Here is a 57208-nt window from a genome sequence, read left to right as displayed (position 1 = left end):
GTGGGTCGACGTGGGCGTGGCCGTCTACGACTACGCGCTGGGCAGTGTGCAGGCCTTCGCGGGCATGTTCGGTTTCTACCACGACGAACGCGGCTGGGGCGCGGAATCCTGGGGCGAATGGGTGGACAACGCCACCGACTACTGGAGTGAAACCCTGGCCACTCCCGCCTATCTGCTGGGCCTGTACGACGGTGAGAACATCGTGGGCTCCTGGAGTTGAATGGGCCGACAACATGGCCACTGTCGGGGGCGAGGTCATCCATTCGGTTTTCCCCTGGACCGAATGGCACAACTGCCCCGGCTATGTGATCACCACCGCCCTCAACCTGGGCAGCATCGCGCTGGACGTGGCCGCGGTCGTCGGCGGCGCGGCGCTGAGCGCCACCGGCTACGGCGCGGTACTGGGCGTGCCCCTAGCGGCCTGGCACGGCGCCAGCCTGCTCAACCGGCTCGGCAAGTTCGGCAGCCTACTCCCCGACGCCCCCTCCTCCAGGACAGACGTGAACCCGTCCCTCGGTGAGGGACTTGACCTGCCCAACGGCCGTTTCAACCTGCCCGACGGCCGCAGCCCCGCCGACATCACCACCGACCGGGGCGAGGCCGTGCACTACCGGGAGCACGTCCTGGACCTGGGTGTGTCCGACGAGGCCGTCCTGGTGGAGCCTCGGGCGGCCAACACCGGGCAGAACATCACTTTCTCCCGGCAGGTACTGGCCGAGGCGGGCCTGGCCCCGGCCACGGTGATGCTGGTGACCATGCCCTACATGCAGCGACGCGCCTACGCCACCACCCGCAGGCTCTGGCCCGAGGTGGAGGCGGTGTGCGCCTCCGAACCGGTGGGCTTCCGCGACTACCTCGCGGGCATCGGCGACGACCGGCTCGTCATCGACACCATGGTCGGCGACCTGCAACGGGTCATCGAGTACCCCGACCGCGGCTTCGCCGTCGAACAGCACGTGCCCGACGACGTCCACGCCGCCTACCAGGCACTCGTCGACGCCGGATTCACCAGCCGCCTCATCGGAGCCTGACCCGGCGCAAAGACCAGGAAGCCCCAGAGCCCGCGCCCGCCCCCCCCAAAGCGGGGGAGAACGGTGTCCACAACTTTCGGGCATGACTGATCAGCGTGCCTGATCCCTCGTTGTTTCTGGTCCTCCCGTGCCGCAGGGCGCCCAGACCTGGTGAACTCTTATCTTCCAACGGAATCTGCACGCCCGAGGCTTCTTGATGACGGACCGCATCCGTTAGGGCGATCGGTCACGACTGTGTCACCCGCGGGGCCTTGGGCGTTAGAGCGTCTGTGGCTCCTCACCGCTGCGGTAGCGGCATGACGAGAACACGGACCGGCCACTGCCGGGCTCTGTTGACGACGGTGGGTTGCAGGCGGATCCCGTCAGGCTCGGATACGCACGTCCGCGAGCTGCTCACCCCACTGCCGGCTCGTCCTCGAACGGGATCCACGCCCCAACCCCGGATCTTTTCCGCCCCCGGGCCAGTCACCCTCCACCCGGGTGGCTACCTCACAGTCGCGTTCAGTCGCGCACCACATCAGGTGTTTGTAGGAGGAAGCCCGAGGAGCGCAGTAGTCACCACACCGTGGGATTTTCTTTCACTTCCTCCTCTGTGGTCTCATCTGGCCTTTCTGTTGAGGAAGATGGTAGGGGGCCGGAGTGCTCCTCATCCGCTGGACCCAATCACTGGTGCGGGTCACGATGTCGTCATCGGTGACGGCAACACTCCGTATGTTGCCTCCGTTGGTTCTGCGAAGCTGCACCTCGGTCGTCTCCGGTAGGAAAGCACTGTGGAAAGCGAAGGAGAACAGCTTCCACTCTCCGTCCTCACCAACAGGACGCAGCCACAGCGGTGAGGCTCGACGTTCGCCTACGGTTACTCTGTCCTTGGAGTAGACCACGGGAAGGCCGAGTGCCCCCAGGGGGAAGTGGTCGGAATTCCCTCGGATAACGGCTTCTCGTTCGGGCGTTTTGATCTTGGGCCAGTAGTTGGTGCTGGACGCACTGTTGTCGCTCGTCGCACGTGACAGCCGGTACTGCCATCCAACATGGGCCAGCAGTTGCTCCCAGGAGGGAGCGGAGTAGGCGCTGAGTCCTGCACAGGTACGAGTTCCACTGAACACTGGATAGGTGGGCGTCTCGTCAACCTGCCAGGGGCGTGCTGTACCGGTGTCGTCCAACCGGGTGAGCAAGGTGTCGATGTGGCGCAGGCAGTCAGCCAAGGGACCGATGGGTTGTAGCCGCTGGAGCTGGTCGAGTTCCCGGTAGTGGTCGAGGCCGGGGGTGGCGAGCCGGCCCGGATCTTCCCAGGGCGCAGGAAGGTCGTGACCGTTGGGGGAGACGCCGATGATACGCAGTCCGCCGAAGCCGCGCCGAGTGCGCGCGCCCACTCCACCGTAAGCACAGACCATCCACAGGGAGGCCAGAGTCAGGGCGTCAACAGGTTCGTCCTTCGACAGCGCGATCTTGAGTTTGAAGTATCGGTTGTGGTTGTCAGGGCGTACATAGGGCCGGAGGATGTAGTAGTCACCTCCGGTGATAGTTCCGAGGCCCTGGCCCAGCAGATAGCCGATCGCGGACTCCGCGTCCGGAATGTCGGGAACAGGCTGAGCTTTAAGAATGTTGGGAACGGACTGGACCCGGGGCAGCCCGGCTAGCCGTAGCCGCACCGGACAGGGTTTTTCGGTGCTGCCGAAAACCATGTCTTCGAGGCGGCGCAGAGTCCGAACGTCAGGGCCGACTTTACTCCCAGCCAATGCACGAAACCAGTAGCGCATGACCCCGCGCAGGGAACTGACACGTAGAGGTTCGTGATCATTCCCGTTGAACAGCGGGGTGGTGACACGCAGACGCAGGGTGATCCAGGACATGAGTGCTCCTTACTGCTTGTCGCGCCAGTGCGTGTGCGCCAGGGGCGCGGTGATGGGGCGCTCGTCCCACAGGATCTGAGAGAAAACACCGATGGCCAGACACCATGCGGCGGCCGTGACCAGAACCACGACGGGAGCGCTGCCAGACGTGGTCCACAGGCTGGCGATGTTGGTGTCGGAGGTCTGCTCACCGAAAACTGGCGCGATGATCGTCAGACCGAGAAGACTGACCAGGAATGCGTGCAGTGCACCGACGGCAGCCACCGTGGCCGCGCGACTGAGCGCCTGTGCGGGGCCGACTCCGTGGTTGCGCGCCTCGATGACCAGATAGCCGTAGGACACTCCGAGTAGCAGGAGCGGCGCCAGCGAAGTGACGTCGGTGATCGACCAGTTGAACTGGATGCGCTGCCACCAGTCGGGAAAGGCAACCAGGGGAACGAGCCCAAGCGTAGCGGCGGCCGGCAGCCTCAGCAGCCACAGAGCTGTCCACACCCGTCCAAAACGCACGGCTCCCAAGCCGATGAGGGCGTAGCAGGCCGCAGCCAGTACTGCCGCAGTCGTATACGAGTGGCAGAACAGAGCCATGCCCGCAGCGGCGAGCCCGAAACCACAGACCAGGGCGGATACGAGGAGAGGAAAAGCGAACACGACCTTGGTGGGATCGATGAGGGAAATGGTCTCCAAGAACCTGAACCGGGGAAGCAGGTGGTTGTGGAGGACTTCCCAGACCATGTCCTCGTCCTCACCATCGGGTGGAGCGATCTTGTCCAGGGAGTAGGAGGACAAGATGAGTGGACCGGTGGAGTAACCGCGGGCAGTACAGATTTCCCGGAGTTCGCCTTCGAGCTGGTGTAACTCGGCTTGGGCCAACAGCGGGTGGGACTGGTAGGTGTTGAGATAGGCATACCAGTCGCGGCGGGCGGTACGGACCCTGTCCACCAGCAACAAGTAGGTGTCTGCTCCGAAGACATGTTGCGTGGGACTGTCAGTGGCCCCGAAGACACTGCTGCGGCTGGGAATCCACGGGCTGTCAAGGACTGCGCGGTAGCGCATCGGCTCGGCGAGGGCGAGAAAGCGGTTGCGTGCGGCAAGAGGACGCAGCCGAGCCAGTTCGCCATAGCGGTCAGCACCCGAGTCGACATGGCGCCACACCGCTTCGACCGTTACACAGGTACGCATCCAGTGGACACGGACCTCTTCGCTGTCTGCGGCCCGGGAGGTGTGACCAGTACCGGTGTCGAGGGATTGGTCCAGGAGTTCGTGGGGGTACAGAAGAAGGGTGCGGAGTTGGCGTCGCACTCTCTCACCGGGGGTGGCGAAATAGGCGCTGAAATGGTTGATCGCCTCTTCGAGCAGGTCGTTCCCGGGCAGAGGGACCGATCGGGGACCGGAACCGGCAGGAACCAACGCCCACAGACGCTCCAGGTGAGGGCGGAGGTCTTTCCAGATCGGACCAGTGCCTTGCAGGGCGAGCGTGCTCAACTGTTGTGCGCTGGGAAGCACACCGCCGCGTAGCCGCGCGTAGAGGGGACGGAGCGCGGCCGGAAGTGATGTCGACCGCTCGGTGTCGTCGGTCACGACCAGTCTCCTTGGTCAGGGAATGAGGTGGATGAGTCCTTCACCGAACGGGGTCAGACGCCATTCCTCACGGTGGCGTTCGTAGGCGTACCCTTCCAGCAACCGGTGGGGGGACATGGGGAGCAGGCGGCGCCCCATGCCGTTCGAGGGCTGGTCGTTCTTGTCCACGCCCTCAAATTCCTTCTCCAGCACCTCGTAAGGCAGGACGCGTAGCGGCAGGCGGATCAGGCTGTTCAGGTCGTCCTCATGGAGGACATAGGCGGATACCGAGGCGACCTCGCCGTTATGGACGAGGCCACGCATGCCTTCGGCCAGTCCGATGAGGTAGGGGATGGTGGCCTTGTAGCCGCCGGACAGGTGGAAAACGTAGTCCGCTCCCGGGCCCACGATGTGTCTGATGAGAGTATGGCCGAGTCGGCCCAGGCTTCCCATGGCCTGGAACATGGCAGTGTCGCCGCCGACGGCGAGACCGGGAATCGGTGCGATGATGACACGGCCCGCAGCGTGTCCGACGGTGTCCTGCGGGTTGGCGAACCAGACGATGCGGGTGGGATCGCCCGAGGTCAGCGCCAAGGCGTTCCACAGCGCCGAGCGCAGTCCCGGCACGGTGTCGGTGGCCAGGAGGACGACGGTGTCTTTGCTTCGAGAACCCAGTCGCGCCTTGCGTGGCAGAGGCTTGGATCGAGAGTCGCTGTAGCGGGCCAGGGAGGCGAGTTCAGCGCTGACCCGACTCAGCCACAGGTCAGGGCGGACTTCACCGATCTCCGCGGCGAGGTCGGCGGCGAGGGGGGTACCCGGGACGAGCTGCTCGGAGAGGTGCCGTCGATGACGGATGAGGTCACCGCTGGCGGGAATCATCTCCGAGGCCCGGTCGATGAGGGCGTGGAGCACGTCTTCGTGGTCGCCGTCCAGACATTGGTCCGGCTTGTTGACAAGGCTGTTGCGTAGGGACAGGCCCACGGAGACCAGATGGACGGTCACGGTTCCTCCCAGTTGTCGGTGGATGTGGCGGTGAGGTAGCCATAGCCTGCGGTGGTGCGCGCGCCGATCCCGTTCTCGCTACAGGCACGGGCGAGCCATTCCGCGGCTTGCTCAGTGGACTCAGAACTGTCACCGACGAGGTCGGCGACGAAGGTACCGCTCAGCGACAGGAACGGCAGCGGGATCGGCTGGTGATGCTCACCGGGTGTACACGGTTCTGTGCCGCTGTCGGTGTGGTAGGTGTGCTGGTGCGGGGTGATCACGTCACTGTGCACGCGCAGACAGTGACGGGGTTCGCGGCTGGCTTTGGGAAGGGCATCCAGAAAGCGCACGCCGCATCGGCTGCCGTGGAGGTCTTCCTCATCCTCTGAGGTGGTCGGGGTGCCGAAGACCGCCGTGTAGCGCTCAGCGGACACTTTCTGGTGGCGTGCCCAGGCAGCGGCTGCTCCTTTGAGGGTGGAACCCGGTATGAGCGGCCAGCCGTAGGTGCCGTGCAGGCTGAGACCGAACTCGTGAGCGCCGGTCTGCTCTCCCAAACCGGTGACCAGTCGCCACTCAGCGGTCAGTTCCACACGGCGTATGTACCGGTGCCCACGCTGACGAGTGTTGAGGGCGCGCAGGGCGTGACGACGGCGCTGGTCGACCACGGCTGCCCAGTCGTCCTGGTACCCGAGACGGTGTTTGCTGGCCCAGTCGAGTACGGGTTCTTCGGGGCGTGCCTTGGAGTTGCTGGGGGAAGAGTCGAGCACGGTCAAACGGCGTAGGACGACCAGGGCGTTGGCGGAGTCGTTCAGCTTGGGGTCGGGGCGTCCGGTGTAGTGGATCGTGCTGGACCGGTGGGGCAGGCGACTCTTGTCCAGCAGGTTCGGTTCCTGCTTCACACTGGCGCTTAGAACCTTGCCCAGTGCTCCGGCATAGGAGACGGACAGAATCTCCTCCGGAGGGAGGTTGTCCCGATTACGGCGGCTGGGACGGGTTTCGCGACGGCCACGGGGAGGGGTCATGCCTGTTCCTCGACTTCTTCGCCGACGGTGCGTTCGGTTGTCTCTTCCAGCTCGGCGCGGGCAGCGGCCGCCAGCTTTCCGTAATAGGCGTCAGCGATCCGGCTCAGCCATCCGGCAAGCAAGTCGATTTCGGCACTGACCCGGCTGTAGGTGGTGAGGCCGGCGTTGGTGAGCATGGTCAGGAATTCGCGAGGGGTGGACTGGGCGGTCAGCCCGGGCAGCAGGTCGCGTTGACTGACGTGCTGGATGATCACCTCGCACAGTCGGGTGTAGGCCTGTTCGAGAGGGTCACCGTTGCCGCTCCTGCTCTCCGCGAATGCGAACGCGGCGACCAGTCCTGAAGAACGCAGTCGCATGGGGAACTGGCGCATCCGGGTACGGAGGCGTTTGGCGAGTTGGGGGTTGGTCACCACGGGACCGATGACCCTCTCGGCCTGGGCCGCCATCTGCTGATCCACTCGTTCAACCATTGCGGTTTCCTTCAACGATTCGGGTCCACACCAGGCCTTTTCCGAGGGTCTCGTCACCGCCGACCTGGAGCAGTGAGCCGTGCAGCAGCCCCCGAAGCCGCTGGACGGTTTCGGGGCTGGGGGTTCCCCGCAGGGTCAGCACTGCGGCAAGGATTGTTTCAGCGGGCAGGTATTCGCTGGTGAAAGGGCCTTCGACGACTTGTTTTCGTTCGGGGTGGAGCTGCACGCGTACCGAAAACTCGGTGCACTCGCGCAGTAGCACGGACATCGGTTCGGAACCGACCACCAGAAGGTCCTTGGCGAGTTTGGAGGCGAATGCGCTCAGGTGGTCGGCGTCGCCGACGGCGTCACTGGCCAACAATTTCGCCCAATCAGTGACCGGATCGGGAGTGTTGTCGCCACCACCGGGGCGTTGGAGCTTAACCAGGCAGGGGCCGAGTACTTCTGGAGACGCCCCGCCCCATTCGCCTCGACCGCAGGCCCCCTCTTTGCCGTCTGTGTTGGGAATTGTGGGTACGGTGTCGCCGCGTCCGATGATGGTGTACTTGCGGGCCAGGCGGCTCAGCGCGAGCTGGGAGGTGGCCCAGGCGAAGGAACGGCGTAGGGTGGGGACCGGAAGTGCCACGAGTTGGGCGTCGCCCACCGCGAGCTTCCCCGGGGTGCTCTCCTCTTCGTCGCTCACCTCAGAGCCGAACACTTCTTTCTGTTGGCTTGTGCTCCAACCGGCGTCGCGGGCGGCCTGCCGCAGCGCGCCTTTGAGGCTCTGACCCCAGATAAGCGGATAGTTGGTGCTTTTCTCCCGTTGAATGGGCAGGTCGAGCGCGCCGTCGCTGGCCGCGGCTCCGGGATGCAGAGGAGACTCGGCGTACAGGTACAGCAGAAAAGCGGTCATGTCCAGACTCCTGTCAGTACGATGCCGAATCCGGCGGTGTCCAGCCGGGGAGCGTCAGTGGGGGGATGTGGCTCGCCGTCAGACGGGATGGTCCAGTCAGCGGAGGGGGCCAGTGCCCGGCCGTGCCAGGAAGCCGCGGTAGCGGCGGCGGTGTCTTCGGGAAGGCGGATCAGGTACACCGATCCAGGGGGGACCGCCCAACGCAGTGTGCGGGTACGGTTGAAACCCCGTTTGGGTGAGGCGGTGGCCACCGGGATCGGATCGCCCAGGGCCGCTGCGACCAGAGTCGCCTCCGGCGGCAGTGGCGGGCGCCAGCCGTCGGGCCACAACGCGGGTGTGGCCACGTACAGCAGCACTCGGCCACCGGGAAAGTCCTCGGGTCCCTGAGGCCATGCCACGGAGCCCGTAGGGAGAGCGGTGACCTCGGCAAGCCGGGAGATCCCGCCCAGCGCCACTGTGCTACGCGCCAGCCCTGTCCGCTCGGGGGGCGGGACGACCTCGGCGAGAAAGGCCCACCCATCACGGGGGCGCAGGTGCGTGGCCTGGTAGAGGTACCCCGGACGCACACGCCGGTCCTGGAGAGCGATCCCGATCCGGTGTTCGGGCACCAGGGGTTCCTCGTCGTCCGGCATTCCCAGGCGAGAGCGTTTCAAGGCATGGTTCTGAAACAGCGTGCCGCGCAGGTAGGACGACAGGCTCCTTCCGGACATCCACCCTTGCACCGGCTCCATCTTGGTCAACACCTGCGGCGGCAATTCCAACAGGGATTCAGGAGCACCCTTGAGATCAGCCAGGTCGGTGTCGTGCACGGCGGATCCCACGGTGAGCCGATACACCGATTCCCGGTTTTTGGCAGCCACCACGTCGGAGGGGACGGAGAAGTAGGGGCGCCATACCCCGCTGGTGTCCTTCTTGCCCAGCACCGGACCGCGTACCGCCGCTAGGTCGCCCCCGTAGGCACTGGCCAGTGCCCCAGCTATGGTGCTGGGCCGGGGAGTGACCGTCTCTGCCAGGGCCGTGTTGCTGTCCCGGGAACTGAATTGCCGGCCGTCGCGTACATGGACAGTGTCGTGGGGTTCAAGCACCACCCACGTGGTGTCTCTGCTGCCGGTACGGTCAGTTTTCATCGGCACTCCTGACGCAGGAACACCCCGACCCGGGCCGCCGCAATCAGGGTCTGCTCGGACTTCGTGGGCGAAGCACCGTCGGACAACCCCAGGATCCGGAGTCGGTCCGCGGCCCGTAGAGCGAACTCCTTCCGCTGGTGATCGGTAGGGGCGGAAGTGTGCCGGTAGATGAGACGCTGCAGTTCGGCAGCGAAGGTGTCCGGGCTGAGGCCGAACAGGGCAGGAGCGTCGCGTTCCAGATCCCGCAGCAATCCCGGGGACAGCCGCGCCGTCTGCATCCCTGACCGGGTGAAGTCCGACAGGTAGTCGCACACCAACATCTCGGGGTTAGACGGGTCGGGAACCCATTTCCGCACATATGTCTCCTGGGTGCCGGAGCGCCGCAGGTATCCCACAGCCAGGGCGTGCTTACCAGGCACACTCTTGGCGGCGGCTAGGGCCGCGCGGCTTGCGGCCAAGGCCAGCCGCAGCGGGTACCTGCGATGGAAGAACAGCAGTGCGCTACTGGCGTCAGGCAGGTCCGCGGACACCTCGGTGACCGCCTTCTTGCAGGCACGGGCTCCCGCCAGAGCCGTGGCTGCGGGTAGGAAGGCCAGCAGATCGTCGCCCCCCGCGTAGACCTCGACGCCCAGTTGCGCCGGATCACGCAGAAGAGAGGTCTGTTTCTCAGCGACCCGCCTGAGCTGGTCGGAGATCTCGGCGTGCCGCTTTCGGGACAGGTTCTCCTTTTTTGTCTTTCTGGAGAGATGAGAGCCCATGTCGTCCAAGTCCTGGGCGAGAACCGCCAGGTAGGAGGCGGGAGGCGCCACCTGGAACTTCTCCTCCATGACTTTCTGGAGGTTGGCAGCCGCCATGCGGCCCAGGGCCACCACGTCACGAAAATCCGTGAACTCCGCTCCGGAAGTGGGCTTTCCGAGTTGACGGGCCAGTGACTCCGCCGACCACGAGTCGGGGTAGACCCACTGGCCACCATCTCGCCACAGCCACTGGGCAGCTTCACCCCGGGGTTTAGCCATACCAGGCAGTGGCCGTCCAGGGATTCCTACTCCCGCTTCCTTCACCGCCTCACGCAAGTCGTCCACCACGGTGGACACACGCGGGCATCCCATCTGCTCGAGCACGGCAGCCCGAAACGGGGCCGAGGCGATCCCGTAGGTCGAGGCGATCCCGCTGTGGTGGCGACCACGCTCGCGTTTCACCCAGTTGGCAGCGCTCAGCGTGTCACGTTCGAAGGGGCGTAGGTTCTGACGCGGCGGCCTGGTGGCCGGCCAGCGGGGACTCAGCTGGCAAAGACCGGCCGACCGCACCTCCAACGCTGCGAAATCCCGGACCTGTTTGCGAGCCACCAGCCGGCGTTGGGCTTCCCTCCACTGCTCCGGATAACCGCCTTCCCGGGGTGGGACCACTACCCACGTCACGGCGGGCATACCAGGTGTGTCCTCATCACGCCCAAGGAACCGTCGCAGCCAGTCCTGCCAACACTCACGCACCCGTTCGGATGCTTTCCGTGCCAGCGCGGTCCCCTGCCCCGCGGGGGCCAGCGCCACCACCCGGTTGGGCATCCCCACTTCTTCCCGGGCTGAGGTCGGGAAGACCAGTTCGGCTTTGGAAGCCTCGCACACTGACACGGCCTGCGCGGTCAGTTCGGCGATGATTCGACTGCCCGCACGTAGGTCCGAGGTTGTTCGGGACTCCTCAATGAACCGCTGTACTCCTGACAGCGCGACCATCACTAGGTCCTGACCACCCACATGACCTCCATCTGACGTTTCACCTCCGTGAGGAACAGGCTGTCTCCTCCATCTCCAGCCCAGTTGTCCTTTCCTGGGGAAACCCCGCGCCGGGAGTAGCCCATGGTGTGGTCTCTCCGCCAGGTCGCACTACCGAAGCAGCGCAACGGCTTGGCAGTCGCGTCTGCCGCTTCAAGCGCAGGTCACGCTGGACACCTAAGGCAGGAATCACTGACATTAGCGACAAGCGCTGACTTTTGTTGGGAGAACGCTGTCAATTAGTTCAAATTGTGGATCGTCTCTCTCAGGTTGTAGGCAACCAAAACTATGCTTGACGCGCCGCCGAAACTGGGTAAACAGAGTGGTGTACCCATTGGACCAGGAAAAACGCTCGAGCATTCACATCCCGAACACCCCTGGTGCAGGACCGAAAACTCACGATTGCCTCTCGAACGGCTCCGCCGGGAAGTCCTCCGAAAGGCTGTCTCCTGTGGGTGACAGGAATGCTTCGGCTGTGCGAGGACGATGGTGAAGAGTCCGGCCCCCTGACAAGCTGCGGAAACGGTCCCAGCGGGTGGTGTCCAAACCGCCTACCCGGCACCAGTGCCGAAGCGGTGGACGACGGTGTGGGCGACGCCGACGACACCCGCAAAGGCACGGCACAGGTCTGCGACAGCCACGAAAATCTGGAAGCCCTGGTCGTACAGCGACGCGCCGACGGTGTACTGGCAGCCCTCCCGGGACTGAGTGAGAACCGTGGCGGATTGGAACGGCCCACCGGCGCAGCACCCCGCTCGCGCATCGTCGCCGCATCAGCCCTGTGCCTGCCCTACCTCCTGGACCGGTCGTCGCACTTCTCTGGTTGGGCATGCCGCCTCCTCCTCGCCGAGAAGGCAAGAGTGCGGCGAACCAGCCCTGTGACCGGCAGGCGAGGCCGGCGAGCTGGTCGGGTCCGCGCCGCCGACAACCTGCGGAGTCTGGGCAGCCTGGTGGGGCTCCGCCGCGATCGCCGTGTGGGAAGGGGAGGGTGAGCTGGCGCCATCGGCCCCAGGATGTCCCCCGTGGTCCGGACGGCCAGGGCGCTGTCGCCGCGACGATCCGGGCGTGCCAGGAAGTGGTTGTGTTTGCCTGACTGCTCACCCGGCAGAGGGCGTAGCGATCCCCGCACTGAGTCGCCGCGACCGGAGGGGGCGAACACCGGTGCAACCCAGGCGGTGTGCCTGGCCGAAGAGGTCACCGGCCCGACATGATCACCGCCCGGTTGGGGGACCGGGGCAACGCCGCTGGGACGGCTGCGATCCATGATGAAGGGGCAGGGGAGTTGGACTCCGCGTGTGGTTCTGCGCGCGCCGTGGGCTCACACGTCGTGGGGACGGCCCTGGGCCGGGAATGCGGTGCTTGTTGCGCTTACGCAGAGAACGGGCGACAGACGTCCGCAATAACGGAGGACTTGATGGGCTGCCCTGGCGGTGCTGGAGTCGGTCGGCCCTATCCCGAAGCCGCTGTGCGGGTCGACGGCTGCTTAGTAGGCTGACCACCATGGCTGATCGGACATCTCAAGAGATATCGGCCGAGTTCGCGGCGATCATGCTTGGCGGCCGGGTGAGCGACAAGCCCCCGCCTCCTGACTCCACGCTCGGGCGGCTGCGCGCCTATGCCGCGGAACACGGGGAGGAGACACTGACCCCGGAGCTTGTACGCAAGGCACGTGAGGGGGAGCTTTAGGCGAGGAACTCCAAGGGCGTCAAGGAGGGTACCCCGAGGTCTTGGGATTCACGGTTCGGTGGGGTTCAGCGGCTCCTGAGGAGCCCTTGGACTTGTCTCCTCTTTGCCGCCCTGCCGCAACCGTTGCGGAAGGCGCTCAGGGACGCCCTGAGTACGAGAGAGAAAGCCGTGCTCTTCCTCGGGGGCGAAGGACCCCTTGTTCTCAACGATAAGGAAATGTTTCCGCGAGAGCGGGGGAGTGGCAGGGGAATGCGGCCCCTGCCGCCCAGCGGCCGAGGACAAGGGAAACACCTCTGGTTCCGAGAAGGCGTACCGCCGGACCAAGGGCACTCCGATTCGGGACAGCTCCTGTCCGGTTTCCGTGCGCATACCAATTCGATGCTCTCGGCACCGCGGTTCCCACGGGGCAACCCTCTGTTCCGCGAGGTTCCCTGCCGTTCACCGTGGGAAAGGGTCTGCTGGACGAGTTCCCTGGTCTTCGGGCCTGGTGCTCGTCGGCGGTGTACGTCCGGTACCTGCGGTGTTCCGGGAGAGACACGGTGGTGCTTCAACGGGCAACCGTTAACCTGGCGGAAGCGTTTCTGTACGGAGTGCCGGGCCGTTGGCCAAGCAGATACGGGAGAGCGTGCCGTAACGGTCGCAACGGCGGCTGCGCGTAGGGGGTCGACGGCCCACACCCGCTGCCGGCAGGGCAGGACAGTCCACCCGACGCCAGGGCGAAGGACAAGGAGCGTTACTCCCGTGAACGCACGGGCGACAATGAGAAGTGCCGGAGCGGTGCGAACCGTCGCCCCGACAACCCACGGCACCCGCCCCCGGACCACGCCCCGTTTCCGGCGACCCTCCGCACGCCCCCGACCGACCGGACGCCGACACCGCGACCCGAGACCGGGACGCACCCGCACCCCTGAAAGGCACCGAATGAAGCGGCAGCTCTTCACCCCCGAACACGACGTGTTCCGCGAAACCGTGCGCTCCTTCCTGGCCCGAGAGGTACTGCCGCACTACGAGCAGTGGGAGAAGGACGGCATCGTCTCCCGCGACGCCTGGCGCGCGGCCGGCGAACAGGGCCTCCTCGGACTCGACGTGCCCGAGGAGTACGGGGGCGGCGGCACCGACGACTTCCGCTACAACGTCGTCCTCAACGAGGAGTTCGCCCGCGCCGCAGCCCCGGGGCTCGCCCTGAGCCTGCACAACGACATCATCGGCCCCTACCTGACCGGCCTGGCCACCGAGGAGCAGAAACGCCGCTGGCTGCCCGGCTTCTGCGACGGCACCCTCATCACGGCCATCGCCATGACCGAACCCCAGGCGGGCTCGGACCTGCAGGGCATCCGCACCCACGCCGAGGACGCGGGCGACCACTGGGTCCTCAACGGGTCCAAGACGTTCATCTCCAACGGCATCCTCGCCGACCTGGTCGTCGTCGTGGCGAGGACCACCCCGCAGGGCGGCGCCCACGGCCTGTCCCTCCTCGTCGTCGAGCGCGGCATGGAAGGCTTCGAACGCGGCCGCAATCTCGACAAGATCGGCCAGAAAGCACAGGACACCGCCGAACTGTTCTTCCACGACGTACGCGTGCCCAAGGGCAACCTGCTCGGCGAGCTCAACAAAGGCTTCGTCCACCTGATGACGAACCTCACGCAGGAGCGGCTGAGCATCGCCGTCGCCGCGATCGCTGCCGCCGAGCACGTCCTGGAGATCACCACCACCTACGTCAAAGAGCGCCAGGCCTTCGGCCGCCCCCTGGCTGCCAAGCAGCACATCCGCTTCGAGATCGCGGAGATGGCCACCGAGTGCGCCGTCACCCGCGCCTTCCTCGACCGCTGCATCGAGGAGCACGTCCGCGGCACACTCAGCGCTGTGGACGCCTCCATGGCCAAGTGGTGGGCGACCGAACTGCACAAGCGGGTCGTCGACCGCTGCCTCCAACTCCACGGCGGCTACGGCTACATGACCGAATACCCCGTCGCCCGCGCCTTCACCGACAGCCGCATCCAGACCATCTACGGCGGAACCACCGAGATCATGAAGGAGATCATCGGCCGCTCCCTGCTCGACTGAACCCCGCACCGGCTGCTTCGGTGGGCGCTGGGACGCCCGTGGACGACGCGCCCCACCCGCGCGGACACGGCCCGGTCCATGCCCCCGCGGCACGATGCCCGTCCGGGGAGCGGTTCCCCGTCCAGGCCATCGACATCCCCGAAACGGGCCACGCACCCCGGGGCCTCCACGGCCGAGGCCCCTCTCAGGCCTTCCAGGCGGCGCCGGTCAACACCGTCCCTAGGGAGAAAGAGGCTTCCCGCCACCGTCCACGGCACCGCAGAGCACGCGAAGACCTTCGAGAGCCGCCAAAAACTTCCCCGCGGGGATGTAGAGAACCCGCATACGGCTCCGTCTCCGAAGTGAGCACGACCACAATGGGTCGTACCGCACCAAGGAGAACACGATGGCCAAGTACCTGCTGCTCAAGCACTACCGAGGCGCGCCGGCACCGGTCAACGACGTGTCGATGGACCAGTGGACACCGGCCGAGGTCGAGGCCCACGTGCGCTACATGGAGGATTTCGCCGCCCGACTGGAGGAGACCGGCGAGTACGTCGACAGCCAGGCGCTCTCCCCGCAGGGCACGTTCGTCCGCTACGACGGCCAGGGGCGGCCGCCGGTCACCGACGGGCCCTTCGCCGAGACCAAGGACCTGATCGCCGGCTGGATGGTGATCGACGTCGACACCTACGACCGGGCACTGGAACTGGCCGGTGAACTGTCCGCGGCCCCCGGCGCGGGCGGCAGGCCCATCCACGAGTGGCTGGAGGTGCGCCCGTTCCTGGACCCGCACCCGACCACCACGGAGTGAGCGACGGTGGACGAAGCCCTGCTACGGGCTCTCATCCCCACCGTGATCGGCGTCCTCGTCCGCCGCGGAGCCGACTTCGCGACAGCCGAGGACGCCGTACAGGACGCCCTGGTCGAGGCCGTACGCCGGTGGCCGGACAGCCCGCCACGCGATCCCCGGGGCTGGCTGACCACCGTGGCCTGGCGCAAGTTCCTCGACACCGTCCGTGCCGACACCGCCCGGCGGCAACGCGAGGAACGCGCCGACAACGAACCCGCCCCCGGCCCGGGCCGGGCGGCGGACGACACGCTGTGGCTGTACTTCCTGTGCGCGCACCCCTCACTGACACCGGCCTCAGCCGTCGCCCTCACACTGCGCGCGGTCGGCGGCCTGACCACACGTCAGATCGCCCGCGCCTACCTCGTGCCGGAAGCGACCATGGCCCAGCGCATCAGCCGGGCCAAGCACACCGTCTCAGGGGTCCGCCTCGACCAGCCCGGTGACGTCGCCACCGTGCTGCGCGTGCTCTACCTCGTCTTCAACGAGGGCTACTCCGGCGACGTCGACCTCGCCGGAGAGGCGATCCGGCTCACCCGCCAACTGGCGGCCGCCACCGACCACGAAGAGGTCGCGGGCCTGCTCGCGCTCATGCTGCTCCACCACGCACGCCGCCCCGCGCGCACCGGCCCCGACGGCGGACTGGTGCCCCTGGCCGAACAGGACCGCACCCTGTGGGACACCCGCCTGATCGCCGAGGGCGTCGACATCCTGCAAACGGCCCTGGCCCGCGACCGCCTGGGCGAGTACCAGGCCCAGGCCGCCATCGCCGCGCTCCACGCCGACGCCCGGACCGTCGAGGAGGCCGACTGGGTGCAGATCGTGGAGTGGTACGACGAACTGGTACACCTGACTGACAGCCCGGTGGCCCGCCTCAACCGGGCCGTCGCGGTGGGCCAGGCCGACGGTCCACGGGCCGGCCTGGCCGCCCTGGCGGACCTGGACCCCTCCCTGCCCCGGTATACCGCCGCGGCGGCCTACCTGCACGAACGTGACGGTGACCTGCCTACTGCGGCGCGGCTGTACACAGAGGCCGCCCGGTCGGCCTCCACCCTCCCCGAACGCGACCACCTCACGCGGCAGGCCGCACGCCTCAACACGCGGTTGCGCGGGTGAGGCGAGCAGGCCGCCGGAGACGGACCGCGCCCGCCCGGCGGCTGGACGGACAGCACCGCAGGGCTGTTGCGGCTTCGAGCAGTCCGGGCTCTGCGACGGGCACCGCAGGCGGTCGTGCTGCCGGGCAGGACCGGCAGCAGCGGGGGAGGGGCGGACACCGGTGCGCCCCGATCGCGTCATCCGGGAAAAGGGGTGTGGACGAAGCGGCCCCACGCGACGAACGCGGCGAGCAGAAGGTAGGCCAGGTTCAACGCCATCAGCGCGAACTCGCCGCGGCGGCCGTGGGTGATCATCGCCCCGACCATCAGCGCGACCCAGCACAGGGCGGTCACCGGCACCAGAACCGGTGCGATGCCGAGCACGGCGGGCAGGACCAGGCCCACCGCGGCCAGGAGTTCGAGGACGCCGAGGGTCTTGACGAAGGCGGCACTGGCGTCGGCGGTCCATCCCCCGCCCTGGACGGCGGCCAGTCGGTCCTTGGGCACGAAGGTCTTGCTGATACCGCCGACCAGGGCCACTGCGGCCAGCAGCCCGGCGGCGATCCACAACACGAGGTCCATCACCTGCTCCTCACGGAAACGGTCTGCACCTCCCGTGACGAGACAGCGGCTCCGCCTGTGACACCTCCGCACCCGAGACCCGTGCAACGAACACGCCACCGACTGACTTCCGGTACGGCGAGCACGCGATCGACGCCGGGACGGTCCGGTCCCGGCGCCGCCCGCGCGGACAGGCCGTGACCGCAGTTTGAAGGTTTTTCTCCGTTGTCCAGCAGGAACGCCGCCGAAGTCCACACCGGAGGTTCACCGATACGGTCGAAGTGACTCCGGCTGCCGGGGGAGAGGAAGGGTATGGCGGACGGTTCCACGGCCATCGAACTCAGCCTGTCCGAACTGCGTGAAGTCACCGGTTACGCGGTGGCGTGCGCGCGGCCCGCGTTGGCGGTCTTCGAACGTGAACGCCCCGACGACCGGCGCCCGCGATCCGCGCTCGACGTCGCGCAGGCGTTCGCGGACGGAGCCAGGCGGACCAAGGCACTGCGGGACCACGCATGGGCGGCACACCGGGCGGCCCAGGAGACCCGCGACGCGGGACAGGCCGCGGCCAGCGACGCCGCGCGCGCTGCCGCCCACGCGTGCGGTGCGGCGTTCCTCCATCCCCTGGCCAAAGCCACCCAGGTCAAGCACATCCTCGCCTCAGCGGCCCACGCCGCACGCGCGCTCGAACTGGCCGCCGGAGACGATCCCACCGTCGGAGCCGACCACCTCGCACAGTCGCTGCTCCTCGCGAGCCCGGTCGTGGCGGACGTCCTGAGGCGCTACCCGGCCGCCCCGCCCGGCGGAGGACGGGTCGGAGCACTGATCCGCCAGTTGGACACGTCGCTCCGGTCCACTCCGACGCGCTGATCTGATCTACGTCGTAAAGAGGGTGGTTCTTGTACTACGAAAGACCACATGAGTTCATACACCTCCCCGGAAAAGTGAGGTGCTCCCCGCGCATGCGGGGAGCACGGCCGCACCAACGCCGAAGACTCGTCGATCACGGGACCATCCCCGCGTGCGCGGGGAGCATCGCCACCACAACGGCACCAGCGTGTCGACGATCGGACCATCCCCGCGTGCGCGGGGAGCATGGGGAGAGAATTTTCCCGCCCGGATCAGCAGAAGGACCATCCCCGCGTGCGCGGGGAGCATACTGAACGACCTGCGACTTTACCACCGCTCGGTGGTGTTTTCATTCACTCTTGAAAATCCGGCAAATCGTCCAAAGGGCCCAGTGGTGCATCTAAAGGAGTTAGGGCGGCTTGTAGCGGAGGCCCGCAAAGTCCTGGACGGAACGGTGCTCCTGCCCTGACCCGCCCCAACCACCCTGAGACCAGGGGGCCAGCCCGGCAGTGGTTGACCGTCGGCGACGGCACGGTCCCGGCATGCTTCTCCGAGAGAAGAGACCCCTGGCCGCTTTCCTCTGCTCAACGGCCGACTAGTAGTCGGTGTGGGCTCACCCCGGCCAGGCCGCGGCAGGTCGGATCCGCCCGAACATCGGGCAGACCTTTCCGTTGGAGCAGGCAGCCGACGCCCACACCGCCCTGGAGGCCCGCCGAACCCTGGGCAAGACCGTGCTGCTGGTCTGACCGGCGCGGGACGGGGCGCACCGGCAGGAACCGACAGCGGGTGACCATCGCGGCAGTCGCGCGGGAGGGCCTCACCGGGGTGTTCGGGGAGACGGCGTCCAGCGGCAGGATTGCAGCTCCAGCGGTGGGCTGGTCCCGCCCCTATCAGGACGTGGCAGGGGCGGGGCCGGCTAGGGCTGCCACGCCAGGTCCGGCCGGAGCAGGGGAGGGGCACGGGGGCGGACGCCGTCTCGGGGACGTGGGCGGGCTCTGCCGTACGGACCGGGTCATCCCGTCTTCGAAGTGCGGGAATTCGAGCTGCGCCGTGGGGCGGGCGTGCTCGGCTCGGGCAGGTCGAGGTGCCTGCGCAGGGCGGCGGTGATGTCGTCCACGGCGGCGAGTTGGTCGGGGGTGAGGGCGTCGACGAACAGTTCGCGGATGGTGCGCAGGTGCGGAACGGTGGCCGAGTGGAACGCCTTCGAGCCGTCGGGGGCCATCACGATGTGCGCGCCGCGGCTGTCGGTGGCGCACTCCTCGCGTCGGATGAGTCCGCGGCGCTCCATGCGGCCGAGGTGGTGGGACAGGCGGCTGCGTTCCCAGCCGACGACCGCGGCCAGTTCTGAGGAGCGGAGCCGGTTGTCCTCGGCCTCGCTCAGCGCGAGGAGGACGGCGTAGTCGCCGGGGGAGAGGCCGGTGTCGTGCTGCAGGCGGCTGGTGACCAGGGTGCGCAGCTTCTCCGTGGTTTCGAGGAAGTTCCGCCAGGTGCGCAGCTCGTCGCGGGTGGGCAGCTTCCGTGGGCGTGACATGGGCCTCACCTTCCCATAGTTGACGCGTCAATTACTAGGAGGCGATGACATGGACAACCTCGTACTGGGCCTGGACACCTTCGGCGACCTCCCCCGGGACGACTCCGGCGCGCTGTTCTCCCACCCCGCCGCGATCCGGCAGGTCATCGACGAAGCCGTGATCGCCGACGAACTCGGGGTCGACGTCATCGCCGTCGGCGAGCACCACCGCCCCGACTACTCGATCTCCGCCCCCGAGACCGTGCTGGCCGGAATCGCCGCACGCACCTCGCGCATCACCCTCGCCTCCGGCGTGACCGTGCTCAGCTCCGACGACCCCGTACGCGTCTTCCAGCGCTTCGCGACCGTGGACGCGATCTCCGAGGGCCGCGCCCAGGTCATCCTCGGCCGCGGCTCGTTCACCGAGTCCTTCCCGCTGTTCGGCTACGACCTGAGCGACTACGACGTGCTGTTCGAGGAGAAACTCGACCTGTTCGTGAAACTCCTCGACGAGAAGCCGGTCACCTGGAGCGGCACCACCCGCGCCGCGCTGCACAACGCCGACGTGTACCCCAAGACCGAGTCCGGCCGACTGGACACCTGGATCGGCGTCGGCGGATCCCCGCAGTCGGTCGTCCGCACCGCACGCTACGGACTGCCGCTCATACTCGTGATCATCGGCGGCTCCCCCCTGCGCTTCCGGCCCCACATCGACCTCTACCGGCGCGCCGCCGAGCAGTTCGGCACGGTCGCCCACCCCGTCGGAATGCACTCGCCGGGATTCGTGGCCGACACCGACGCCGAGGCCAGACAACTGTTCTACCCGGCCTACAAGGTGATGCATGACCGGATCGGCGCCGAGCGCGGCTGGCCGCCGCTGCGCCCGGCAGACTTCGAGGCCGAGATCGAGCACGGTTCGATGTACGTCGGCTCGCCCGAGACCGTCGCCCGCAAGATCGCAGGCGTGGTCAAGGAACTGGGCGTCGGACGCTTCGACCTGGTCTACAGCGGCGGACCCCAGTTGGCCGCGGCCCGGAAGCGCGCCGTCGAACTGTTCGGCGAGAAGGTGGCGCCCATGGTCCGTGACATCCTGGCGGGCTGAGCGATGGCCACCTTCGGAATCCTCGGCGCCAGGAACGCTCTGGACTGAACTGTTCGGCGCCAGTACCGACGCTGCCGAAGGCCGCGCGATGCTCGACCGGTTCCCCGCTTTCGAAGCGGGCCGCTGCCTCGCCGAGGTCCGCGCCGCATCACCTGCTGGAGCACACCGCTGACCGAAACCACCCCGCCCTCGTGGTGGTGCGCATCACCACACGCCCAGCAGTCGAGAGACGACCACGAACACCACCCCCAGACCGCCGCAGTAGGCTTTCCCGACGCCGGCGCGACAGGACCGGCCCCACCTGGGCCTGAACCGGGTATCTGTCCCGTGTCCGGCAAGTCGACCGGCCCAGCGAAGATCCCTGCGACACAAGACCGGGCCTGACAGCGACCAGCACACCGGTCGAGCACAACCGGCACGGGGAGCCGTCACCAGGGCTCTGCTCCGCCGACCGCCGCCACGGTGTGTGGGGGGCACTTCGACCCCCACACACCGTGGCGGACGCCGGATCCCGAACAGCCGGGACACGGACGTCGAGGGAATGCCTCCAGGAGCATCGGGCCTGGCGGTACGGGCGACGGTCCAGCGCACCACAGCCGGGACGACCTCTGTTCCGGTCCCGCACAAGCTGCTGTCGGGACCATCCCCGCGTGCGCGGGGAGCATGCGAAGCCGCTCCATGTGCGTGCCACCCAACGAGGACCATCCCCGCGTGCGCGGGGAGCATTCAGCGTCCGGAAAACCACTGTCCCCAACAAACGGACCATCCCCGCGTGCGCGGGGAGCATTACGAATAGGAGGACAAGTGGCCCTTAAAAACCGGACCATCCCCGCGTGCGCGGGGAGCATGTTCTGCGCGATGCTGGCGTCCCGCGGCCCTGTGGACCATCCCCGCGTGCGCGGGGAGCATACTGAACGACCTGCGACTTTACCACCGCTCGGCGGTGTTTTCATTCACTTCTCGAAAATCCGGCGAATCGCCCAAAAGGCCCAGGGGTGCATTTAGGGAAGTCGGGACGGCTCGCAGCGGAAGCCCGTAAAACCCTGGACGGAACGGTGTTCCTGCCCTGGCCCGCCCCAACCACACTGAGACCAGGGGGCCAGTCCGGCAGCGGCCGACCGTCGGCGACGGCACGGTCCCGGTATTGCCCCTCCACAACGAAGGAGAGCCCGGCCGCTTTCCTCTGCTCAACGGTCGGCCAGTAGTCGGCGGGGGCTCACCCCGGCCAGGGCGCGGCAGTCCCGTGACAGGTGCGGCTGGTCGGTGTAGCCGGCCGCGCACGCCAGATACGCCAGGTCGGCGGGCGCTCCCGGGCGGCGCGCCAGGCGCAGGAAGCGTTGCAGCCGCAGGATGCGGCGCAGCGTGGCCGGACCGTAGCCGAACACCGCGGTGCAGCGCCGGTGCAGCTGCCGCTCGCTCAACGCGGTCTCCCGCGCCAGCTCCGCCACCGGACGGGAAAGGTCGCGTTCCAGCAGGCCCGCCACGGCCACCCCCACCCGGTCCGCCTCGGGCGCCTCCGCCGACCAGCCGCGCACATGCTCCTGGAGCACGCGCAGCCGGTCACGCGCCCCGCCCGCCTCGGCGACCTGCTCGGCCACGTGCCGCTGCACCCGCGAACCGAACACGTCCTCCAAGCGCACCCGCCGGTCGCGTGCCCCCGGGACGTCCAAGCCCAGCGCGGTCGCGGCCCGCCCCGGGCGGAACCGCACCCCCACCGCCTCGGTGCCCGGCGGCAGCGCGAACGTCCACGCCGCCGTCTCCGGCCCGCACACCAGCACCGACCCGTTGTCGAGCCACAGCACGTCCACGCACCCGTCCGGGACCAGGCGGTGCGTACCGCCGCCCAGCCGCGTGGTCCAGCCCAGCACCACGTCACCGGCCAGGTCGGCGGGCGGAGCAACAGCGGTGTAGGGAGTCACACCCGACACGCTAGCGGCGGCCGGTGACATCCCGGCCCCTCAGCGGGGCGGGCGGGGCCGGGCGTCGGAGCCGCCCATCTCGATGGTCTGCTCGATACGCGCCGCCAGTTCCACGTCCGTCTCGGTCACCCCCGCCCCCGGGGTGGCCACCCGCACCACCAGCCCCTCGGGGGCGGCCTGCGTGGCCACGTGGTCGGACTCGTCCGCGGTGACACCGGTGACCGCCGCACGCATCCCCTCCGGATCGCCGGTGGGCGCCAGCCGGGCCAGGGAACCGGCCCGGTGCTCCCAGTGCGCCAGGCTCACCAGCGCGGTGGAGATCTCCTCCTCGCTCAACACCCGCACGGGAAGCCTCCTCTCCTCGCCTGTCGACGACGCTGCCCCCACGCTGCTACCCGGATCCGCCCCGGCCACCGCACCGCCGAGCCCGTGCGGCAAACCGCGGGTCAACATCCCCCTCGCCGGCATGGGGCGGCCCGCCCGGGGGAAGCGCGACGGGCATGGACCACCACCGTGTTCCGGCCCCGCGCGGCGCGGACCGTCGACCCCCGGGAGTCGACGACGCCACCGTCGCGGGCGTCGGCAAGCTCACCGAGGCCCTGGAGACCATCGAGCGCGCCCGCGGCCACCTGTACGCGATGCACCAGCTGACCGGGCGCGCCGACGCCATGCTGGACGAGGCGGTGCGGCTGCTGCGCGAGGCCGGGCACCACACGGTCGCCGAAGCGGTCCAGCGCCGCCTGGTCGGCCGCAACGTCGTCGACGGACGCTGGACCTACCAGCTGGTGGAGGAGTACGACGACGGCTACTACGCCGAGTTCCGCGCGCTGGAGCGGCACGCCCGGGAGGAACTGCTCGGCGGAGTGCGCCACGCGTACGAGTCGGCGATGAAGGAGGAGCGCCGCTCAGCGGGCGAACCCGGCCACGAGGCCCACCCCCCGCACCGGTGAGCCGCCGCTCACAGCAGGCCGTCCCACATCTGCTCGACGACCACCGACCACCAGTGCTCGGGGTCGGTGAACACCGAGGCGTCGATGCCGGCCAGCTCCTCCTGGAACTCCGCGACGGTGCGGCCCGCCGCGTAGGGGTCCTGGTCGCGCATGCCGGGCAGGGTGCGGGCCAGCAGCGCCAGACAGCGGCCGAACGCGGACACCGACCGGTTGATGTAGCGCAGCGCGCCGCTGTCCACGTCGACGGCCCACACCGTCCCGGCGTCGGGGGCGGTGCGGCGTACCACGACCGCGCTGCCGCCGTCGCTGCCGATCCGTACGTGGTCGCCCAGCGCCTCCTCCAGCGCCGGGTCGCCCACCCGGGCGCCCAGGGCGCGCAGGTGGGCGGCGGCGTCGCAGAACAGCCCCCCGGCGGGCGGGTGGTGGGGCGGGTCGGCGGCGAAGAAGTGGGGGACCAGGCCGGGCAGTCCGGCCCGGGCCAGGGTGTGCTGGGTGGGCTCGGGCAGGCCGGTGGCGGCCAGGATCTCGGTGTCGTAGCGCCGCACCTGCAGGAACGCCTCCGACAGCAGCTGCTGCAGGGTGTCGTCGGCCATCGGGGGGCCCGGGCGACCGGTGGGGAAGGGCACCCGGTTGGGGCGCGGCCGCGGCGGGGCGCCGGCCAGCCGCTGCACGGTCTCGGCCTGGTCGACGCGTGCGGCCATGCCGCGGGCGCGGGCCGCGCGCGTGGGCCCGTAGTCGTGGGAGCAGGACACCTCCACGCCGGTGAAGGTGTCGCGCAGGAACCGGCCGTGGTAGCCGCCGGGCAGGTCCGCGGGGTACAGGTCGGAGTGGATGCCCACGACCGCTTCGGGCGGCACCCCCATCCACCGCAGTTCGGTCCAGATCTGGATCTCCGGGGGCGGTAGCCCGGGGCCGGAGGAGCGGGTGAGGAGCATCTCCTCCCCGGTGGCGTCGCGGTAGGTGAACACCACCGAGTTGCCGGGTCCCACGACCGGCGGCAGCGACGGGTCGTAGGGGAAGTGGTCGCCGGCGTACTTGTCGCGGTACATCCGCACCACCTCGTCCAGGGGCGCCGACGGCCAGGTGCTCAGCTCGCCGGTGCGCCGGTCGACCACCGCGCACGCCTCGTCGGCGGGGGGACGCCGCTGCCCGGTCGCCGGGTCGTGGTCGAAGGCGGCGGGGGCGGCCCACACGACCCAGCCCAGGTCGAACTCGTGGGCCCGCACCTCCCGGCGCCGCCCCGGCGGGGCGTATCCGTTGAGCCACGCGTCCGCGATCGCGACCGCCTGCTCATACGTGATCATGTCTCTCCTTCGCGGGGGACGGCGACACAAAGCGTGCTTCCGGTGAGATTACCGTTCTGCCGGGCGGGACGATCCTGCCGTCCCACCCCGCCGCGGCACCCCCGCAGGGGGCCGCATCCGGGGCGTTGCGGGGCGTCCGGGCCGCCGCGCGGGGCGGCTGTCGGCCGCGCGCGGCGGCACGACGCGACAACCGGCGGCCGGGCAGGGCAGGGTAGAGGACGTGACCACGGCAGAGACCACCCGTACCAGTGCGCCGGACGCCGCCGCGGGCGTCGCGCGACGGCCCTTCGACCTGCTGTTCACCGTCGCCGGATGCGCACTGCTGGTCTTCGCCCTGCTGTCGGTGGCCCTCGTGGCCGAGCCGTCGACGGTGGGGGAGGCCGCCGAACTGCGTTTCCTGCTGCCGCCGTCCCTGCTGGGCCTGGCCGCGGGCCTGGCCAACCTGGCCGTGCTGCTGCTGGGCGGCATCACGGTGGCCGAACGCCTCATCCGCCGCGACGTGCGCCACGTGGTGCGGGTGCTGGCCGCGGCCGGGCTCGGCTACGGCGCCACGGTGGCCCTCAACACGGGCCTGACCGCGCTGCTGGGCGCGGCGGTGCCCGCCGTCCTCAGCGCCTCCGAGGGGGGTGTGGCCAGCAACCCGCTGCACGCCTACCTCGCCGCCGCCGTGGCCTACCTGCACGCCACCCGGCCCGTGCACCTGGTGCGCGTCACCGGTCTGATGGGCGTGGGCGTCGCCGTCACCGCCGCCTCGGTGCTGCTGTCCGGCTACACCACCGCCCTGGCCCTGGTGCTGACCCTGCTCGTCGGCGCGGTCAGCGCCTCCCTGACCAGCTACGTGGTGGGGGTGCGCATCCCGCCGCCGGCCACCGAACGGCTCGTCGGCGAACTGGGCCGCCTCGGCCTGGAGCCGCTGTGCCTGGACCCGGCGGGGGAGGACCACGAGGGCAACCAGCGGTTCGTGGCCGAGACCGTCGACCGCCGCCTGGAGGTGACCGTGCTCGCCTCCGACCCGGCCAGCGGGGTCGTCAAACGGCTGCTGTCGCGGATCGTGCTGCGGGACGCGGTGGCCCCGCCGCTGCTGCTGGGCCTGCGCGACCGGGTCGAGCACACCGCCCTGATGGAGTACGCGGCCGCCGCGGCGGGCGCGGCCGGTCCGCGACTGCTGGCCGTGGGGGAACTCGACTCCTCCGCGGCCTTCCTGGTCCGCGAGTACGTCACCGCCCGCCCGCTGGCCGAGCTGGCCGACGCCGAGGTGGGCGAGGACTTCCTCGACGAGGTCTGGGCCCAGCTGCGGCTGCTGCACCGCCGCCGCGTGGCCCACCGCGGGATCGGCCCCCGGGCCGTCAGCCGCCGCAGCGACGGACGCGCCGCCCTGACCGGGCTGTCCACCGGCAGTGTCGCCGCCGGCCCGTGGATGCTCAGCCTCGACAACGCCGCCCTGCTGGTCACGCTCGCGCTGCGGGTGGGGCCGCGCCGCGCCGTGGACTCGGCCGTGCGCAACCTCGGCACCGACACCGTCGCCGCCGTGCTGCCGTTCCTGCAGAGCGTGGGGCTGCCCGCGGGGCTGCGCCGCGCGCTGCGCGGCCACCGCGGCCTGCTCGGCCGGTTGCGTGCGGAGATCTCCCGGGTGGCCCCGCACGCGCCCGCCCAGCCGGTGCAGCTGGAGCGGATGCCGCCGCGCACCGTCGTCACCGTCGTCGTGGCCACCGTGGTGGGCCTGGCCCTGGCCTACCAGCTCGCCGGGGTGGACTGGGGCACCATCAGCGACCCCGACCCCCTCTGGACCGGTGCCGCGGTGGCCCTGTCGCTGGTGTGCGTGGCCGCGCCCGCCGTGGCGCTGCTGGGGTTCTCCCCGGTGCGGCTGCGGCTGTGGCGCACCGTGCTGGTGCAGTACGCCTCCTCCTTCGTGCGCATCGCCACCCCGGCGGGCGTGGGGTCGCTGGCGCTCAACACCCGCTACCTGATCCGGGAGGGCACCAGCACCGCCCAGGCGGTCTCCGCGGTGGGGGTGTCCCAGCTCGCCGGGCTCATCACGCTGGTGCCGCTGCTGGTGCTGTGCGCCTACCTGTCCAACACGGGCTACCCCGGCGACTTCTCCCCCTCGCTGACCCTGCTGGTCGTGGTGGGGGTGCTGTCGGTGCTGGCCGCGGCCCTGCTGGCGGTGCCCCGGCTGCGCCGCGCCGTCTCGGGCCGGCTGCGCCCCCACCTGCACGGGGTGCTGCCGCAGCTGCTCGACCTCCTCCACCACCCGCGCCGCCTCGCCCTGGGCCTGGGCGGCACCCTGCTGCTCACCGTGAGCCTGGTGCTGTGCCTGTACACCAGCATCCTGGCCTTCGACGTCACCCCGTCGCTGGCCGCCGTCGGCGTCGTCTACCTGGCGGGCAACGCGCTCGGCTCGGCCGCGCCCTCCCCGGGCGGCCTGGGCGCGGTGGAGGCCGCGCTCATCGGCGGCCTGACCGCGATCGCCGGGGTGCCCGCCGCCGCCGCGCTGTCGGGGGTCCTACTGTTTCGGCTGCTGACCTTCTGGCTTCCGGTGCTGCCCGGCTGGCTGGCGTTCACCCGGCTGCAGCGCCGCAGGGCGATCTGACGCGGACGTGTGAGTGAGGAGGACCCCCATGGCAGGGGAGGCGCTGCTCGGCGTGGACCTGGGCACCAGCGGCGTCAAAGCCGTCGTGGTCGACCACCGGGCCGGTGTACTGGGGGAGGCCGAGGCCGCCTACCCGGTGCGCGCACCCCGCCCCGGCTGGGCCGAGACCGACCCCGCCGACTGGTGGCGGGCCACCGTCGAGGCGGTGCGCCGCGCCCTGGCCGCCGCCGGGAACCCCCGCGTCACCGCGGTCGGGGTGGACGGGCAGATGCACGGCCTGGTGCTGGCGCGCGCCGATGCCGTCCCGGTGCGTCCGGCGCTGCTGTGGGCCGACCGGCGCGCCACGACCGAACTGCGGGCCTGGCACGCCCTGGCCGAAACGGACCGCCGGGCGCTGGCCAACCCGCTGGTGCCGGGCATGACGGGGCCGCTGCTGGCCTGGGTCGCCCGCCACGAGCCCCACGTGCTGGCCGAGGCGCGCTGGGCGCTGCTGCCCAAGGACTGGCTGCGGCTGCGCCTGACCGGCCGGGCCGCCACCGAACCCTCCGACGCCTCGGCGACCCTGCTGTGGGACGTGCCCGCCGACACCTGGTCCGAGGCCGCCCTGCGCGCCGCCGGCGCGGAAGACCTGCTGGCGCCGCTGGCGGCCTCCGACGAGACCGCCGGGGGCCTGAGTGCGGGGGCCGCCGAGGAGCTGGGCCTGGCCGCGGGGACGGCGGTGGCCGCCGGCGCGGGCGACACCCCGGCGGCGCTGCTGGCCGCCGGACTGGCCGAGGGCGGGGCCCAGCTGAGCATCGGCAGCGGCGCGCAGATCGTCACCGCCTCCCGCGATGCCGGGGCGGTGGCGGGGGTGCACGTCTACCGCACCGCCGAGCGCACCGGCTGGTACCGGATGGCCGCCGTGCAGAACGCCGGGGTGGCACTGGAGTGGGTGCGCGCCCTGCTGGGCGCCACCTGGGAGGAGGTCTACGCCGCTGCGGCGGGGGAGCCCGAGGAGGGGGGAGTGGTGTTCCTGCCGCACCTGACCGGGGAGCGCACGCCCGCCCTGGGCCGGGTGGGGGCGCTGAGCGGGCTGCGGCTGGACACCGGCCGCACCGAGATCCTGCGCGCCGCCGTGGAGGGCGTGGCCTTCACGGTCCGCCACGCCGCCGCCCTGCTGCCCGGCGGTCTGCCGCCGGCGGTACGCCTGGCCGGGGGAGGAGCCCGCGACCCGCGTTTCCGCGCCCTGCTCGCCGACGTGCTGGGCGTGGAGCTGCACCCGGTCCGGCTGCGCAGCGCCTCGGCCCTGGGCGCGGCCCGACTCGCCGCCCGGGCGGTGGGGGAGCCGATGGCCCGGCCCCGCCCGCAGCGGGACCCGGTGGTGCTCCCCACCCACCGAAAGGAAATCTACGATGTAAAGTTCAGGCGTTACCTGACCCGCCTCGACCAGACCGCCGAGTAGACCCCCGTAACCGACCCCTTTCACCGGCAGGACACCCCCCGCTCCCGCCCGGCCACGGCAAGGAGACCAGATGGCACTGCACACCCAGGACCGGCCGTCGGACTCGCCCTACATCGCCCGCGTGTGGCGCGGCCACAGCAGCGGAGTCCACCGCATGACCTCGGTGGCGACCTCGCACTGGGAACTCGTCGTGTGGACCCACCGCGGCCGCACCCACGCCGCGCTGCGCGGCCCGGAGACCGCGGCGAGCACCGCCGCCGTGCCCGACGACTCCGCATCGCTCGGCATCAGCTTCGCCCACGGCGTGTCCCTGCCGCACCTGCCCATGCCGCGCCTGGTCGACAGGCAGCTGGACAGCCCCCACGCGGACGCGTACACCTTCGTCCTCGCGGGAACGCGCCGGCCCCTGCCCACCTTCGACGACGCCGAGGAGTTCGTGGCCCGCCTCGTCCGCGACAACGTGCTCGTCCGCGACCCGCTGGTGGCCGAGGCACTCGGCGGCGAAACCCCGCGGGTCAGCGCACGCACGCTGCAGCGCCGCGTCGCCGCGGCGACCGGCCTCACCCCGAGCGCGATCCGCCAGATCGACCGCGCCCGCCAGGCCGCCGTCCTGCTCGGCGAAGGGGCCGCGCCCCTGGACGTGACCCACCGGCTCGGCTACTACGACCAGCCGCACCTGGCCCGGTCACTCCGACGCTTCATCGGCCGCACCGCCACACAGCTGCGCCGTACCGACCCCGCCCAGCCCCTGTCGCTTCTGTACAAGACCCATACCTGAGCCCGTCCATAACCTGGCGCGCGACGAGGTACGGCCTTCACCAGCCGACCGAAACCCCACCGGAGAACCCCGAGGACGAGGACATCATGGGCAGGATCGTCGCGAACTTCTTCATCGCACTCGACGGAGTGGTCGAGTCGCCCGACCAGTGGCACTTCCCGTACTTCAACGACGAGATGGGCGCGGTGGTCAATGCCGGAACCGAGAAGAACAAGGCGTTCCTCATGGGCCGCAGGCTCTACGACGAGTGGTCCGCCTACTGGCCCGAGAGCACCGACGAGCCGTTCGCGACCTACCTCAACACCGTGCCCAAATACGTGGTCTCCACCACGCTGACCAACCCGACCTGGAACAACACCACGGTGCTGCCCGGCGACACCGACGCGATCCGCCGCCTCAAGGACAGCGTCGACGGCGACATCGCCATGTCGGGCAGCGCCACCACCGTGCGCTGGCTGCTCGCCCACGGCCTCCTCGACGAACTCCACCTCCTCGTCCACCCGATCGCCGTGGGCCACGGGCAGCGCCTGTTCGAGGACACCCCCACGCACCGGTTCAACCTCATCCGCAGCGAAACCCTGACGACCGGCGTGCTCTACCTCGTCTACGCACCGATCCCCTGACCGGCCGGGCGCGGCCCCGCCCACGGCCACCCCGCCACTTCCGCGGGGGAGGAGGGCGGGACCGCGCCCGCCGGACCGTCCCCGCGCCGCGCACACGCCCGGCGGCACGGGAGAAAAAACCGGTCGGACCGCAGGCGCGTCCGGTGGGATCCTGGAGGCTATGAACCTCCCCTCTCCCGAAGAGAAGCGGCGCTTCAGCCGCAGGGCCGTCGTCACCCTGCTGATCGCTGCCGCCGTGGTGGTGATCGTCGTCGTGGCTTTCGTCCGGGCGCTGCCGGACGGTGACCGTGAACTGCGCGCCTACCAGGCGGCGCAGCCCTGCCCCTCCGCCCCGGACGCGCCCGCCGAGTGCCGCTGGACGCAGGAGTTCACCATCTCCGACATCTACCTGACCAAGGCCAGGAACGCCGACAACAGCGCGGTCCTGACGGACGCGGACGGCACCGAGTGGGAGACGACCTACTCGTCCCGGGGCCCCGTCCTCAACCAGCTCGACGAGGGCGACCGGGTCACCGCCACCCTCTGGCGGGGGCGGGTGATCGAGATCGCGGCCCACGGTCGGAGCCAGAACACCAACGACGCCCCCGTCGACCTGCGCGAGAGCCGTTTCGCCCTCGCCCTGGCCGTCGTGCCCCCCGGACTCCTCGTGATGGCCGCGTGCGTGTGGCGGCTGGTCCGCCGCGACCTCCCCGCCCCGACCCGGGGCATGGCCGCCACCCTGGGGCTGGCCGGGGCCCTGTTCCCCGTGGGGATCTTCGCCCGGCTCATGGTCGGCGACAGGTCCGACAGCCCCTGGGCGGTGGTGGCCCTCTGGGCGGTCCTGGCCGCCCTCGCCGCCGTCACCGCCTACATCTGCGCCACCTACACGAAGAAGACCCCCGACGCCGAAGCAGGCCGGACCGACTGACCCGCCGGTCCCCCGCCCACCACCATGCCCCCAGCGCCACGGTCGACCGCGGTTGTGGCACTGGGGGCATGATCGCGGCGGGGGCCGGGCGGAAAACACGACCCGCGGCCGCAACGGCAGGGATGAGATCGGATTCCGTGGCAAGGTGACCACTCCCAGGACCCTTTTCCAGGAAGGACGCACGATGCACGACCACACCCCCACCCCGTCGACACGGTTGCGGGAGGAACTGCTGGAGCGGGCGCGCCGCGACACCCAGGCGCGCAGGGCCGTGCCGGTCGGCCGCGACCCCGAGCAGTGGCAGCGGGTCGTCACCCCCGTCGACGAGGACAACGCCGCGTGGCTGCGCGCCATTGTCGACGAGCACGGCTGGCCGGGACGCGCCCTGGTGGGCCAGGACGGCGCGCACGCCGCGTGGCTGCTGGTCCAGCACGCCCCGCACGACCTGCAGCAGCGCTGCCTGCCGCTGCTGCGCGAGGCGGTCGCCGCGGGCGAGGCCGACGCCGCCGAACTCGCCTACCTGGAGGACCGCGTCCGCTGCCACGAGGGGATGCCGCAGCGCTACGGCACCCAGTACCTGCGCCTGCCCGACGGCGGGGTGCGGATGTACGAGGTGGAGGACCCCGAGAGGCTGGACGAGCGCCGCGCCGCCGTGGGCCTGGAACCGCACGCCGCCTACGACGCGCGCATCCGCGCCACGATCTGACCTCACGCCTCGATGCGCTGCTCGTGCTCGGTCACGGTGATCGTGTGGTCCTCCACGCGGGGGCGGCCCGCCGCCACCCAGGAGGCGTGCACCTCCTCCACCGAACGCCACAGGTCGCACTTCCCGGCGACCTGGACCTCGCCGGGGACCTGCGGGGCGCTCGCCCACGAGCCGTCGGGGGTGAACAGCAGCGTCTGCGTGCCCAACGGGACGAAGCTGATGTCGGGCTCGGCCGCCCACAGCGCGAACGCCAGGTCCGGGTCGGCCAGGACGTCCGCGCCCAGCTCGCTGGGCCGGGTGGCGGCCTCGCGCAGGTCGCGGGCGGGCAGCAGCCGCCGGTCGGGCACGGCGACCTCGCGGCGGGCCGGCATGAACGACCCGCCGAGGAGCGCGCGGAAGTCGCCGGTGGCGGTGCCGTCGTCGTGCACGGTCAACCGGGCGATACGGCCCACGCGGGCGTTGCCGACCGACCGGAGGTCGACGAGGATGACGCCGCCGGGCCGGGTCTGCTCCACCCAGGCGTAGGGGACCCGCTCCACCGAGTGGGTGGCGATCACCCGGTCGTAGGGGGCTCCGGCGCGGTGCCCTCCGGCGCTGTCGGCCACGGCGACGCGCGGGTGCAGGTCGAGCCGCGCCAGGCGGGCCCGGGCCGCCGCCACCAGGGCGGGGTCGATGTCGACGGAGACCACGGCGTCCTCGCCGAGGCGGGCCGCCAGCAGCGCGGCGTTGTAGCCGGTGCCGGTGCCCAGTTCCAGCACCCGCATGCCGTCGGCGACGTCGAGGGCATGCAGCATGGCCAGCATGAGGGAGGGGCGGCTGCTGGAGGAGGTGGGCCACCAGTTGTGCGGGTCGTCGGGATGCCGCCGGATCTGGGTGACCAGGGAGGTGTCGGAGTAGACGCGCGGCAGCCAGGACGGGTCGTCGAGGCTGACCCACCGGGGGCGGGGCCGCTCGTCGGTGTAGAAGCCGGGCACGAAGACGTGCCGGGGGACCGTGAGGAAGGCGCGGCGCCACCCGGGGTCGGCCAGCACCTCCTCGGGAAGCGTGTCGGCCAGGGCGCTCAGCAGGAGTCGCCATTCGGGAACGGGCGGGGCGGTCATGGCAGCTCCTCGAGTAGCGCGTCGGCGACCAGGTCACCCATCACCAGCCCGGCCTCCTCCTCCAGCCACGCCCACTGCGCTCCGGGGCCGCACTCCAGGAAGTGCCACTGCCCGTCGTCGGTGACGCAGAAGTCGAAGACGCCGAGCCGCAGCTCCAGCAGGCGCAGATAGCGGCGGCAGCCCTCGGCGACCTGCGGCGGCACGTCGACGGGACGGTAGGTGAGGGTGTCGTAGCGGCTGCGGAAGTCCTGCCGGGCCCGCGGGTCCGGCGAGGTGATCGCGACGGCGGCGTGCCGGCGGCGGCTGGCGAGGACGCGGACGTCGAAACGCTTGCGGGCGGCCAGGTTGGCCTGGAACTGGTGCATGGTGGAGGCGACCCGCCCGTCGACCGACGCGGGGTCGAGCGGGCTGGTGTAGATGAGGGAGACCCGGCCGTCGTCGGCGACGACCTTGTGCATGAACGCCTTGTACACGGCTCCGCCGTCGTGGCGGGCGGTGAAGGACCGGGCGGCCTCGGGGCTGTTGGTGGCCAGCGTGGGCGGGGGAAGCAGGCCGCAGCGCACGGCCGCGGCCAGTTGCAGCGGCTTGTACTCGGCGTCGGCGACCCGGCCGGGAGTGCCGGGCACCCACCGCGCGGGCAGGGAGGCGAGCAGCCCGCCCAGACCGAAGCGGGCCTCGACTTGGGCGAAGCGGCGTTCTGAGGCGTTCAGTCCGGCGGGCAGGCCGAACGGGCTGGGCTGGCGGTACAGGACCGCGCCGACCTCGGAGAGGTCCAGGGTCCCCTCGGGAGTGGTGATGGTGCCGTGCCACCCGGAGGGGCCCAGTTCGGCGGTGACCGTGCACGCGGTGGGGAAGGCGGCGGTGTCCAGGCGGAAGCAGGCGACGCCGCGTTCGGCGAGCCGTGCACTCACCCGTCCGGCTTCTCCGTCGTCGTCGGGGGCCAGCACCAGCACCGTCGGGCCTTCGCGCATCAGTCGGTCACGGTCTGGGTGTAGTCGTCGGGCCGCACCTCGCTGTCCTCGCTGTACTGGGTGGGCACGGTCTCCTCGCGGGTGGTGGTGGGCTTCTCGTGCCGGCCCGCGCGGGGGACGGCCAGCGGGGGCCGGGCCTGGTCCATGCCCCACGGCCGCTGGGCGCTGGGCTGTTCGACACGGACGGGGACGCGCCGTCCGGGCAGTCCGGTGGGGAAGCGGTCTTCGGTCAGGACAAGGGGAGAGACTTCCATCGCTCGGCTTCCGGAGAAGGATTTTTCTTTTGCTTCCCATCTTGTTCCCGGTGGCGGCGCGAATAAAAGTCTGATGGCTGTGCAGAAGGATACGGCCGCGGTGCCGGCCGGCTGCCGGGAGGGGAGGTCATTCGACCGCGCAGAAAAAAGGGAGGATCGGGCGGGATGGGCTGGTTTGCGGCGGTGTCCGGTCATGGGATGAGGTGCGGGATCGGTTGCGGCCGATCATCGTCCCCGTTCTCCTCGGTGCGGGTATCGTGCCTGGTGAACAGGGGGATGTCCGGTCTGGGAGCGGAGCGGGGTGGGGGAGTGGGGCGGGTGCGTGAGGAGGAGTTCGGGAACTCCCGGGGCGGTGGGGGAAGCCAAAGGAGAATCGTCGGGCCAGGAGATTCACGCCTGCGGTAAGGGGGCGGCGCAACCGCACTCCGCTTCCCGTTCTGCCGGTCGGCTCGTTTCGTGGAGAAAACCCCGGTAAGAGCGATTCGTCTGCCCTTCTTTCGGGAGTATTGCGGCTGACCTGGGCGAACCGCCACCCCTCATGTACCGACCGGACGGTATGCGAAAGTGGGGGAACCCGTCTACACTTCTGCCGCCCCGATACCGCCGACGCCAGCCGCCGAGCCGCTGGCCACGACAAGGAGCCCACATGGCAGTCGACCCCACAGGCGCCGACCTCGCACGTCTGCTGAAGGAGGACCCGGGCGGCCCCGTCGTCATGCTGAACCTGCTGCGCTTCGCCCCCGGCGGCCGCCCCTCCTACGAGGAGTACAGCCGACAGGCGAGCCGCTTCCTGCAACGGTACGGAGCCGAACTGCTCTACGCCGGCGACGGTGACACGCCCCTGGTCGCCGAGGATGGACAGGCCTGGGACGCGGTCCTGGTCGTCCGCTACCCCAGCCGGGAGGCGTTCAGCCGCATGGTCGCCGACCCCGAGTACCAGAAGATCACCGAACTGCGCACCCGAGCCCTGAGCGAGGCCGTCCTCCAGCCCACCACCCCCTGGGCTCCCCGCCGCGACACCTGACGGGCCGGCCCGCACCGGCCGTGGACACCGGGGGCGTTGGGGAGCGGCGCGTGAGCCGGCGCCTGGATGCCCCCGGGGCAGCACACCCCGCGGCCGACGGTGCGACCGGGCGGCCCGCAGGACGGGGGCCCTGCAGGCCGCGAACACCGCCGCGCACCCCACCCGGTCCCGGTGAAGACCCCGCCGGTGCCGGAGGCCGCCGCCCGGCCCGCACCGGTACGGGCCTGCGGAGTGGTGAGCGGCGGCACCCGAAAACCGGTTGCGGTACCGGCGAACGACATGGCAGCCTCATTAATGCAACAGTTGTCGCATTAATGAGGTTGCCGATGTTCCTCCGAAGCACCCCTCCCGCCCCGCCGTCCGTGACGGCCACCCCGTCCCCGCATGCTTCGGAGCGCCTCCATGACCACCCAGATCACCGCACTCGCCGTCAGCAAGTCCTTCGACGGCCGCCCCGTCCTCGACTCGGTGACCTGCTCACTCGCCGCAGGTGAACGCACCGGCATCATCGGCGAGAACGGATCCGGCAAGACCACGCTGCTGCGCCTGCTCGCCGGACACGAACAGCCCGACCAGGGGGAGGTCGTCCTCCACGCCGAAGGCGGCGTCGGCTACCTCCCCCAGGACGGGCAACTGCCTCCCGACGCCACCGTCCAGGAGACCATCGACCACGCACTGGCCGACCTGCGCGCCATCGAGGAGCGCATGCGCCGCCTGGAAGCGGCGATGGCCGCCGGCGACCACTCCGGCATGGCCGAGTACGGCGAGCTGATGACCCTGTTCGAACTACGCGGAGGCTACGAGGCCGACGCCCGGGTCCACCGCGCCCTGCACGGCCTCGGCCTGGGAGGCGTGCCGCGCGACCGCACCGTGGGCAGCCTTTCCGGCGGCCAACAGGCCCGGCTGCGCCTGGCCGCCGTCCTGGCGGCCAACCCCGAAGTCCTGCTGCTGGACGAACCCACCAACCATCTCGACGACAGCGCCCTGAACTGGCTGGAGGAGCACCTGCGCACCCGGCGCGGCACCACGGTGGCCGTCTCCCACGACCGGGTCTTCCTCGAACGCGTCACCACCAGCCTGCTGGAAGTGGACGCGGACCGGCGCACCGTCGCCCGCTACTCGGGCGGCTACTCCGGCTACCTCGCCGAGAAGGCGGCGGCCCGGCAGCGCTGGGCCCAGGCCCACGCCCGCTGGCAGGCCGAGGTCGAGCGGCTGCGCGAGGCCGCCGCGACCACCGCCCGCCGGGTGGCCCCCGGCCGGGCGAGGAAGGACGGCAACAAGATGGCCTACGACCGGGCAGGCGGGCGGGTGCAGCAGTCCCTGGCCAGCCGGGTGCGCGCCGCCGAGGAGCGGCTGCGCCGCCTCCTCGCGGACCCGGTACCGCCCCCGCCGCAACCGCTGCGGTTCACCCCCGCCCTGCGGGCCGACCGCCTGCAGGGCGTCGTCCTCGACGCCGCCGACGTCACCGTCACGGGCCGGCTCGGCCGTACCAGCCTCACCGTCACGGCCGGCGAACGCCTCCTCGTGACCGGGCCCAACGGGGCGGGGAAGAGTACCCTGCTGCGTGTCCTGGCCGGACACCTCGCCCCGGACGGCGGAACCGTCACCCGCCGCGGCAGGATCGGCTACCTGCCGCAGGAGCCACGGCACGACCGGCCGGACGAGACGGTGCTGGCCGCCTTCGCCCGCGGACGGACCGGGGACGCTGCCCGGCACGCCGAGCACCTGCTGTCCCTCGGCCTGTTCGACCGCCACCAGCTCACCGTGCCCGTCGCCCGCCTGTCCACCGGGCAGCGGCAGCGCCTGGCCCTGGCGCGCCTGGTCAGCGAGCCGTCGGACGTCCTGCTGCTCGACGAGCCCACCAACCACCTGTCCCCCGCCCTCGTGGAGGAGCTGGAGGCCGCCCTCGCCGACTACGCGGGCACCCTCGTGGTCGTCAGCCACGACCGCCGGCTGCGCGACCGGTGGCAGGGCACACGACTGGACCTGCAGGCCACCGCTGTCCCCCTGTGACACGCCCGGCCCTGTTGGTGCGGCGTGCCCGCGGTGCGCCGCACCAACAGGGGAACCGGGCCGGGGCCGCGGCACACTCCGGTCCTGGCAACGGGCGGCGGACGGTTGCGGCGCAGGGGGCGGGGCGGCGACCGCATCCACCGGAGCACCGCACCCCCGTCCCACGCCCCGGGCGGGCCCGGACTGCTCCCACGACCCCCCGGACACCGATGAAGCCGATGAACAGGAACCCCTTGGGCAGAGAAAAGGGGAGTTCTCCCTCCCCGGGGGAAGGAGACAAAGAGAGACCCAGCAGGGGCCCGGCAGCACGGCGGGGGAGAGGCCCCGACAGGAGGGAGCGCCTCTGCCCCTGGTGGCCGCACCCGCACCACCGGGACCGCAGACAACCAGCGGCAGGCCCGCCCCTCTGCCGGGCACGGCCACCGGGCGGGCACGGGACCGCGCCGCAACACCGCCTGCGACCAGGCGAGCGGCCAGCCGCCCCCCGGGATCCGGCCGGGGCCGCGGAGAGGACACCGGATGAGAATCGTCGACCTCGCCCGGGTGGACGCCCGCATGGCCCACCTGGTGGGCGGCAAGGCCGCCGGGCTCGGGGAACTCCTCAGCGCAGGCGAGACGGTCCCCGCCGGATTCTGCCTGACCACCCGGGCCCACCGGGAGGGAGCCGTCCCCACCGGCGAACTGCTCGCCGCCTACCGGGACCTGGGCGGCGGACCGGTCGCGGTACGCTCCAGCGCCACCACCGAGGACCTGCCCGACGCCAGCTTCGCCGGACAACAGGACACCTTCCTCGACGTGACCGGCCCCGACGCGCTCGTCGACGCCGTCACCGCCTGCTGGGCGTCCCTGCACACCCCGCGAGCCGTCGCCTACCGCCGGGCCAACGGAATCGACGAGGACTCCGCCGCCATGGCCGTCATCGTCCAACGCATGGTGGACGCCCGGACCGCCGGAGTGCTGTTCACCGCCAACCCGGTCACCGGATGCCGCACCGAAACGGTCATCGACGCAGCCCCCGGCCCGGGCACCACCGTGGTCGACGGCTCAGCCGACGTCGACCACCACGTCCTGGGCCCCGACCCGCCCCGAACGGCCGCCGGCTGCCTGGACACCGCCCAACTGGCCCGGCTCCACGCCACGGGCCGCCGCGTCCAACAGCACTTCGGCGCACCGCAGGACATCGAATGGGTCTTCGACCACGACGGCCGCCTCTGGCTGCTGCAGTCCCGCCCCATCACCACCCTGTTCCCCCCGCCGCCGCCCACCGACCTGCCCCAGCCGCGCGTCTACCTCGAATTCGGCCACCTGGAAGGCATGCTCCGCCCCTTCACCCCGATGGGCATGTCACTGTTCCGCGCCGCCGCGGCAGCCGTGGCCGACCTCGGCGGAATCCGCACCGACCCCGTCGACGGCCCGCCGCAGATCGTGGACACAGCAGGCCGGCCCTACCTGGACCTGACCGACTTCGTCCGCCACCGCACTGGCCGCGCCCTGCTGCCCGAAACCCTGCGCCTGTACGGACCGCGAGCGGCCACGGCACTGACACGCCTGATGGACGACCCGCGCTTCGCCCCGCAGCGGGGCAGGCCCTACCGCCTGGGCACACTGCTGAGGATCGCGCTGTCCTTCGCCCCCGCCCTGACCGTCGGCGCGGTCCGCGCCCTGGCCCGCCCCACCCAGGCCCGCCGGCGCGCCCTGCGCCTGCCCGAAGAAGCCAGGGAGCACGTGATCCCGCCCGCGGCCCTGGACAGCGCCGCAGCGACCCAACGGCTGCGCTTCGCCCAGCGGCTGCAGAGCTCCTTCTTCCACAGCCGGGGCCTGCGGCGGGCCGTGGCGCCGCTGGCCACCGGCATGCTGGCCAGCCGGATCGCGGCCCTGCTGCTCTCCGGCGCCGCCGACAGCGGCGAGGTCGACGCCGTGCTGCGCGGCATGCCGCACAACGTCACCACCGAGATGGACCTGCGCCTGTGGCAGCTGGCGGCCCACGCGCACGAGCACCGCGGCCTGCTGCTGCACACCCCGCCCGCCCAGCTGGCCGAACGCCACCGCAACGGCACCCTGCCCGACATCGGCCTGACCGCCTTCCTCGACGCCTACGGCCACCGCGGCGCCGCCGAGGTCGACGTGGGCGTGCCCCGCTGGGCCGAGGACCCGGCCCCGCTGTTCGCCGCCCTGGCCAACTACCTGCGGCTGACCGACCCCGAACAGGCCCCCGACCGGCGCTTCGCCGAAGCCGCCCGCCAGGCCGAGGCCGCACTGACACGGCTGACCCGCCGCGCCCGCACCACCCGTCCCGTCCGCGCCCGCCTGGCGCACTTCCTCCTCCGCCGGGCCCGCGCCCTGGCCGGACTGCGGGAACTGGCCAAGTTCTCCTGGCTGCACCCCCTGGCGGAGAGCCGCAGGCAGCTTCTGGCCGCCGGGCAGGAACTGGCCGCGCGCGGACTGCTGGACCGCGCCGACGACATCATGTTCCTCCACCTGCGCGAAGCGTACGCCGCCGCGGCGGGCGAGGACCTGCGGGACCTGGTCGCCCGACGCCGCGCCACCCACGAGCGGGAGGCCCGGCGCCGCCGCGTGCCCGGCCTGCTGCTGTCCGACGGCACCGACCTGGAGGCGCTCGCGCCGAGCGGCCCCGCCCCCGACGGAGCGCTGGTCGGGACCGCCGCCGCCCCCGGCGTGGCGAGCGGACCGGCGCGCGTGGTCCTCGACCCGGCCGGGGCGCGCATCGAACCGGGCGAGATCCTCGTGGCTCCCACCACCGACCCCGGATGGACGCCGCTGTTCCTGACGGCCGCCGCGCTGGTGACCGAGACCGGCTCGCCCATAGCGCACGGCCCCACCGTGGCCCGCGAGTACGGCATCCCCGCCGTCATCTGCGTCCCCGACGCCACCCGGACCGTGGCCACCGGCCAGCGCATCACCGTCGACGGCGCCGCGGGCACCGTACGGATCGACGACTAGGCGTCCTCGGGGAAGGGGAGCCCTGAGCGGTCCGGCGGGGCCTTTCCCGCGGTTGCTCGGGGCGGGGGCGAAGGTGCAGGTCCGTCGGCCGGCTGGAGGAGACAGCGGGCCGCGGTTCGAGGAGCGACGCTCCGGGGTGGACCGTCCGTTCTCCCCGGTCCGACTGTTTGAATCTACAGCGTAAAGGCGATGGTCTTGTAACAACCTTGGCCACACCTCGGTGGAACGCCGTGCACCCTCCGTCCTTCAGGCGAACCGTCCTCCAGGACACTCGAGCAGCTTGTGGTCGAAGTGCAGGAGGGTGGAGAGAGGAGGACGATCCCGACCACCGGAGTCCTCCACCGTTTCACTGCTGACGGGGGTCCGCCCAAGGGGTGCGCGGTGGCGCGTCCCGGGGCAGGACACGTGTCCTGTACAGGGCGATGACCTCGGTGAGAGCCTCCGGCCACGCCCCCTCCGGACGGTCCGGAACGGACCACCTGTCCGTCCTCTCCGCAGGCATCCCCACAGGACCGCTGTCGGCAGGGGACACCGGGGGAGCGGGCGGCGGCACGTCCTGAGGCAGGACACGCGTCGAGGGGACGAGGCCGGTGGACGCCTCAGACGCCTCGGACGCCTCCTCCGAACGGCTTTGGGCGGTGGGAGGCAGTGGGCGGCACACGGCCAGGATGTGCTCGGGAGCGGGACGGTCGGCAGGATCCTTGGCCAGGCAGGCGGCGACCAGGTCCTTGAGGGGATCGGCCAGTCCGCTCAGGTCCGGTTCGTCATGGACGATGCGGTGGGTGATCGCATGGGCCGGGCCCTCACCGAACGGGCCGCGGCCGGTCGCGGCGAAGGCCAGCACGCACCCGAGCGAGAACACGTCAGAAGCGGGCCCGACCTCGGCCCCGGTGATCTGCTCGGGCGACATGAACGCGGCCGTGCCCAGCAGGGTGGAGGTCCGGGTGTGGGAGGTGGCGTCCAGAGCGCGGGCGATGCCGAAGTCGATGAGCCGGGGCCCGCCGACGGCCAGCAGGACGTTGCCCGGTTTGAGGTCGCGGTGCACGATCCGGCACGCGTGCACCGCAGCCAGCCCCTCGGCCAGCCCCGCACCCAGGACGGCGACTGCGTCCGCCGGGAGCGGGCCGTGCTCGTGCACCAGGGCGTGCAGAGAGGGGCCGGGAACGTAGGCGGTGGCCAGCCACGGCGGATCGGCGTCCACATCGGCGTCGACCACCTGGGCGGTGTAGAACCCGCCCACCCTGCGCGCGGTGGCGACCTCGGTGGCGAAACGGCGGCGAAAAGGGGGGTCCTGGGCGAGTTCAGGGTGGACGACCTTGACCGCCACGTCACGTCCGCCGGGGGAGCGCCCCAGGTACACCCGTCCCATCCCGCCGGCCCCCAGACGGCCCAGGATCCGGTAGGGGCCGACCTGGTCGGGATCTGCGGGAGCGAGCCCTGCGTGAAGGGCCTTTGCCTCGGCAGCCCCGGGAAGCGGGGGAGGGGCCGTGGGCCGGGACCGCCGCACGATCACCACGAGGATCACCGCTCCGACGACGACGAGGAGGGGGAAGAGGGTGATGATCATCGTGAGAAGTTCCATGCGGCGAAGACAATCGAGGTAGAGGGTCCGCGCCAGGCTGCTCGCGAAACCGGCGGATGAGACTCATGGGAGCCGCTGACCGAGTGATCTGCCATGAATGTGCTGTGGAGCAGGGACACTTTCGTCGTCCGAGGTAGGCGGCACTGGTGAAACCAGTGCGGCGTGGTCGTTTTCCGGCTCCAGTCTTCGAAAAGGATCGCTCCGGGATCCGATGAGCCTATTCCCCGTGGCGAACACGGTCAATGCACCTCGTGGTGATGGGTGGACTGCGGGACCGGACGGCTTTCGGAGGAGGGGAATGGGTTTCCGGCCGTCCTCTGGTGTGGCCTCGAGCATGCGGTCGGGCCAGAACGCTGCTCATTGGCGGCGACCGTACCTGCTTTGCCGCGCTTCTGAGAGTCGGTGCCGGAGTCCGAGTACACGGCCTCGACTCCGGAACCGCGATCTGGTGGTCGAACACGGACCCGTAGACCACATAGATCTACGACATAAAGGAGCAGTTTTCGATACTCTCCAGTTGAGAAGAACAAGAACACCACTCACCGCACAGAACCTCGAGACGGAATGATCGGGTGAGGATCTTCTGCGACCTCCGCTTCCTGGAGCGGGGCCCGGACCATCCGATCGGCGGGGCGCCGAGAGACCCACGAGAAGATTTGTCACCGAGAGTAGTTGCAGCCCCCGGGATTTTCGGTCACTCGCCCCAATGTAGACACTGAGAGTAATCATCGGTTGGGGGCTGGTTCCGCCGTCCCCGCTGGTCGAGCCCGTGCCGCCATCCCACGTCCACGGCCGGGCCGTCCCCGCACCGGAGCGGTCGGCGTCGCCACGTCCGGAACCAGCCGTGCGCGCCGACCGGTCCGCGAGCAGGTGTGGGGGAGCCGTGGGCCGGGCGTCACCAGGTGCCGCTGGCCTCCTCCGGCCCGACAGCGGGGTGATCGATGACTTCGGCGACCGCAGCACTCAGGGCGCGATCGCTTCCGGCGCTTCCGAGGAGACTGAGCCCGACGGGACCGGCCGGACCCCGCACCCCCGGCAGGGTCAGCACCGGCAGGCCCGCCATGCTCGCCGCGCAGACCAGCAGTACCGTCGTGGTGAGCAGTTCCAGGTCGCTGACGGCCCGCTCGGGCGTGGGAGGCGCGGTCGGGGCCGCCGGCTGCACGAGCGCGGTTCCCGGCGGGATCAGTTCGGCGAGCACGGCCCGCGCCCGACGCACGGTGTCCCGGGCCCACTCCAGGTAGTCGGCCGGCATGTGCTCGCCCGCGGCGATGGCGTTGGCGACCTGGGGGGAGACGGCCTCGCGGTGTTCGCGCAGCCAGCGGCCGTGCGTCTGCCACATCTCCACGGCCTGGACGATGCCCAGCGCCTCCGCCCACTCCTCCAGCTGTGCGGCACAGGCGCTCTCCATCGGGTGCAGCGGCAGGTCCAGCCGCTTCGCCCACGCCCGTGCCTCCTCCAGCAGCGGCAGCCGCACCGAGGACTCCACCAGCTCGAACAGGTCGGAGGCCAGGAGCAGCCGGTGGATCGGCTGCGCGGGACGCTGCGGAAGGAGCACGTCGGACACCCGGCCGAGCAGCTGCGGTGTCCGGGTGACCCACCCCACGGTGTCGAGGGAGGGGGCCAGACCGACAGTGCCGGCGGTGGAGACCAGGCCGTGGGTGGGACGCAGGCTGTACACCCCGCAGTAGGAGGCGGGGATCCGGATCGAGCCCGCCGTGTCGGTGCCCAGTCCGATGTCGGCCAGCCCCAGGGCGACGGCACTCGCCGAACCGCTCGACGAGCCTCCCGGGACCCGCCCGGGAACAGCGGGATTCGGCGGTGTCCCGTAGTGCGTGTTGATCCCGGTCAGGCCGTAGGCCAGCTCGTCGGTCCGCACGATTCCGGCGATGTCGGCCCCCACCCGCAGCAGGGCCTGGACGGCCGGGGCGTGGGCGGACTCGACCGGCGCCTCACGCAGCCACGCCGGGTTCCCCGCCCCGATCGCGTATCCGGCCACAGCGAAGAGGTCCTTCACCGCGACCCGGCAACCGGACAGCACGCCTTGTCCGGAGGCTGCGATCAGCGGATCGCCGACCGCCCGCCAGAGCGACGGATCGCGACCGTCCAAAGCCGGTACGTCACCGACGGGGCTCGGGGGCTGGGCGGATGGGGAAGAGCTCGACATGGTGGGCAGTCAACCACGGACCACCGCCGGGGCGGTGACCGGCCCCGGGCTGCCCGGCACCGGCGGGTGGGGTCAGCGTCCCGCACGGCACGGCTGTCCCCGCTGCTCCCGGTGGCGACCGTGGCGAGGGTGAGGACCGGACGTCCGAGGAGTTGGGGATCGTGGAGGGGGCCGCGCTGTGCGTGGTCACCGACCACAACAGGGTGGTCTACGCCCGGATCGACGAGGTGATCACCGGAGTCGTCGAGGGCGGTGCGACACCGCCGATCAGGGGGAGCGCACTGCTGTGGGTTCCCCCTGATCGGCAGGGCTGCTGCGGGGACCAGACCACGGCCGTGTCCCGAGCGTCAGGATGACCTCGAGGAAAGGACGCCTCCACGGCTGATCCGTCACTGTCTTCTCCTGGTACTGGCTTTCAGGGGCTTCCCGGTCTGCTCTGATGAGGCGGTTAGCCTGGCGGCATGAGAGCGATCGGAGTCATGGAGTTCGGCGGCCCGGAGAAGCTTCAGGTCGTGGACATCCCCGAGCCCCATCCCGGACCGGGGGAGGTGCGGATCCGGGTGCACGCCGCGGCGGTGAACCCCACTGACACCGCGCTGCGGGCCGGACTGCGGCGGTTGGAGTGGCCGCCGCCCCACATTCCCGGCATGGACGCGGCCGGGGTCGTCAGCGAGGTCGGGGAGGGCGTGTCCTGGCAGGTCGGGGACCGGGTGATGGCCGTGGTGACGCCGGTGCGGCCGGGTGGGGGAGCCTACGCCGACCACATCGTCGTGCCCGCCGAGTCGGTGGTGCGCATGCCTGAGGGAGCCGATTTCTTCGCCGCCTCCACCCTGCTGATGAACGCGCTCACCGCACGGCTCGCACTGGACCGGCTCGCTTTGGAACCGGGTCAGACGGTCGCGGTGACCGGGGCGGCCGGCGCCTTCGGCGGCTATGCCGTCCAGCTCGCCAAGGCCGACGGGCTGCGGGTCGTCGCTGACGCCTCCGAGGCCGACGAGGATCTGGTGCGTGGTCTGGGGGCGGACGTGGTGGTGCGCCGTGGTGACGACGTCGCCGACCGTATCCGCGCCGCCTGCCCGCAGGGGGTGGACGGGCTCGCCGACGGGGCGCTGCTGCACGATCTGGTGGTTCCGGCCGTCCGCGACAACGGGAGGATGGCGGTGGTGCGGGCCTGGGACGGCAGGCCCGGGCGCGGTATCGAGGTGCACCGGATCCTGGTGACCGAGGCGCTCAAGGACACCGCTGCCCTGGACCGGCTGCGCAGGCAGGCCGAGGAGGGGGTGCTCACCCTGCGGGTGGCGCGGGTGCTTCCGGCCGAGCAGGCCGCCGAGGCGCACCGGTTGCTGGAGGCGGGCGGCGTGCGCGGCCGTCTGGTCCTCGACTTCAGTTCCTGACACACCGCGGCGCCCCAAGCGCGCTTGTACGGGCTGCTGCGTGGTTCCGCCCGGAAGCTGTGGGAGCGCCCGACACGGCATCACCGGGGGTGTGGACAACGAGCCTTGTCCACACCCCCGGTGTTTTCTGTGTGCTCCTGGTCGGCGTCCGTCGGTCGAGTGCGGTCAAGTGGGGAGCGGCTGCGCTCGCCGCAACCGGCAGGCCGACGCCCCAGGGGCTTGCCATCCGACCCCTGGGCAGGCAGGGGAGAGGGGTGCTCGACCCCCAGCGTTCTGCCGGGGGAGCGGCAGGGAGCCGAGGTGTGTCCAGTGGGAGCAGAGGAGGCAGGAGAGGGCGGGACTCCACACCCGTCCACGCTTATAAATCTACGTCGTAAAGGCGAGGTTTTTGTTCACAATCAAGAAAGACAACCCGAATTCAGAAAACACCCCAGTAGAGCACATCGACTCGCAACAAGAATCGCTCGCGTACGCAATCCCACTCTCTGAATTCAACCCCGACTCCTTGATCACCGTCGCCGACGGCGTCCACTGCCTGGCGACGTCGAGCTTCGGATACGTTCCCGGCGTCCCCGTCTACCGGTCGACGGACCTGAGCCAGTGGGAACTCGTCGGCCATGTCGCCATCCGCGCCGAACAGCTCGGCGTCCAAGAGGCCGAAACCGGCGGCGGGGCCTGGGCCCCACGCTCCGCTTCCGTGAACGGACCTTTCACCGTGATGGGCGGACGGGGCATGCTCCACTTCACCACGACCGACCCTGCGGGGCCGTGGAGTGAGGCGAGGTGTTCACCGACGAGAGGGGAAACGAGCCGCCCACCGGGATCGCCCCGATCTCGCTTGGGACGACGACGGCACGGTCTACCTCGCCTGCGCCGGGCCCAGCCCGACCGGTGCCGACGGCTCGGCGGGGCGCCCGCTGGGGGTCAGTGCGGGGCGGGTGTCTTTGCGCGGGGTGGGCGTACCCGTACCAGTTGGGCGATGAGGGCCAGTACCGGCAGTTCCAGGAGTGGTCCCATGACCAGGGCGACCGCGATGAGGGGGCGGTCGGGGAAGGCGGCGACCGCGACGGCCAGTGCGGTGGGTGAGTTGCGGGCCGTTGTGGTCATGGTCAGGGTCACTTTCTGGTCGGCGGGCAGGCGGAGCAGCCGGGACAGGCCCACCGCGGTCAGGGGCAGTGCGGTGAAGAAGATCGCCAGGGGTGGCAGGAGGGCCAGCAGGTCGGTGGCGTGGTCCACGACGGTGCGGGCCTGCCAGGCGAACATGGCGAGCACCGCCGCGTAGAGCAGGGGCAGTACCAGGTGGCCTGCGGGGTCGGTGATGTGGCGTCGGCGCCAGGCGGGTCCTCTGAAGCGGGCTGCGGCCCATCGCAGTGCCATCGCCGCAGTCAGGGGCAGGACGAGTACGAGGAGGACCGATTCGGTCAGTGTGGCGGCGTCGACCATGGCTGCTCGTCCGCCGAGCAGCAGCACGTAGGCGGGGAGCAGGGCCAGTTGCAGGGCGAGGTTGATGGGGAGCAGGGCGGCGGCGATGCCGGTGTGGCCGCGTGCCAGGGCGGTGAAGACCAGGTACCAGTCGGTGCACGGGGTCACCAGTAGCAGCAGCAGGCCGATGCGCAGGTCTGGTTCGGTGCCCAGGAGTCCGGTTCCCAGGGCCCAGGCCAGGGCGGGGGTGAGGAGGAAGTTGAGGGCCAGGCTGGTGGCGACCAGTGGTGCGGCGTGGCGTACCTGGCGCACGTGGGCGGCGTCCATCTGGACGAACACGGCGGTGAGCATGGCGATGAGGGCGGGTAGTACCGCGTGTCCGGCGGTTGGACCGATCGGCAGCAGCAGTCCGAGGGCCAGGCCGGTCAGGGCGGCCAGGGCCACGAACAGGCTCTGGAGGCGTTCGGCCAACGACATCGGTCAGGGCTTCCTGTGGGGAGGGCGGGGTCGGGTCGGTGTCATGTTTGTCCACGCTAGGACTTCGGGGTCGTGGGGGAGTGCCGGGGAGGGGGTGGGGTGGGGGGCCTGGGGTGTCTCGGTCATGGGGGTGGACGGGGAGGACGGTCTGTTGTCCGGTCGGCGTGTTCGGGGCGGGCGGGTGCGGTTTCGAGGTGGTGTGTGGCGGTGGGGTGAGGGGCGTGTGCGCTGTCCTGCCGGGTGGAGTTCGGTGGGGATCCCGGTTCGGTGGGGGCTTCTGTGAGGTGGTGCGTCAGGTGAGTGGGTCCTGTCCGGTTCGTTTCCGGCGGTCAGGACGCGTGGTGGCCGCAGCGGGTGGGGCTGTGGGGAGGGCGGGTCGTTCGACCGGTGGCTCCTGTCCTGCTCCGCCTCTGGGGCCCGTCTTCCGAGATTCCTGACCAGGAATATTATCGTCTCATGGCGATTGATTGTTGGGGTGAGGAGTCCCCCGCCGACACGGACCTGGGAGCGGCCCAGGCGCTGTTCCACAGTCTTTCCGACGGCACCCGGCTGGCCATCGTGCGCCGTCTGGCCGTGGGGGAGGCGCGGGTGGCTGATCTGGTGGCCCAGTTGGGGTTGGCCCAGTCCACGGTCTCCAAGCACGTGGCGTGCCTGCGCGACTGCGGTCTGGTCGAGGGCCGTCCCGAGGGGCGGCAGGTGTTCTACTCCCTGGCCCGTCCCGAACTGCTGGACCTGCTGGCTTCGGCCGAGGTTCTGCTCGCCGCGACCGGCAACGCGGTCGCGCTGTGCCCCAACTACGGGACGGACAGCGCGACGATGGAGGCGTGCGGTGAGTGACGCCTGCGGATGCGGCGAGTCGCGCGGCGGCGAGGAGCGGGAGCCGGAGAGGCTGTGGCAGGTCGGTGAACTCCGTTTCGCCGCTGTTGCCGGTGTGCTGCTGGCTGTGGGCTACGGCAGCGGTTGGGTGGGTGTGCCCGAGGCTGTGGCGTTGGTGTTCAAGGCCGCGGCCTTGGTGGTGGGGGCGTGGACGTTCGTTCCTGCCACGCTGCGCCGTCTGGTCCGGGGCAGGATCGGTGTGGGCACGCTGATGACCATCGCCGCTGTTGGCGCCGTGCTGCTGGGCGAGGTCGGCGAGGCCGCGATGCTGGCGTTCCTGTACTCCATCAGCGAGGGGTTGGAGGAGTACTCGGTCGCGCGTACCCGGCGTGGTCTGCGCGCGTTGCTGGATCTGGTGCCTGCCCAGGCCACTGTGGTTCGCGGTGGTGTCGAGTGCACTGTTGCCCCCGAGCAGTTGCGGGTGGGGGAGGTGATGGTGGTCAGGCCGGGGGAGCGGGTGGCCACCGACGGGACCGTCGTCACCGGCCGGAGTGCTTTGGATGTGTCGGCCATCACCGGTGAGTCGGTGCCGGTGGAGGCCGGTCCTGGGGACGAGGTGTTCGCCGGGGCCATCAACGGTACCGGGGTGTTGGAGGTCGCTGTCACCGCGGCTGCGTCCGACAACTCGTTGGCTCGCATCGTGTCTGTCGTGGAGGCCGAGCAGGCCCGTAAGGGGGCCGGGCAGCGGTTGGCTGATCGTGTGGCTCGGCCGCTGGTTCCCGGGGTGATGGTTGTGGCGGCGCTGATCGCCGGGGTGGGTTCGCTTCTGGGGGATCCGGCGACGTGGGTGGAGCGGGCCTTGGTGGTGCTGGTGGCGGCTTCGCCGTGTGCGTTGGCGATTTCGGTGCCGGTCACTGTGGTGGCTGCGGTCGGTGCTGCTTCCAGGCATGGTGTCCTGGTCAAGGGTGGGGCTGCGTTGGAGGCTTTGGGGCGGGTGTCGATTGTTGCGTTGGACAAGACCGGCACTTTGACGTCCAACTGTCCGAGGGTCGTCGAGGTGGCTGTTGTGGCTCCTGCGACCCGCGAGCGGGTGTTGGCGGTCGCGGCCTCGTTGGAGGAGCGCAGTGAACATCCGCTGGCTCGCGCCATCCTGGATGCTGCCCCGGCGCCGCAGCGGGCTGAGCAGGTGGAGGCTGTTCCCGGGGCGGGGCTCATCGGGTGTTTGGGCGGCCGTACTGTCCGTCTGGGGCGGCCGGGTTGGATTGAGGCCGGGCCCCTGGCCGATCGGGTGGCGCGGATGCAGCGGGCCGGGGCCACCGCTGTGCTGGTCGAGGATGACGCCGTCGTGATCGGTGCCGTCGCCGTGCGTGATGAGTTGCGTCCCGAAGCCGCCGAGGTGGTCTCGGCGTTGCGGGGGGCGGGCTGTCGGGTGGTGATGCTCACCGGGGACAACCGGGTGACCGCTGAGGTCTTGGCTGCGCAGGCGGGTGTCGAACCTGCTGATGTGCATGCCGGCCTGCGGCCTGAGGACAAGTCCCGTCTCGTGGGCGAGTTGCGTGCGCACGGTGCGGTGGCGATGGTCGGTGACGGCGTCAACGACGCTCCTGCGCTGGCCACCGCTGATGCGGGGATCGCGGTGGGGGCGATGGGCGCGGACGTGGCCATCGAGACCGCTGATGTCGCGTTGATGGGGGAGGACCTGCGTCATCTGCCTCGCGTGCTGGCGCACGCTCGCCGTGCCCGGGTGGTGATGTGGCAGAGTGTGGGGCTGTCGTTGGCGATCATCGCGGTTCTGCTGCCGCTGGCCTTGGCTGGTGTGCTGGGGTTGGCGACGGTCGTGTTGGTGCACGAGGTGGCCGAGGTTCTGGTCATCGCCAACGGTATTCGTGCGGGGCGCACCCGTGCGTTGGTCCTGGAGTCCGGTGGTCCTGCTGTCTCGTCGCGTGAGCGGGTCGGGGCGGCGAGGATGTGATCGGCTGGCAGGTTGGGGGTGGCGGGCCTGTGGGCGGGGCCGCCACTTCAGCGGTGCGGGTCGGGGGAGTGCTGGGGGATTCGGTGCCTGGCAGGGGGTCTGGCTCAGCTCGGGGTGAGGACGCAGAATTCGTTGCCTTCGATGTCGGCCAGTACCGTCCACGGCACGTCGCCTTGGCCGATGTCGACGGGCACGGCGCCGAGGGCTTGGAGGTGTTCGAGTAGTTCTGCTTGGTGGGCTGGGGAGGTGGTGGCGAGGTCGATGTGGATGCGGTTCTTCACCGTCTTGGGTTCGGGGACGGCGACGATGTCGATGCAGAGCGCGGCGGGGTCCGGATAGGTGAAGTCGTGGGGTTCCAGGTTGACCACGCCGGGGGCCTCGCTGGACATGTTCCAGCCGAGTGCTTCTGCCCAGAACTGGCCGAGCGTGGTCTCGTCGCGGGCGCTCATGTGGATTTGGACGGGTCGGGTCGCCATGTCGGCGATCCTATGTTCGGGCAGATCGGAAAATCCATCCGTTTTCTTCGGGTGTGGTGTGACGGGGTGGCGGCCGGGGGCTTCTTCTTGGGTGGTGTCCGGTCCACGGTGGTTTCTTTTTCTGGGGTCGAGGTCATTCGGCGGTGTCGTCTGTTGGTTTGCTCTTGTGGCTGACCACGCTGATCATTCCGTTGGGTTCGATGTAGGCGCGTTCGACGAGCGCGATGTCCTCGATGCCGTGCAGGCGTAGTTGTGCCTGGATCTCCTCGCGGGTCATCAGTTCCCGCCGCATCACCCGTTTGTTGAGTTTTCCCTGTTCGATCAGGGGTTTGGGGCGGGCTTTCACCAGGTGGGCCAGTGCGGGGAAGCGGTAGGCGACGGCGTCGACCACCACGCTCCAGAAGAGGACCGTGACCACGAGCACCATGCTGTCGGTGATGGAGGAGACCTGGCCTTGGAGTCCGGGGGAGGCGGCGTCCGCGACGATGACGACGATCAGCACGTCGGTGATGCCGATGCTGCCGGATTCGCGCTGGCCGACCAGGCGCATCAGTGTCAGAAGGCCGAGGAAGGTGAGGGTGCCCCGGATGATGCTCTCGCCCAGCGGAGCGGAGATGGCGAAGATCTGCCAGTCGACCATGTTTGTCCCCTCGGTGGAGCGGTGTTCAACGGACATGGTGGCGTGGGTGCGGGGCGGTGGCGGGGATCTTTCGGCCTGGGCGGGTCATCCGGTTGTGTCGGTCTTGCCTGCTGTGAGGGGGTGGTGTTGGGGGGATCTGGGACCTGAACTTAGGTTGAGGTCCTGACTTCAACCTAAGTTCAGGTTTGAATCGGCGGTCTTCGCTTGGACCGCGAGGAGCTCGACCATGCTCGATGTTCCTCCCCGGCGGGAACAGCGGGTTCGGCCGCGGCCGGGGGTGGCGCAGCGGAGGCCCGGGCGGGGTCAGGGGCGGCCGGCGGCCAGGATCCGGGCGGCGGTGGCGGCGGCACGGTGGGCGCTGATCATGCTGGCGGAGGGGCCGTAGCCGACGAGGTGGACGCGCGGGTCGAGGGCGGCCCGGGTGCCGGCCAGGGCGATGCCGCCCAGCGGGGAGCGCAGACGCAGGGGCGCCAGGTGGGTCAGGACGGGGCGGAAGCCGGTGGCCCACACGATGGTGTCGACGGGTTCGGTGGTGCCGTCGTTCCAGGCCACACCGTGGGGGGTGATGCGGTCGAACATGGGGCGGGCGTTGAGGACGCCGCGTTCCCGGGCGGCGGCGACCTCGGGGGTCTCGACGAGTTTGGTGTAGCTGACCACGCTGCGCAGGGGGCGGCCGGTGGCGGCGTGGGCGGCCACGGCGTCGGTGACGGCGACGAGGTCGGCTTCGGTGAGCGGGGCGGTGCGGAACTCGGGTGGGCGGCGGGAGACCCACAGGGTGTCGGCGACGGTGGAGATCTCGGCGAGGATCTGCAGGGCGGAGTGGCCTGCGCCGACCACGACGACGCGGTGTCCGGTGAACTCCTCGGGGGCGTAGTAGTGGGCGGCGTGCAGTTGGCGGCCGCGGAAGTCGGCGGCTCCGGTGACGGCGGGGATGAAGGGGCGGTCCCAGGTTCCGGTGGCGTTGATGACCGCTCGGGCCCGCCAGGTCTCCTGGTCGGTGGTGATGAGGAGTGGTGTGGCGCGGGTGAGGGTGGGGTCGGGGCCGTCGTTGGCGACCCGGCGCACGGTGACGGGCCGGTGCACGGGCAACTGGAAGTGCTGTTCGTAGCGGGCGAAGTAGGCGGCGACCTCCGGGCCGCTGGGCGGGCCGTCGAAGGGGCGTGTCCAGGGCAGGCCGGGCAGGCGGGTGTAGTGGGGCGGGGAGATGAGGCGGACCGAGCGCCACACGTGCTGCCAGGCTCCGCCGGGGGCGGGGGAGCGGTCGAGGATGACGAAGTCGTGTTCGGGGCGGTAGCCGCGTTTGCGGAGGAAGTAGCCGGAGGCCAGTCCTGCCTGCCCGCCGCCGATGACGGCCACGTCCACCTCACGCACGGTCTGGCCCATGCCTCACCTCTGCCTTTCGGGTGCGGGGTCCTCCTTCAAGGGGCAAGCCCGGTGGGGGGTCCGGTATTCCCCGGCCTGCGGCAGGTTGGGGCTGGGGGCGGAACCGATCGCTCTGCTGGTCGTGTCCTGAGCGTGGCCCGGTTGTCGCCGGTCCGCCTGTTCTGGTGCTCGGACCGGCGGACCGGGTCAGTGCAGGCGGCCGACGTGGGCGAGGGCCTGGCGCAGCAGGACGTCCTGGCCGCCGCTCATCTCCTGCAGCACCTCGGGGCTGGCGGCTTCCTCGGGGGTGAACCAGACCAGGTCCAGGGCGTCCTGGCGGGGCTGGCAGTCGCCGGTGACCGGTACCACGTAGGCGAGTGAGACGGCGTGCTGGCGCGGGTCGTGGTAGGGGGTGACGCCGGGGGTGGGGAAGTACTCGGCGACGGTGAACGGCTGCGGTGAGGTGGGGATGCGTGGCAGCGCCACCGGGCCGAGGTCTTTTTCGAGGTGGCGCAGCAGCGCGTCGCGGATGCGTTCGTGGTAGAGGACCCGTCCGGAGACCAGGGCCCGGTTGATGGTGCCGTCGGGGCCGACGCGTAGCAGCAGGCCGACGCTGGTGACCTCGCCGCGGTCGTCGGTGCGGACCGGGACGGCGTTGATGTAGAGGATCGGCATGCGGTCGCGCACCGACTCCAGTTCCTCGCGGGAGAACCAGACCGGTGTGGTGTCCGTGGTATCGGTCATGTCTTCGTTCCTACCGCATCCGATGGCCGGGTGTGCGGCGGCAGGAGGAGGTTGGTGGAGAACAAGAGGAATTCGGAAGTTTCCCGGCCAACGTCGACGGGACTTGTGCGGGGTTTGGTGCGAGCCGTCACGGCCCCGCACCGAACCCCGCACAAGTGGTGGTGCGGTGGTCAGTGGGGGTCGGTGTGCTGCCAGGGCAGGGGTGGGCGGCGTTTGTCCGATCCGCGTCCGCGGCCCGGGCGGCTGTTCCACATCAGCAGCAGGTCGCGCACGTGGTAGCGGGCGCCGGGATACCACTGGCGTTGGCCCTCGATGGTGGGCGGCAGCGTGTCGGGCCGGTGGTTCTTGATCTGGGTGACGTTGCTGGAGTTGACGCCGATGAGTGCGGCGAAACCGCTCAGGGTCACTCGTTTGACCAGGTCCTCATCGGGCAGTTCCACCGGGTCGGGGCGTCGGGGCCTGAACCTCTCCAGTTCGGCCGGGTCGTACAGGTTGTTGCCCGAGCCGCCGCCCTTTCCGACGTCCCCCTTCCGCCGCACCTTCGGCTCGGGAAAACCGGGATAGTGCCGGGGCATGATGTTGAGCACGTAGTTGTAGCTGTACCCACACTGCTCCGCCCACTCCTGAAGCGTGACCAGACCTTCCACACGTTTTTCGGGGTTCTCGGTCAAAAGGGGGCCTCGTCTTTCTGGGATGTTTCGGGGAAGGAACCTCCACCATTGTTCTGCAGAGCAGACGGTCGGTGGCCGGGCCGGGAGCCCGGACCGGCACGGTGGCCGAAATCGGCCATTCCTGTTCGGTTGAGATGAGATCGGGCAGCCGCCGCGCTCCCCGTCCCGGTTGGGACGGCTTCACCGCGTCCTGGTCCTCGGGGGCTTCGAGCTCGCGATCCTCTCTTGACGCGGGGAGCCGCTGCTTCGACGATGGGTCGGCTCCCACACCGTTTTGGAAGGCAGACCCGTGATGCGCGTGGTGGCCAGAGTCGTCCTTGTTCTGCTTGCCGTGGTCGGTGGCGTGGTGCCGCCTGTCCCCGCCTTCTTCTTCGGCGGCACGGTCACGTTCCATACGCTGAGGCTTTCCGGCGCTGGTTGCACCCGTTGGCCCGGAACCGATCCGCCCGAGTACAGCTGCGACCCCATGGGCTATGTGGTTCCCGTTCTGCTCGGCGGTTTCCTTGCCGGCCTGGTCGTGCTTGTCGTCTACGTCCTGCTGCTGCGGAGGGTCCGCGGTCGACCTCTTGTGGAAGCCGTGGTCAAAGTGCTGTTCGGCATGTTCCTCACACTGGTGGGGGTGGCGCTGTTCGCTGCGGCTTTCTTTCTGGGGGGTGTTGTGGGACTCGCCGTCGTCCACAACTTCGACATCGTCTGCGTGAACTCCTGGGCGGGGCCGGTACCGCCGGAGAACGCCTGTCGAAACACCGACTATGTCGTCCCTGTGGTGTTCGGTGGACTTCTGGCCGGTGCTGTCACCGCCGTCGCCTACGCCCTGGGAGTTCGGTGGCTTTCGCGGAAGAAGCGCACGACGGTCGAAGCAGCGGAGCATCGTTGAGCGTTGGGCCTCGACGAGGTCCGCCTGCTGAAGCCGATCAGCGACGCCGATGTCGCGCCAGCCGAGCCAGGGCCGCAAGGGCGTGGCAGGCGGAGACGGCGCCGAGCAGGAGCAGGGCGACTTGCGCGACAGTGCTCCGTGCAATCGGACGACAAGGGCTTCCGGGACAGTGAATACGCCGGAAACAGCGGTGAAGACGGCGATGACAACGGCTGGTCGCGCAGCTCTACTGCCGGCCCTGGCCGGGGGTGCCGGATCCGGGAAGACCACGGTGGCGTGTGCGCTGGCCGCCCGTCTCGGGGCGGGGGTGGTGCACCTGGACGGCTGCCACCACACCACGGCCTGCACCCCGTCGACGACCAGGTCGAGCGACTCTGCGAACCACTGGGCCACTCCCGCCTGCCGCAGACCGGCCCCGCCTGACCGGGCACAGCGGGATCAGTCGGCTGCCCCGGCCGTGGCCACCGTGGGGCGTGTTTCCGTAGCGGCTGAACGGGGTGGAGCGGCGGCACGACCCCTGGAATTAAGGGGCTTTCCGTAAAGGAAATTCGGGGGTGCCCGAAAACGGTTTTCCTGACGATCTCCAAGGAGAATACCCGGAATCGTCGGGGACAACTCGCGGGAACCGGTTTCACGAAGCGGGTCTCGGTTTCACAAAAATGAACGGGTGGGAAGTTTTGTGAAACCGAGGGGGAGAACGTGGCGAAAACAGCTCTGTCGTCTGCTGTGGCCTGCTGTTTCACAGAATGGTGGGGCTGTGGGGGTGTCGGAAAGACAGGCATGGTATGTCGCTTTCGTGGGGTAGGTTCTCTGCCTACCGGAACGGCGGGGCTCTGCTGGGGAGGGACCGCCCCGACGCGCCGGAAGTTCTTTGACAGCCACTTTTTCGGGGACGCCTCATGATGGTTTCACCTGTCGATCCGGTTCGTCCGGCCGAGTGCCGGGCCGCAGCAGAGGGGGGCGGCGAACTGCTGCGGCCGCCCGACCCGCCCCACCCCTTGAGTACCGGGTGCGGGCAGTACCGGATCGCTCCGGGGGCCCGGCCTCGGCGGGTCCGCCGGGACGCCCGGGGCGATCTCGTGGGCGAGGTGCTGGTGGTGCCTGTTGGGCGGGGCGTGCCCGCTGCGGCGGGGACCGGCGGGGACCGGGAGGGGCGGCGCCCCGATCCGCAGGAGGCGGCCACGCCCGCGGAGTTCGTGGCGGTGATGCGGCGCTACCGCGCCTGGGTGGGCTCACCCTCGTATGCGCAGATGCAGTTCTACTGCGGCGGGGTGTGCTCGGCCGCCGGTTTCCGCGCCGCGCTCACCGACTGCCGGCTGCCGTGCCTGCCGCTGCTGAGCGCCTTCATCACCGCCTGCGGCGGTGGTGAGGCCGAGTACCGGCGCTGGGTGGCCGCCTGGCAGCGCCTCAACGGCCCCTCCTTCCTCACCGGATGACCCGCGCGTCCCGCAGGCACAGGGAGGGAGTCGTGGACGAGGCAGCCGTCGCCCCGAAGGCACGGGTCGGGGCGGGGAGCAGGTGCTCCCCGCCCGCGGACGGCCGCTCGACCCCGCTACGGTCGCGCGGCCCACACGGTGTGGTTGTTCGGTTCGCCCGGTCCAGGGGATATTCCGAAAGAACCCGTTTCAGTCCGTTTTATGCCAGAAAGCGGACAAAATGGGTCTCACCACTCGTCTGTTAGTAAAACACAGTTGCGTGTGCGCGGTTGTGAGACGGCGTCATGTGACAAAAGATGTCACACCCGCCCACGCGATCCCGCTGTCCACCCCACCCGCAGGAACCGGTGGGCACAACAGCAGGCCGAAGCCCTTGACGCGTCTTTGAGGCGGGGCGTTTTGTCGCGCAGGTTCACTATTCGCCTTTTGGGTGGGTTTGACCTGGCATAGTTTCTGTTCACGCGGTTGGTGCAGGGGCCGCTACTCCCGTGCCGGCCGCATGTTCCACCCGGTCCCTCCGGCTTCGCCCAGCCCGTCCAGGCCGGGCGGGCCGGCCTTTCGCACACTCCGAAAAACCACGAGAAAGGAGCAGCGCCGATGCTGCCGACCCTTCACCTCCGCCCTCCGGTACAGGGCCTCCGGGGCCCGCACGTGATCATCGTCGTGGTGGTCATCGTCTTCGTGGGTTTTGCGCTGCGCTCCGGCTACGACGCGGCCGCGGCCGTGGCGCTGGCCGTCGCCGCCGGATACGCAGGCGTTGAGGTCGCGCGCCGCTTCTGCATCGGTTGACCGCCATGGCCGACCACGCCCACGACCGCTCCGGAGAGCTGCGCGCCGTCTTGGACGCGATGTACTCGCTGGCCGAGTACTCGGCCGAGGACCGGCTGCGTGCCCTGCTGTTCGGCCTGCGCGCCGGCATCGCAGCCAGCACAACCCAGCTGTGGCAGGCGGCCCGGGAACTGGGAGCCCCCGCAACGGTGGCCCAGGCCTTCGTCGACAGCGACATCCCCGGCCTGCACGCCGCGCTCGTCCAAGCCGGACACGGCTGGCCCATGCTGGCCTCCCTGCTGGCCTACGGCCTGGACGCCGACGTGGAGGTGCTCGCCGCCGCCCAGCTCGAGTACGAAGAGATCGCCCTGGACTCCTCCCAGCGCAACCTGCTGCCCATCACCCCTGTCGCCCTGAGTCGGCGCGGCTACCGCCTGGCGGATGCGGCGACCGTGGCCGATCCGTCCCGCCA

At 70.4% G+C, this 57208-nt stretch carries 49 protein-coding genes, 1 pseudogene and 1 CRISPR repeat array (2 of these 51 cut by a window edge); of the genes and pseudogenes, 26 read left to right on the top strand and 24 right to left on the bottom strand.

What is annotated here, in order from left to right; genetic code table 11:
- A protein-coding gene (locus FOF52_RS06430) for an ElyC/SanA/YdcF family protein (protein ID WP_248592920.1) crosses the window boundary here: on the top strand, positions 1–1031 show its 3' portion. Its footprint begins 622 nt before the window's first position; only the last 1031 of its 1653 coding nucleotides appear in the window; its start codon lies beyond the left edge, outside the window; it ends in the stop codon at positions 1029–1031.
- A gap of 578 nt (positions 1032–1609) precedes the next feature.
- Here FOF52_RS06430 and cmr1 read toward each other — a convergent pair.
- The 8 genes from cmr1 to FOF52_RS06390 are packed head-to-tail and all read right to left on the bottom strand — an operon-like array spanning position 1610 to position 10663.
- The gene (cmr1, locus tag FOF52_RS06425; protein WP_248592919.1) at positions 1610–2881 is read right to left on the bottom strand and encodes a type III-B CRISPR module RAMP protein Cmr1; all 1272 of its coding nucleotides are present in this window, start codon (positions 2879–2881) and stop codon (positions 1610–1612) included.
- Between the two features lie 9 nt (positions 2882–2890).
- Complete coding sequence (locus FOF52_RS06420) at positions 2891–4459, bottom strand: hypothetical protein (protein WP_248592918.1); 1569 nt, start codon at positions 4457–4459, stop codon at positions 2891–2893.
- A 15-nt stretch (positions 4460–4474) separates the two neighbouring features.
- Entirely contained in the window at positions 4475–5440 is a 966-nt protein-coding gene (locus FOF52_RS06415) for a hypothetical protein (RefSeq protein WP_248592917.1), read from the bottom strand.
- The gene (gene cmr6, locus FOF52_RS06410; protein ID WP_248592916.1) at positions 5437–6444 is read right to left on the bottom strand and encodes a type III-B CRISPR module RAMP protein Cmr6; all 1008 of its coding nucleotides are present in this window, start codon (positions 6442–6444) and stop codon (positions 5437–5439) included. The genes FOF52_RS06415 and cmr6 overlap by 4 nt, the downstream gene beginning before the upstream one ends.
- Entirely contained in the window at positions 6441–6914 is a 474-nt protein-coding gene (locus FOF52_RS06405) for a type III-B CRISPR module-associated protein Cmr5 (RefSeq protein WP_248592915.1), read from the bottom strand. The genes cmr6 and FOF52_RS06405 overlap by 4 nt, the downstream gene beginning before the upstream one ends.
- On the bottom strand, positions 6907–7806 hold the full coding sequence (cmr4, locus tag FOF52_RS06400) for a type III-B CRISPR module RAMP protein Cmr4 (RefSeq protein ID WP_248592914.1): 900 nt from the start codon (positions 7804–7806) through the stop codon (positions 6907–6909). The genes FOF52_RS06405 and cmr4 overlap by 8 nt, the downstream gene beginning before the upstream one ends.
- Entirely contained in the window at positions 7803–8933 is a 1131-nt protein-coding gene (locus FOF52_RS06395) for a type III-B CRISPR module-associated Cmr3 family protein (protein ID WP_248592913.1), read from the bottom strand. The genes cmr4 and FOF52_RS06395 overlap by 4 nt, the downstream gene beginning before the upstream one ends.
- Positions 8930–10663, bottom strand: coding sequence for a Cas10/Cmr2 second palm domain-containing protein (locus tag FOF52_RS06390; RefSeq protein ID WP_248592912.1), 1734 nt, complete (start codon positions 10661–10663; stop codon positions 8930–8932). Before FOF52_RS06390 ends, FOF52_RS06395 begins: the two co-directional genes overlap by 4 nt.
- A gap of 2646 nt (positions 10664–13309) precedes the next feature.
- Here FOF52_RS06390 and FOF52_RS06385 point away from each other — a divergent pair.
- From FOF52_RS06385 to FOF52_RS06375, 3 genes are all read left to right on the top strand, one after another.
- On the top strand, positions 13310–14452 hold the full coding sequence (locus FOF52_RS06385) for an acyl-CoA dehydrogenase family protein (protein WP_248592911.1): 1143 nt from the start codon (positions 13310–13312) through the stop codon (positions 14450–14452).
- A 385-nt stretch (positions 14453–14837) separates the two neighbouring features.
- Positions 14838–15245 (top strand): YciI family protein, encoded by a 408-nt coding sequence (locus tag FOF52_RS06380; protein WP_248592910.1) that lies wholly within the window; start codon positions 14838–14840, stop codon positions 15243–15245.
- 6 nt (positions 15246–15251) lie between these two features.
- A complete protein-coding gene (locus FOF52_RS06375; protein WP_248592909.1) occupies positions 15252–16397 on the top strand; it encodes an RNA polymerase sigma factor in 1146 nt (381 codons plus the stop codon).
- A gap of 176 nt (positions 16398–16573) precedes the next feature.
- Here FOF52_RS06375 and FOF52_RS06370 read toward each other — a convergent pair whose 3' ends face one another.
- Entirely contained in the window at positions 16574–16957 is a 384-nt protein-coding gene (locus FOF52_RS06370; protein WP_248592908.1) for a DoxX family protein, read from the bottom strand.
- Positions 16958–17248: 291 nt separating this feature from the next.
- Here FOF52_RS06370 and FOF52_RS06365 point away from each other — a divergent pair, with 291 nt between their 5' ends.
- Together FOF52_RS06365 and FOF52_RS06360 are read left to right on the top strand one after the other, a co-directional pair.
- Positions 17249–17803, top strand: a complete 555-nt coding sequence (locus FOF52_RS06365) for a putative immunity protein (RefSeq protein ID WP_248592907.1) — start codon at positions 17249–17251, stop codon at positions 17801–17803.
- 584 nt (positions 17804–18387) lie between these two features.
- Positions 18388–18528 carry a zinc-binding dehydrogenase gene (locus tag FOF52_RS06360; protein WP_341849766.1) on the top strand — a complete coding sequence of 47 codons (141 nt, stop codon included), beginning with the start codon at positions 18388–18390 and terminating at the stop codon, positions 18526–18528.
- 266 nt (positions 18529–18794) lie between these two features.
- Here the strand turns inward: FOF52_RS06360 and FOF52_RS06355 are convergent, their stop codons facing one another.
- Entirely contained in the window at positions 18795–19313 is a 519-nt protein-coding gene (locus FOF52_RS06355) for a MarR family winged helix-turn-helix transcriptional regulator (RefSeq protein WP_248592906.1), read from the bottom strand.
- A 49-nt stretch (positions 19314–19362) separates the two neighbouring features.
- Between FOF52_RS06355 and FOF52_RS06350 the strand changes: the two genes are divergently transcribed.
- Positions 19363–20394: an LLM class flavin-dependent oxidoreductase gene (locus FOF52_RS06350; RefSeq protein ID WP_248592905.1), complete on the top strand. Its 1032-nt coding sequence runs from the start codon at positions 19363–19365 to the stop codon at positions 20392–20394.
- 637 nt (positions 20395–21031) lie between these two features.
- Positions 21032–21303: a CRISPR direct-repeat array (repeat unit 28 nt; unit sequence GGACCATCCCCGCGTGCGCGGGGAGCAT).
- Positions 21304–21581: 278 nt separating this feature from the next.
- On the opposite strand, the gene FOF52_RS06345 is transcribed toward FOF52_RS06350, so the two are convergent.
- Together FOF52_RS06345 and FOF52_RS06340 are read right to left on the bottom strand one after the other, a co-directional pair.
- Positions 21582–22313 carry a helix-turn-helix domain-containing protein gene (locus FOF52_RS06345; protein WP_248592904.1) on the bottom strand — a complete coding sequence of 244 codons (732 nt, stop codon included), beginning with the start codon at positions 22311–22313 and terminating at the stop codon, positions 21582–21584.
- Between the two features lie 39 nt (positions 22314–22352).
- Positions 22353–22658, bottom strand: coding sequence for a 4a-hydroxytetrahydrobiopterin dehydratase (locus FOF52_RS06340; protein WP_248592903.1), 306 nt, complete (start codon positions 22656–22658; stop codon positions 22353–22355).
- A 155-nt stretch (positions 22659–22813) separates the two neighbouring features.
- Between FOF52_RS06340 and FOF52_RS06335 the strand changes: the two genes are divergently transcribed.
- Positions 22814–23263 (top strand): hypothetical protein, encoded by a 450-nt coding sequence (locus FOF52_RS06335; protein ID WP_248592902.1) that lies wholly within the window; start codon positions 22814–22816, stop codon positions 23261–23263.
- Positions 23264–23271: 8 nt separating this feature from the next.
- Here the strand turns inward: FOF52_RS06335 and FOF52_RS06330 are convergent, their stop codons facing one another.
- Complete coding sequence (locus FOF52_RS06330) at positions 23272–24567, bottom strand: SUKH-4 family immunity protein (RefSeq protein ID WP_248592901.1); 1296 nt, start codon at positions 24565–24567, stop codon at positions 23272–23274.
- 220 nt (positions 24568–24787) lie between these two features.
- Between FOF52_RS06330 and FOF52_RS06325 the strand changes: the two genes are divergently transcribed.
- The 6 genes from FOF52_RS06325 (at position 24788) to FOF52_RS06300 (ending at position 31612) form a co-directional block, all read left to right on the top strand.
- Positions 24788–27157 (top strand): lysylphosphatidylglycerol synthase transmembrane domain-containing protein, encoded by a 2370-nt coding sequence (locus tag FOF52_RS06325; RefSeq protein WP_248592900.1) that lies wholly within the window; start codon positions 24788–24790, stop codon positions 27155–27157.
- Between the two features lie 28 nt (positions 27158–27185).
- Positions 27186–28598 carry an FGGY family carbohydrate kinase gene (locus FOF52_RS06320; RefSeq protein ID WP_248592899.1) on the top strand — a complete coding sequence of 471 codons (1413 nt, stop codon included), beginning with the start codon at positions 27186–27188 and terminating at the stop codon, positions 28596–28598.
- 70 nt (positions 28599–28668) lie between these two features.
- The gene (locus tag FOF52_RS06315; protein WP_248592898.1) at positions 28669–29376 is read left to right on the top strand and encodes a helix-turn-helix transcriptional regulator; all 708 of its coding nucleotides are present in this window, start codon (positions 28669–28671) and stop codon (positions 29374–29376) included.
- An 86-nt stretch (positions 29377–29462) separates the two neighbouring features.
- Positions 29463–29999, top strand: a complete 537-nt coding sequence (locus tag FOF52_RS06310; protein ID WP_248592897.1) for a dihydrofolate reductase family protein — start codon at positions 29463–29465, stop codon at positions 29997–29999.
- A gap of 160 nt (positions 30000–30159) precedes the next feature.
- On the top strand, positions 30160–30906 hold the full coding sequence (locus FOF52_RS06305; RefSeq protein ID WP_248592896.1) for a hypothetical protein: 747 nt from the start codon (positions 30160–30162) through the stop codon (positions 30904–30906).
- A gap of 184 nt (positions 30907–31090) precedes the next feature.
- Complete coding sequence (locus FOF52_RS06300) at positions 31091–31612, top strand: DUF6624 domain-containing protein (RefSeq protein ID WP_248592895.1); 522 nt, start codon at positions 31091–31093, stop codon at positions 31610–31612.
- A 2-nt stretch (positions 31613–31614) separates the two neighbouring features.
- Here the strand turns inward: FOF52_RS06300 and FOF52_RS06295 are convergent, their stop codons facing one another.
- From FOF52_RS06295 to FOF52_RS06285, 3 genes are read right to left on the bottom strand one after another with little or no spacing between them, the layout of a single operon-like run.
- On the bottom strand, positions 31615–32712 hold the full coding sequence (locus FOF52_RS06295; RefSeq protein WP_248592894.1) for a methyltransferase domain-containing protein: 1098 nt from the start codon (positions 32710–32712) through the stop codon (positions 31615–31617).
- The gene (locus FOF52_RS06290) at positions 32709–33683 is read right to left on the bottom strand and encodes an MvdC/MvdD family ATP grasp protein (protein WP_248592893.1); all 975 of its coding nucleotides are present in this window, start codon (positions 33681–33683) and stop codon (positions 32709–32711) included. Before FOF52_RS06290 ends, FOF52_RS06295 begins: the two co-directional genes overlap by 4 nt.
- Positions 33683–33937, bottom strand: coding sequence for a hypothetical protein (locus FOF52_RS06285; RefSeq protein WP_248592892.1), 255 nt, complete (start codon positions 33935–33937; stop codon positions 33683–33685). The genes FOF52_RS06290 and FOF52_RS06285 overlap by 1 nt, the downstream gene beginning before the upstream one ends.
- A gap of 646 nt (positions 33938–34583) precedes the next feature.
- Here FOF52_RS06285 and FOF52_RS06280 point away from each other — a divergent pair.
- From FOF52_RS06280 to FOF52_RS06270, 3 genes are all read left to right on the top strand, one after another.
- Positions 34584–34961: a DUF1330 domain-containing protein gene (locus FOF52_RS06280; RefSeq protein WP_248592891.1), complete on the top strand. Its 378-nt coding sequence runs from the start codon at positions 34584–34586 to the stop codon at positions 34959–34961.
- Between the two features lie 402 nt (positions 34962–35363).
- Positions 35364–36974 (top strand): ribosomal protection-like ABC-F family protein, encoded by a 1611-nt coding sequence (abc-f, locus tag FOF52_RS06275; protein ID WP_248592890.1) that lies wholly within the window; start codon positions 35364–35366, stop codon positions 36972–36974.
- Between the two features lie 519 nt (positions 36975–37493).
- Entirely contained in the window at positions 37494–39935 is a 2442-nt protein-coding gene (locus tag FOF52_RS06270) for a PEP/pyruvate-binding domain-containing protein (protein WP_248592889.1), read from the top strand.
- Between the two features lie 346 nt (positions 39936–40281).
- Here the strand turns inward: FOF52_RS06270 and FOF52_RS06265 are convergent, their stop codons facing one another.
- Together FOF52_RS06265 and FOF52_RS06260 are read right to left on the bottom strand one after the other, a co-directional pair.
- Complete coding sequence (locus tag FOF52_RS06265; protein ID WP_248592888.1) at positions 40282–41517, bottom strand: serine/threonine-protein kinase; 1236 nt, start codon at positions 41515–41517, stop codon at positions 40282–40284.
- Between the two features lie 895 nt (positions 41518–42412).
- Complete coding sequence (locus FOF52_RS06260) at positions 42413–43624, bottom strand: amidase family protein (RefSeq protein ID WP_248592887.1); 1212 nt, start codon at positions 43622–43624, stop codon at positions 42413–42415.
- 209 nt (positions 43625–43833) lie between these two features.
- Here FOF52_RS06260 and FOF52_RS06255 point away from each other — a divergent pair, with 209 nt between their 5' ends.
- From FOF52_RS06255 to FOF52_RS22125, 3 genes and pseudogenes are all read left to right on the top strand, one after another.
- The gene (locus FOF52_RS06255) at positions 43834–44037 is read left to right on the top strand and encodes a hypothetical protein (protein ID WP_248592886.1); all 204 of its coding nucleotides are present in this window, start codon (positions 43834–43836) and stop codon (positions 44035–44037) included.
- 105 nt (positions 44038–44142) lie between these two features.
- Positions 44143–45075, top strand: coding sequence for a quinone oxidoreductase family protein (locus FOF52_RS06250; protein ID WP_248592885.1), 933 nt, complete (start codon positions 44143–44145; stop codon positions 45073–45075).
- A 388-nt stretch (positions 45076–45463) separates the two neighbouring features.
- A pseudogene (locus FOF52_RS22125) lies at positions 45464–45844 on the top strand (family 43 glycosylhydrolase); the annotation flags it as partial.
- 155 nt (positions 45845–45999) lie between these two features.
- Here the strand turns inward: FOF52_RS22125 and FOF52_RS06245 are convergent.
- Positions 46000–46974 carry an arsenic resistance protein gene (locus FOF52_RS06245; protein ID WP_248592884.1) on the bottom strand — a complete coding sequence of 325 codons (975 nt, stop codon included), beginning with the start codon at positions 46972–46974 and terminating at the stop codon, positions 46000–46002.
- 456 nt (positions 46975–47430) lie between these two features.
- Between FOF52_RS06245 and FOF52_RS06240 the strand changes: the two genes are divergently transcribed.
- Positions 47431–47811 (top strand): ArsR/SmtB family transcription factor, encoded by a 381-nt coding sequence (locus tag FOF52_RS06240; protein WP_248592883.1) that lies wholly within the window; start codon positions 47431–47433, stop codon positions 47809–47811.
- Positions 47804–49762: a heavy metal translocating P-type ATPase gene (locus FOF52_RS06235; RefSeq protein WP_248592882.1), complete on the top strand. Its 1959-nt coding sequence runs from the start codon at positions 47804–47806 to the stop codon at positions 49760–49762. The genes FOF52_RS06240 and FOF52_RS06235 overlap by 8 nt, the downstream gene beginning before the upstream one ends.
- A gap of 104 nt (positions 49763–49866) precedes the next feature.
- Here the strand turns inward: FOF52_RS06235 and FOF52_RS06230 are convergent, their stop codons facing one another.
- The 5 genes from FOF52_RS06230 to FOF52_RS06210 all read right to left on the bottom strand — a co-directional run bounded on the left by FOF52_RS06230 (position 49867) and on the right by FOF52_RS06210 (position 53631).
- Positions 49867–50238 carry a VOC family protein gene (locus FOF52_RS06230; RefSeq protein ID WP_341849763.1) on the bottom strand — a complete coding sequence of 124 codons (372 nt, stop codon included), beginning with the start codon at positions 50236–50238 and terminating at the stop codon, positions 49867–49869.
- Between the two features lie 133 nt (positions 50239–50371).
- Positions 50372–50914 (bottom strand): DUF421 domain-containing protein, encoded by a 543-nt coding sequence (locus FOF52_RS06225; protein WP_248592881.1) that lies wholly within the window; start codon positions 50912–50914, stop codon positions 50372–50374.
- A gap of 267 nt (positions 50915–51181) precedes the next feature.
- Positions 51182–52261 (bottom strand): NAD(P)-binding domain-containing protein, encoded by a 1080-nt coding sequence (locus FOF52_RS06220; RefSeq protein ID WP_248592880.1) that lies wholly within the window; start codon positions 52259–52261, stop codon positions 51182–51184.
- A 186-nt stretch (positions 52262–52447) separates the two neighbouring features.
- The gene (locus tag FOF52_RS06215; protein ID WP_248592879.1) at positions 52448–52984 is read right to left on the bottom strand and encodes an NUDIX hydrolase family protein; all 537 of its coding nucleotides are present in this window, start codon (positions 52982–52984) and stop codon (positions 52448–52450) included.
- 170 nt (positions 52985–53154) lie between these two features.
- Positions 53155–53631, bottom strand: a complete 477-nt coding sequence (locus tag FOF52_RS06210; protein WP_248592878.1) for a hypothetical protein — start codon at positions 53629–53631, stop codon at positions 53155–53157.
- 313 nt (positions 53632–53944) lie between these two features.
- Here FOF52_RS06210 and FOF52_RS06205 point away from each other — a divergent pair, with 313 nt between their 5' ends.
- From FOF52_RS06205 to FOF52_RS06190, 4 genes are all read left to right on the top strand, one after another.
- A complete protein-coding gene (locus FOF52_RS06205) occupies positions 53945–54532 on the top strand; it encodes a hypothetical protein (RefSeq protein ID WP_248592877.1) in 588 nt (195 codons plus the stop codon).
- An 899-nt stretch (positions 54533–55431) separates the two neighbouring features.
- A complete protein-coding gene (locus FOF52_RS06200) occupies positions 55432–55968 on the top strand; it encodes a hypothetical protein (protein WP_248592876.1) in 537 nt (178 codons plus the stop codon).
- Between the two features lie 597 nt (positions 55969–56565).
- The gene (locus tag FOF52_RS06195; RefSeq protein ID WP_248592875.1) at positions 56566–56757 is read left to right on the top strand and encodes a hypothetical protein; all 192 of its coding nucleotides are present in this window, start codon (positions 56566–56568) and stop codon (positions 56755–56757) included.
- A 5-nt stretch (positions 56758–56762) separates the two neighbouring features.
- Positions 56763–57208: the 5' portion of a hypothetical protein gene (locus FOF52_RS06190; RefSeq protein WP_248592874.1), read on the top strand. The gene runs 385 nt beyond the window's last position; only the first 446 of its 831 coding nucleotides appear in the window; it begins with the start codon at positions 56763–56765; the stop codon falls past the right edge of the window.

The sequence above is a fragment of the Thermobifida alba genome, from assembly GCF_023208015.1.
GTDB lineage: Bacteria > Actinomycetota > Actinomycetes > Streptosporangiales > Streptosporangiaceae > Thermobifida > Thermobifida alba.
This window is presented reverse-complemented; position numbering and strand designations above follow the sequence as displayed.

Excerpts from the sequence above, each read along its gene's own strand:
- FOF52_RS06405 (WP_248592915.1), bottom strand. The coding sequence starts at position 6,914 with ATGGTTGAACGAGTGGATCAGCAGATGGCGGCCCAGGCCGAGAGGGTC.
- FOF52_RS06295 (WP_248592894.1), bottom strand. The coding sequence starts at position 32,712 with ATGACCGCCCCGCCCGTTCCCGAATGGCGACTCCTGCTGAGCGCCCTG.
- FOF52_RS06270 (WP_248592889.1), top strand. The coding sequence starts at position 37,494 with ATGAGAATCGTCGACCTCGCCCGGGTGGACGCCCGCATGGCCCACCTG.
- FOF52_RS06395 (WP_248592913.1), bottom strand. The coding sequence starts at position 8,933 with ATGAAAACTGACCGTACCGGCAGCAGAGACACCACGTGGGTGGTGCTT.
- FOF52_RS06355 (WP_248592906.1), bottom strand. The coding sequence starts at position 19,313 with ATGTCACGCCCACGGAAGCTGCCCACCCGCGACGAGCTGCGCACCTGG.
- FOF52_RS06320 (WP_248592899.1), top strand. The coding sequence starts at position 27,186 with ATGGCAGGGGAGGCGCTGCTCGGCGTGGACCTGGGCACCAGCGGCGTC.
- FOF52_RS06330 (WP_248592901.1), bottom strand. The coding sequence starts at position 24,567 with ATGATCACGTATGAGCAGGCGGTCGCGATCGCGGACGCGTGGCTCAAC.
- FOF52_RS06245 (WP_248592884.1), bottom strand. The coding sequence starts at position 46,974 with ATGTCGTTGGCCGAACGCCTCCAGAGCCTGTTCGTGGCCCTGGCCGCC.
- FOF52_RS06265 (WP_248592888.1), bottom strand. The coding sequence starts at position 41,517 with ATGGAACTTCTCACGATGATCATCACCCTCTTCCCCCTCCTCGTCGTC.
- cmr1 (WP_248592919.1), bottom strand. The coding sequence starts at position 2,881 with ATGTCCTGGATCACCCTGCGTCTGCGTGTCACCACCCCGCTGTTCAAC.
- cmr6 (WP_248592916.1), bottom strand. The coding sequence starts at position 6,444 with ATGACCCCTCCCCGTGGCCGTCGCGAAACCCGTCCCAGCCGCCGTAAT.
- FOF52_RS06290 (WP_248592893.1), bottom strand. The coding sequence starts at position 33,683 with ATGCGCGAAGGCCCGACGGTGCTGGTGCTGGCCCCCGACGACGACGGA.
- FOF52_RS06225 (WP_248592881.1), bottom strand. The coding sequence starts at position 50,914 with ATGTCCGTTGAACACCGCTCCACCGAGGGGACAAACATGGTCGACTGG.
- FOF52_RS06315 (WP_248592898.1), top strand. The coding sequence starts at position 28,669 with ATGGCACTGCACACCCAGGACCGGCCGTCGGACTCGCCCTACATCGCC.
- FOF52_RS06220 (WP_248592880.1), bottom strand. The coding sequence starts at position 52,261 with ATGGGCCAGACCGTGCGTGAGGTGGACGTGGCCGTCATCGGCGGCGGG.
- cmr4 (WP_248592914.1), bottom strand. The coding sequence starts at position 7,806 with ATGACCGCTTTTCTGCTGTACCTGTACGCCGAGTCTCCTCTGCATCCC.
- FOF52_RS06300 (WP_248592895.1), top strand. The coding sequence starts at position 31,091 with ATGCACGACCACACCCCCACCCCGTCGACACGGTTGCGGGAGGAACTG.
- FOF52_RS06390 (WP_248592912.1), bottom strand. The coding sequence starts at position 10,663 with ATGGTCGCGCTGTCAGGAGTACAGCGGTTCATTGAGGAGTCCCGAACA.
- FOF52_RS06200 (WP_248592876.1), top strand. The coding sequence starts at position 55,432 with ATGATGGTTTCACCTGTCGATCCGGTTCGTCCGGCCGAGTGCCGGGCC.
- FOF52_RS06280 (WP_248592891.1), top strand. The coding sequence starts at position 34,584 with ATGGCAGTCGACCCCACAGGCGCCGACCTCGCACGTCTGCTGAAGGAG.
- FOF52_RS06385 (WP_248592911.1), top strand. The coding sequence starts at position 13,310 with ATGAAGCGGCAGCTCTTCACCCCCGAACACGACGTGTTCCGCGAAACC.
- FOF52_RS06250 (WP_248592885.1), top strand. The coding sequence starts at position 44,143 with ATGAGAGCGATCGGAGTCATGGAGTTCGGCGGCCCGGAGAAGCTTCAG.
- FOF52_RS06195 (WP_248592875.1), top strand. The coding sequence starts at position 56,566 with ATGCTGCCGACCCTTCACCTCCGCCCTCCGGTACAGGGCCTCCGGGGC.
- FOF52_RS06215 (WP_248592879.1), bottom strand. The coding sequence starts at position 52,984 with ATGACCGATACCACGGACACCACACCGGTCTGGTTCTCCCGCGAGGAA.
- FOF52_RS06365 (WP_248592907.1), top strand. The coding sequence starts at position 17,249 with ATGGCGGACGGTTCCACGGCCATCGAACTCAGCCTGTCCGAACTGCGT.
- FOF52_RS06310 (WP_248592897.1), top strand. The coding sequence starts at position 29,463 with ATGGGCAGGATCGTCGCGAACTTCTTCATCGCACTCGACGGAGTGGTC.
- FOF52_RS06240 (WP_248592883.1), top strand. The coding sequence starts at position 47,431 with ATGGCGATTGATTGTTGGGGTGAGGAGTCCCCCGCCGACACGGACCTG.
- FOF52_RS06335 (WP_248592902.1), top strand. The coding sequence starts at position 22,814 with ATGGACCACCACCGTGTTCCGGCCCCGCGCGGCGCGGACCGTCGACCC.
- FOF52_RS06285 (WP_248592892.1), bottom strand. The coding sequence starts at position 33,937 with ATGGAAGTCTCTCCCCTTGTCCTGACCGAAGACCGCTTCCCCACCGGA.
- FOF52_RS06230 (WP_341849763.1), bottom strand. The coding sequence starts at position 50,238 with ATGGCGACCCGACCCGTCCAAATCCACATGAGCGCCCGCGACGAGACC.
- FOF52_RS06305 (WP_248592896.1), top strand. The coding sequence starts at position 30,160 with ATGAACCTCCCCTCTCCCGAAGAGAAGCGGCGCTTCAGCCGCAGGGCC.
- FOF52_RS06350 (WP_248592905.1), top strand. The coding sequence starts at position 19,363 with ATGGACAACCTCGTACTGGGCCTGGACACCTTCGGCGACCTCCCCCGG.
- FOF52_RS06370 (WP_248592908.1), bottom strand. The coding sequence starts at position 16,957 with ATGGACCTCGTGTTGTGGATCGCCGCCGGGCTGCTGGCCGCAGTGGCC.
- abc-f (WP_248592890.1), top strand. The coding sequence starts at position 35,364 with ATGACCACCCAGATCACCGCACTCGCCGTCAGCAAGTCCTTCGACGGC.
- FOF52_RS06380 (WP_248592910.1), top strand. The coding sequence starts at position 14,838 with ATGGCCAAGTACCTGCTGCTCAAGCACTACCGAGGCGCGCCGGCACCG.